Origin of the sequence: Pseudomonas tremae, assembly GCF_001401155.1 — a bacterium.
Taxonomy (GTDB): domain Bacteria; phylum Pseudomonadota; class Gammaproteobacteria; order Pseudomonadales; family Pseudomonadaceae; genus Aquipseudomonas; species Aquipseudomonas tremae.
Genome location: NZ_LJRO01000079.1, coordinates 20,249 through 77,919, shown reverse-complemented (window position 1 = coordinate 77,919; position 57,671 = coordinate 20,249). Strand labels below are relative to the sequence as shown.

Here is a 57,671-nt window from a genome sequence, read left to right as displayed (position 1 = left end):
ATTCAAAGCAATGTCATGGATTTCGAACTGGCGCAGGCGCTCCCGTATCTGTTGCGTCAAAGAGCTATTGCTCCAGGAAAACTCGGGCACGTCAGCCGCATCATCAGGTTGCACAAGCGGGTCAGAAAAAGCTGCGTCCTCCAACCAATAGCCAGCCTCGTCAACTGCTCGCGAAGGAATGATCGAGGAGGCCTGTCCAGACGAGATCATTACACTGAGTGCGGCCATGAATTCCGACAACGCCTTGCCCCAACGCTGGTCTCCGGCAGAGATGACCGACAGATTCAACAGCGCTTGCCCCTGGACAATGCCAATCAAGGTACCCAGACGCCCTGGCATCAGCGCCATGACTTGCTCGGCACCCAAAGTGAACAGGTATCTGGAAGCAGCACTGCGATGTTCGGCATTGGTAATGCTGCTCTGTTTCACCTGCAGCTTCAGGATATTCAGAGCGCCCTCAAACATCAGCAGCAGACAGTTACCGCCATACGGGTCGATCTGCAGGGTCGCCGGTGCTGGTGTTTCAAAAGGCAGATCAAAAGAGGACTCTGCGCTGAACGGCAGGTGCGGTTCCACAAAGCCGCCGTTGTCGTAGAGCTTGCGCAGGCCGGGATCAACACGATCCAGAATGTAGGTCTGAAGACTTGCGGACGTGTGAATGTCATGCAGAAGCGCAGACTGGTCCGGGTATTCCTTGAAGGCGAACGCATCATGCAACGGAGCATAAAGCACCCACGGTCCCGGCTGGCTGTCCAACGGGCCCATCAAGTAGGTGTTGAGTACCACAGTCGGCTCCCAGCCTTCCTTGGCCGGCAGCAACTTCAAGGCACTCAGCACCATTTTGCATCCATCCACCGGAAGTCTTGCGATGGCATCAGGCATGCCCAGTACGTTTTCGATCAATCGATAGGCCTGCCCGGACAGCTCGCCCTTCAGCTTGAGCGCAAACGCTCGAAGGATATCGAGCGAAGGGACCTGCTCGACAAACAGCTTGCGGCGCTCGAGGTAGTCCGCAGAGGTGACTGTCAGCAGCGACTCCAGCATCGCCCGGTAGCCTGCGGCGATGTCCAGCGACGTCACCAGTTCGCGCACATACACTGGCGTCAGCGACGCATTCAGCGGCTTATGATCCCGCGACGAGAGCAGAATGACCCCGTCCTGCCTCGCCAGAAAACGGTTGATAGCAAACTCTACGAGGTTCTCGCTTACTGCTTGCGTGGCCGCCGGTATCGCCTGAGGTATCTGCCCCGGCGCGACCGGGACCGGAACGTAGTGCGTCAGCGTGGCCAGGATGTTCTCTGGGTCAGGGCGAGGTTCGGTGAAATCGGTGTTGAACCTTAGCGTCAGTTGCTTGCAGGAGTATTCATAAAGGCTGGGGACATCAAACAGAAAGTCCTTCTGTGCAGCACAGGTCACATAGAAACGCTGCAGGGCATGGACCAGCGTGATCTGATCGGCCTTCGATGCGTCGCTGATCCACGTAGGCACGATCGCTCTGTAGATGATGAATTGTATGGCAACGCCCAGATAACCGAGGATCTGGCGATTTCGATCATCCCGTTCAGCCGCTCCCAACAGGTTGACGAAAAGCTCTGACGGCACGCGCCATGCAATAGCCTGCCGATACAATTCCGCCACTGTACGTCGTTGGCGCTCTATTTCATCGCGTTGCAAGGCCTGGATAAAATGCCCTTCGATGCCGCGCAATATGACTTTGAGATCGAGAGTGCCGGTTCTGGCACGGTAGGCGAGCAGTGTCTGCCTGTCCGGCTCGGCAAGCACGCCTGACATGTGCGAGACCAGCCCACTGCGGATCAGCAGCGCAGCGACATATTCGTCCAGCGCCTGCCGGGTTGCGAAGCTCACGAGCCCCCTGTTCATTACCCACAGAGCTGGTTGGCTGTGAGCACGCCGGTCATTGATCACGAATGCATTGGGTATCTTGATAGCGGGTGAATCAGGGTCATATCGAACCGAGACGGCAAACGCATCGACACACGCCTCGCCCAGTGTTTCCCTCAGAGCAGGCAGAGGCCTGTCCAATACTTGCAAGACGTTTTCGATAACCAGTGCCGGAAGCTTGGCGGTGCGCTTTTCAGCAAGCATTTCCAGGCGCAGCGAGTATTCCCGCACCAGCCCGGTTATTACGCCGGGGGCCAGCCTGGTATCCAGGTGACGAATAGAACGGGAATAGAATTCGCTTATCTGCTTCTCGAAGCGCCGCGCAAACTCCATCTGCACGCAGACCAGTATCTGTTCGATCAACCCCGATGACATACGTTGCACGGGCAGATCCAGAACCGGCGTTCCCAGACCGGCAAGGACCAAGCCGCCCGACAGCGACGTCTGTGCATGACCACAGACGAGGTCCAGAGCCAAAGAAAGCAAGCGCACAGGCCGTGCGCCTTCATCATCAGGCACGACCCAGAGCGCCCATGCATCCAAATGCGGCCCGCCAATCACTGCCAGGTAGCGGTTCAGTGCAAGACGCATGCAACCGTCAACGCCGGCATGCAGTGCATCGACACGCTCAAGCATCGCATCAAGCTTCCTCAGTTTGTCGATCCAGTTAGAGGAAGGCTCGATAATTAGGTCTGGTTGCGCATTGCTACCCTGAACCGAGGCTCCCCAGGTCAGTCGCTCCGAGCGCCAGCGTCCAGAGTCGTGCAGGCGAAACAATCGGCTGTCCAGAAGGCCACGGATGTCTAGCGCATCATCAATCCGGAACGTCATTTTTTCGTCCTGAATGGCTGGCAGTGCCAGCGCATAACGCAGATTGCGTTTCTGCAAGGCGATGACGGACTCGACGAAGTCACTGAAAAACTCCGATGTGAGCGTGTCCTGACGCAGCTCCAGATGTCCTTGCATCTGGATGGCGGCGTGATCATTCAATGACGAATAAAACAGCAGCCCGGCACGTGAACGATCGCTCAGGATTTGCTCGATCGCTTTGTCCGAATCGGTGACGCGCAGAAATCCCGGCTGCGAAGAGTAGAGGTATGTTCCCGCCGACTCATCCCCCGGAAACTCGATCAGGACCACACCGACCAGCTTGACCGGTTCCTGTCCGGGGACGAAAACGGACAATCTCCGGACCATGATGGATTGCGGATCGAATGCGTCGGGACACGAAGGCAGCAAGGTGAGCAATAGTTGATACTCTGCCTCCGGCATCTTTCCGGATACCCGGCTCGACAGCAGATGCTGACGAAAGCTTTCTGCCAGTACGTGAGTGGCAAAGTCCTTCGCCGTCCGGCCGTCGGCCCCTGGAAACGCCCAATAGTCAGACAGCAATTGCTCGTACGCAGTACCGACTCCCGAAGCAGTGTCGGACAGCGCCTGCTCGAAAAGGCCTGACCGGGCCTGAGATAAGGTCAACCCCTGCGCATCCAGAAACCGCCGTGCCAGACCTGCCGGAAGCGGCCCGCTGATGACCGTCTGCACAGCGGCATCGGCCAGGTACTGGGTGCCCGCGATTGCAGGCGGCCCCGGATTGGCAACAGGCTCGGTTTCCAGAATCTGCACAATCTGACTGAAGACCTCGATACCATCTCCCTGCCCTTCTGCCGACAACAGCGTCTGCAAGGCCTTGCCTGAAGCCGCCCGCAAGTCCGGCAACTCCTCCAGCCGTGTCCACAGTTCGTCCAGGTAATGGACCTGCTGGCCTAGAACCGCCACCGTACGCGCGTCGAACAGCGGACCGTCGACACGTTCGACTTCGACAATCGACGAGGTGCTGACCTCATAAAACCTTTGCTGCAAAGCGTCAAGTAACGTCGTGCGGCTCGCGAATCGCTCTATGCCGAAGGCCAGCGTACTCAGAAAAACAGCCGTATCACTGTTATCGAAATCACTGATGAGCAACGCTCCAGCCAGTTCGGCGTTGCCAGCCAGGCCATTGCTCAACACCAGCCTGTCGGCTCTGGGAAGGTTCGTATCGGTATCCGTATCTGAGTCAGCGTCGCTGGCAACCAGCAACAGCAACCACTGCGCCTCTTCGCGGTTAATCAGGGCTTTGCCAGCGGCATAGTGGATGTCCTGCACGAATTGTTCGCGCAGGGACTCGCTGGAAAAATAGGGGACTGCTGCTGGCATGTACTGCTTCCTTTGAATAAAGCCTCATCGCGCACTGCGCTGAGCACGTGGCGGAGGAAAAGGAAGCAGCTTATTGAAGCAGGCCGAAGCGTCTGCGTTACATAACGCAATTTTATTCGCAGGCTTGCGCCCGGATCAGGCCTTGTTGTGTTTTTCTACCCAGCTTGCGAAAGCATCAATGAATGTCTGCAAAAAGGGTCGGGTTTTCTCGGACAGCACGCCAGCCTCATCGAAAAAGCTTCCGGCGCCGCCCAGATAGGCTTCAGGCTGTTGCAGACAGAACACATCGAGAAACACCAGCGACTGACGCAAGTGATGGTTGGCGCCGAAACCGCCGACAGCCCCTGGAGAAGCGCTGATTACCGCGCCGGGCTTGCCACTGAACGCGCTCTTGCCGTAAGGCCGCGAGCCCACGTCGATAGCGTTCTTCAGGGCCCCAGGCACCGAACGGTTGTACTCGGGTGTAACAAACAATACGCCGTGGGCGGCGCCGAGTTGTTCGCGAAAGGCGCTGTACGCAGGTGGCGGCGTCGCGCCATCAATGTCTTCGTTGTACAGCGGCAGATCGCCGATCTCGACAATCTTCAGTTGCAGATTCGCAGGTGCCAGCTCTGCCAGAGCAAGGGCAATCTTGCGGTTGATGGAGTCTTTTCGCAGACTGCCGACCAATACGGCAATGGTATGAACCTGGCTCATGAAAATATCCGTCATCAAGTGGGAGGTGGGTTAGGTATAGAATGAAAGCGAGTTTTAGACGACCCTGGCGCTGCGCAATTCCCCGGCACCGTCAAACAGCCCGGATTATTTTTTCCAGGCGGGCAAACTCCCCTATAGATCAGTGGTCTACAAGCCTCGATGGTTTTTTTCAAACCAGCAGTTATATTCAGTTTCAGAGGTTACAAAGCAAATGGCTTCAGTTCTCGTCGGACAATTTCATGCCAGAGACGCCGAAGGTCGCGTGTACCCGGTGCATGAGTTCCAGGAATCGCAGCCTGATGAGGCGCAAGGCGGTCAGCCGGTCATCACTTATCGATTGGCAATCGGCGACCGGGTCAGACATCTTGGCGGGGATAATTTCGAACTCGTGCAGTCTGGTGTGCAGATGACTCGCACATCCAGCTGAAGCGGCAATCGACTCCCGCTTGAACGATTGATGCGAGCGGGAAGTTGCCGGGTGAACAGTTGCCGGGTTTAAAAAACCAGATACCAGAAGATCGCCGTCTCGCGAGTGTTCGGATCAATGCCTCTGTAGCGCATGTGATCGACACCACCCACCACATAGCCGCACCGCTCGTATAGCCTGCAGGCGCCGAGGTTGTTGTTCTGGGTTTCCAGAACGATGCCAGGCAATTCGCGCTTCATAGCCCAGAATCTCGCAGCCTCGAGCAATGACCGGGCAACACCGTGACGGCGTGCTGCATCATCGACGGCCAGCTCATCGATGTAGGCAAAACCGCTCCAGTGAGTACTCATCACGATGTGACCCACTGGCTGATCATCCAGCCACGCGACCATTACCGAGCTTGAGGCCGCGTCACGATGATCGGCGAATTCCTGAGAGTCGATACCGTAGTTCTTGCTGTAAGGCTCGACCAGCTCGACCTGCCAGGAGTCAACACGCTCACCGATGCGCGGCTGGGCATAACCCAGCACTGTGAAGGTGAAATCGCTATTTAGGATGTAGTCCTCGAAGCACTCGTCTGCGACACGAATGCTCAAGACAGGGTTTGCCACGGTCATGTCACCCTAAGCCGATTGCTGTCACGTCTGCGCACCGGCTTCGAGCATCTGAACCCACAGGGCAGGCGCACCGGAAGCCTTGGCAATGGTGCTCATACGCACCTCATGCTCGGCCAGTTCACTTTCCGATGCACGAATCACCCGGCAAGGCTTGCGATTGGCTGGCAGGCGGCGAATTTCGCTGCCGCGATTGCCGGAGCCCTCGCCTGAGCCATTGCCATCGGAAGCATTGCCAGCCAGCGACAGGCTGGTTTGCCCGCCGGTCATCGCTAGATAAACGTCTGCCAGAATCTCGGAGTCGAGCAGCGCGCCGTGCAGCTCACGGCCGGAGTTATCGACTCCGTAACGCTTGCACAGGGCATCCAGGCTGTTGCGCTGACCCGGATGGCGCTCGCGGGCCATCATCAGGGTGTCGAGAATCGAACAGTGCCGAGTGATGTCAGACCTGTCCTGATCGCCCATCAACGCAAATTCATTGTTGATGAAGCCTACGTCGAACGCCGCGTTATGAATGATAAGCTGCGCGCCCTTGATGAACTCGAAGAACTCATCGGCGACTTCGGCAAAGCGAGGCTTGCCGACCAGAAACTCGTTGGTGATACCGTGAACGCCAATCGCGCCTTCATCACTCTCGCGGTCGGGCTGCAGGTACACGTGAAAATGCCGCCCGGTCAGGCGACGACCGATCAGTTCGACACAACCGATCTCGATGATGCGGTGACCGTCGGTCACCGGCATGCCGGTGGTTTCGGTGTCGAGAACGATTGATCTGTTATCCAGGTTTTGCACTGCCATTTGACTCTTGCCTCATTTACCGGCGGCGATTCTAACACGCCGCAGCCGTTGCAAGCCTGCCGGATATGCCCGGGAACGAACGAGAATTCGTCGGCGGGTCTGCTTTCATGAACATAGACGATTGCTCGGCGCGCCGCACAATCGTCGGACCAATTGGCAAACGGTACAGCCCTGACAAATAACCACATCGACGATTCTGCACCGACTCCATTGATGTCCTGAGTTGCGATAAAGGCAACAAAGTTTGAATGTTCGATTATTGCCGGTGCATCTGCCGGGTGCCCATACTCGGCTCATCAGGAACAGGAGATCGACATGAGCCCTCTTTGGCAGCGCCTTCGCGATCAAGCCCGACAGTTGGCCGAGCGCAACCCGGTATTAGGCAATTACGCGACAAGCCACTTGCTGGCTTATGAGACTTTCGAGGATGCGCTTGCGGCAAACCTTGCCCGGCAGATGCAGGCTCAGGCGAGCGATGTGGCGCTGGAAAGCTGGTTCAAGACAATCCTCAAGGCCTGCCCTTCCATCGCTGAGGCAGCGGCTGCAGATATCAACCATCTCGAAATCGTCAATCCAGCCTGTCCGGATCACCTCACGGCCTTTCTGACCTTTCGCGGCATCCAGGCGGTTCAGGCATACCGCATCGCCCATGCCTTGTGGACCGAAGGCGATGTACAGAGCGCAGTGCTGGTGCAGAACTGGGCGGCCAACACCTGGAGCATCGATATCCACCCGGCGGCCCGGCTCGGCACCGCCCTGTTTGTCGATCATGGCATTGGCCTGGTCATCGGAGAAACAGCAGTCGTCGAAGATGAAGTGAGTCTCTGGCACGGCGTCACCCTGGGCAGCACCCTGGCCGAAGCAGGCGACCGGCACCCGAAAATCCGCAGAGGCGCACTTATTTGTGCTGGCGCAACCGTGCTTGGCAACATCGAAGTGGGCGCCAACGCCATCGTCGCCGCCAACTCCGTCGTGCTCAAACCCGTGGCCGCAGGAACGGTGGTTGCCGGTACGCCAGCAAAAGTAGTCGGCAACGCCCCGGCCGCGCTCGCCACCTTCACAACAAAAGCCAAGGGCTAACCAGGAGCTACGCACATGACAGCCACTGCTCAATTCCCGCAAGGCATCGACCACCCGCTGGTCACCGTACGCAATCACGCCGAGGTGCTGGAGCGGTATCGCAGAATGGGGTTTGCGCCCTCACCGGTCAGCTATCACCCGTGGGGAACCGTGACGTCGCTGATGATGTTCCCGAGTAATTTTATCGAGTTGATCGGCGTTGAAGACCCTTCAAAATTCGGTACGCGCTCGGTAAACGGTTTCTGCTTCGGACGTCAACTGGGTCAATTCCTTGAGCGGGGCGAGGAAGGCGTTTCGTTGGTGGCGCTGCACAGTAAAGATGCCGACGCTGACTATGCGCGCATGGTGCAGGCGGGGCTCGAAAGCCAAGGGCGGATCGATTTTCGTCGAAAAATGACACTCCCCGACGGTCGTGACGATGAAGCTGTTGTCTCGCTGGCGCTGTTCATTGATCCGAAACTCCCGGACGCGTCCAACTTCATCTGCCATCAGCATCGCCCGGAGTTGATCTGGGTGCCGGGCTGGCAGGACCACCCGAATGGTGCAGACGGGATTCTGGCGATCACCTACCTGGCAGACCCCGCACAGCTTGAGCCTCGCTGGCGGGCCATCTATGGCGATGCAGTGAGCTTTGATGGCACGGTTCTGCAAGCGAACACGCGGTGCGGCGTATTGCGGGCCATCGATGTGACGACAGCGGCCAGGCAGTTTCCGGACATCGAACTGCCCAGACGTGCTCTGGAAGGACCTCATGCGATTGCGATCAAGCTGCACACCACTCGTCTTTCTGCGTTGCGTGAGATTCTCGAACGTAACGAAGTCCCGCACAGCGAGGCACCGGGGCGGGTCCTCGTTGAACCGCACGCAGCAGGTAAAGTGATTCTCGATTTTGTGCAGAGCCTTTGAATACGACGCCGGAGCCAACCAGGCTAGGTGCGCTTGATGCCGCGCACCTCGTCGACACCCCTATTAGCCAGTTGATCGGCACGCTCGTTGCCGGGATGGCCAATATGACCGCGCACCCATTGCCACTTCACGGTATGACGGCTGACCTGCTCGTCCAGCAACTGCCACAGATCGGCATTTTTGACCGGCTCTTTGGCAGCTGTTTTCCAGCCTCGCTTCTTCCAGTTGACCATCCACTCGGTGATGCCCTTCATCACGTATTGCGAGTCGGTCACCAGCGTTACCTCGCAGGGACGCTTGAGCTCTTCGAGTCCGCGGATGGCGCCGGTGAGCTCCATCCGGTTGTTGGTGGTGTTGGCCTCGCCGCCCCACAGCTCTTTTTCCACTCCCTTGCATACCAGCAAGGCGCCCCACCCGCCCGGACCAGGATTGCCCTTGCAGGCACCGTCGGTGAAGAGTTCAACGCTATCGCTCATTGCTACCTTTCCAGAATGATGGGCTTCGTATGCGCAATGGCAGTGTTCAGGAATCCTGAGACTCGCGACTGACCTTGGCCATTGGCAGGGGGATCAGCTTGCCGATGGGGTCACGACGCACTGGACGTACGGGCCTCAGGCCCACCACCAGCTTGCGTGCGACCAGCAGGTAAAAGCCGCCACCGGGGCTCTGCCGTCCCTCGCCGAGGCTTTCAAGGCCTATCAGGCGCGACTGCCATCCCGCAGAAGCAAGGGGCGGACGATAGCACCCGAAGCGCCGTTTCTCCAGCGCGAAGCCCAGCAGGTTCAGCCAGTCGGCGACCCGTGAGGATGAGATGCAACGTGCCTTGCGCAAGGCATCGCGAGCAAATACATGCCGTACCCCCCAGGTGCTCCAGGGGTTGATGCCGATGATCAGCAGGTGGCCGCCCGGACGCACGCTGCTCGCCGCTTCGCGCAACAGACCATGGGGCGACAGGCAGAAATCCAGACCGTGTTGCAGCACCACGACATCGGCTGCATGTTCACTCAATGGCCAGGCCTGTTCTTCGCAGACAATCTCGACCCCCGGCAGCGGCGCGCCTAGCCGTACATTGCGTCGTACCTGCGGAGCGACCGGCGGGGTTTCAGCCGACGGGCCGTAATGCACCAGATAACCGCCGAAATAGCGCCCGAGTTCTTCGTCCAGTACCCGCCGTTCCTCTTCGAGCAGAAGCTGTCCGAGTGGCCCCGAAAGCCATTCACGAGCAGCGCGGATCAATGCAAGCCACTCAGGATCAGCCTGAGCGAACGCTTCATCGGTCATGAGTTCTCCTCCAGAGGTGCTCGCTAACAGCGGCAACAGACTCTAAGATGCACCATTGTCTGCCGCTATGCGAACTGCGCCATGATACAGATCCATGCCCTTCCCGCTTTCAGTGACAACTACATATGGTTGTTACAAGACCTTTCGAGCCAGCATTGCGCTGTCGTCGATCCGGGCGACTCGGCGCCGGTACTGGCATGGCTCAGGCAGAATCCCGACTACCGGCTGACCGATATCCTGATCACCCATCATCACCATGATCATGTGGGCGGCGTGGTCGAACTCAAGCAAGCCAGCCAGGCACGCGTGCTGGGGCCGGCAACCGAGAACATTCCCGCGCGCGATATCGCGCTGAATGATCATGACAAGCTCACTGTGCTCGGTCTCGACTTCGTGGTGCATGCGGTCCCCGGCCACACGCTGGGCCATATAGCTTTCTATCACGAAGACGCGTCACAACCGCTGCTGTTTAGCGGCGACACACTGTTCGCCGCTGGCTGTGGGCGCCTGTTCGAGGGTACGCCCGATCAGATGCACACGTCGCTCGAACGCCTTGCCACCCTTGCGGACAGCACGCTTATTTACTGCGCGCATGAATACACGCTGAGCAATCTGCGCTTTGCCCAGGCTGTCGAACCCGACAACCGGGACATCGCCGAGCGCCTGGCTCAAGTGACGCAGTGGCGTAGCGAAGGCCGCATCAGCCTGCCGTCCAGCCTGGCGCTTGAAAAACGCACAAATCCCTTCCTGCGTACTCGTGAAACATCTGTTAAAGAAAAAGCGGACGAACGGAGCGGCAGCCAAAACACCTCGCAAAGTGAGGTCTTTGCTCAGCTGAGAGCCTGGAAAGATAAGTTCTGACACGACCCTCAAACCGCAATAAAATTCTGAAAGGTTGACCGACGGCATGCTGGTTCCTAGAATCGCTCGACATTTTCGTCTGGATGTACCCCCCGAACAATGTCGTCATCTACCAGCAAGCCTCTACATTCGGACGCATTGACTCGGTTGGCTCAGGCCGTGGCCGTAACAGCGAGTGCCCTATTGGCCGGTTGCCAGAGCACCGCAAGCGTCGACACCATCAACAATCACCGATCGCCCAACCTGGCGGCCGGCATCAAGCAAAAACCCATTTTTCTGACCCACAAGCCTGTCACTCCCCTAGCACCGCCTCAGGATGTGTGGGAACGCATGCGCCAGGGCTTTCAGCTGCAGCAAGGCAACGACCAGAACCCACGAATCGATCAACAACGCCTCTGGTTTGCCAACAATCCATCCTTTCTGGAAAACGCAGGCGAGCGCGGCAGCCTGTACATGCACTACATCGTTGAACGCCTTGAAGAACGCAACATGCCGCTGGAGCTTGCCCTGCTCCCGGTCATCGAAAGCGCCTACAACCCGATGGCTGTCTCGCGCAGTCAGGCCGTCGGCCTCTGGCAATTCATCCCGTCTACCGGGCGCTATTTCAACCTGCGCCAGACCAGCTTTTATGACGGACGTCGCGATATTCAGGCTTCCACCGTCGCTGCTCTGGATTACCTGACGCGTCTGCACGATATGTTCAACGGTGACTGGCTGCTGGCCCTCGCCGCCTATAACGCCGGCGAAGGGACGGTCAGCCGTGCCATCGAACGAAACGACAAGCTCAACCTGCCAACCGATTACTGGAACCTGCCGCTGCCGCAGGAAACCCGCGACTACGTGCCCAAGCTCCTGGCGCTGTCCCAGGTCGTGCTGTCGCCTGAGGCCTATGGCGTCAACCTCAACCCGATCGCCAATCAGCCCTACTTCGAAGTGGTCGAACTCAACAAGCGTGTCGACCTCTCCAAAGTCGCCAGCGCAGCCGATATCGACGAAGACGAGCTTATCCAGCTCAATCCGGCCTACAAGAAACGCCTGACCATCGACGGCCCCCAGCATCTGCTGGTGCCCACGTCCAAGGCGCAATTGCTGACCGCCAGCCTGCTGACCATGAAGCAGGAAGAAATGGTCGCCTGGCAGCCTTATCGCGTACGCAAGGGCGATACGCTTGAAAGCCTGGCCAGCCGTTATCAAGTGACGGTCAGCTCGCTCAAGAGCAACAACACGCTGGCCGGCAATCGCCTGAAGATCGGCCAGTCGCTCAGTGTTCCGGTCAAACCGGGTGTGAGGTCCTCACAACCTGTATTCGAAGAGCTGGCCAGTAACGATAAGCCGACCCGTACCCGTACCTACAAGGTCAGGAGCGGTGACAACCTGACCACCATTGCCCAGGCCAACAAGGTAGATGTCGAAGACCTGCAACACTGGAACAAACTGACCGGCAAGAAGCTCAAGGTTGGACAGACGCTGGTCATGCAGGACAACACCAAGGCAGCCGGCAAAACCAGCAGCAAGTCGGTTGCAAGTGCCAAAGACGGCGAAAAGAAATCCATGCAGTACAAGATCCAGAAAGGCGACTCGATGTACTTGGTCGCCAAGCGTTTCAACGTCGAGATGCAACATCTCAAGCGCTGGAACCCGCGTAGCGGCCAGGCTCTCAAGCCCGGCCAGACGTTGACCGTCTACCTGCCGCATTGATGACGCCGGCCACTTGCCCGGGAATGACCTTGGGACAAGTGGCCGGTGCAGTCCTGGTGCCGGCCTCACCCGCAGTCTTTTTCCTGCCGGGACAAGCTGTTACTGTTAGCGACCCGAAAGCCCAAGTCGCCTGGATCGTGATACGTCCCTTCCTGCTAATAGTCAGTCTGGCCTTGAGTTTTTGTGCCAACGCAGCCATCACCGAAAGTCATGGCTATGCGCAATTTGGCGTTCTCAAGTACCCAGCCAGTTTCACGCATTTCGACTGGGTCAATCCCGAGGCGCCGAAAGGTGGCACCTTGAGAATGATGGCATTTGGTACGTTCGATACGCTCAACCCCTATACATTCAAGGGCACCAGCCCGGTCTCGACGGGTAATTTCCTGCAGTACGGTGTCAGCGAGCTCAATGAGCCGCTGATGGCCGGCACTGGCCAGTACGACCCCTCTGGCGATGAACCGGCTTCCAGTTACGGGCTGATTGCACAGTCCGTGGAGTACAGCGAAGACCGTAGCTGGGTGGTATTCAACCTCCGCCCGCAGGCGCGCTTTCACGATGGCAAGCCGATTACGGCCTACGACGTGGCATTTTCCTACAGGACACTCCTCAAGGACGGTCATCCGCAGTACCGCACAGCCTTGCAGGAAGTGCAGCGTGTCGACATCCTCAATCGACACCGCATCCGTTTTGTCTTCAAGCGTTCCGGCAATCCGCTATTGATTTTGCGCCTGGGCGAGTTGCCTGTGTTACCCCAGCATTACTGGAAAGACAGGGACTTCAAGGCCACGACCTTCGAACCGCCACTGGGCAGCGGACCGTATCGCATTACCCGCGTTCAGCCTGGGCGCCAGTTGGTGTTCGAGAGGGTCAAGGACTATTGGGGCAAGGACTTGCCGGTCAATCGTGGCAAATACAATTTCGACCGGGTCGAAGTCGAGTTCTACCGCGACAGCGATGTGGCTTTCGAAGCGTTCAAGGCTGGCGAGTTCGATATTTACATCGAGCATCAGGCCAAGAACTGGGCAACTGGCTACGACTTTCCGGCAGTTACCAGCGGTAAAGTGATCAAGGCGCAAATACCGCACCGCATTCCGACCCAGACTCAAGGCCTGTTCATGAACACCCGACGCGCCGCGTTCGCCGACATCCGGGTACGTGAGGCATTGGGGTTGCTGTTTAACTTCGAATGGACCAACCGCACGCTGTTCAGCAACGCGTATGACCGCTCGATCAGCTATTACCCCAACAGCGAGTTTTCCGCAATCGGCCTGCCGATCGGCGCCGAATGGCTGCTGCTCTCGCCCTATCGGGATCAACTGCCAGCCAGCCTGTTCACCCAGCCGTTTACTCCGTCGAAGACCGATGGCGGCGGCATACCGCGTGAAACCTTGCGCAAGGCCCTCAAACTGCTGGGCGATGCAGGCTGGACACTGACCGGCCAGGGTCTGCTCAACGCGGCCGGGCAACCGTTGCGTTTCGAGATTCTGCTGGTCAACCCAAACCTTGAACGCATCCTGCAACCCTACATCGAAGACTTGCGGCGGCTGGGTATAAATGCGGGGCTGCGCACGGTCGACCGTGCCCAGTACAAACAGCGTCTGGACCGCTTCGATTTCGACATGATCCTCATGACGCTGTCACAAACCCTGAGCCCAGGCCTGGAGCAGTGGCAATACTTTCACTCCAGTCAGGCTTCGGTAAACGGTAGCAAGAACTACGCCGGCGTGGCCAGCCCGGTGGTCGACGCGCTGCTGAACAAGTTGCTGGGCGCGCAGACCCGTGATGACCAAGTCGCAGCAGCACGTGCGCTGGACCGCGTCTTGCTGTCCCAGCACTACAGCATTCCCAACTGGTACCTGAACAATCATCGCCTTGCCTATCGCAATCGATTCGCCATGGTCACCACCCCGCCCTACACCTTGGGGCTGCGCGCGTGGTGGCTCAAGACTCTGGAGAAGCCCCGATGAACCCATCGCTTTCCCTGCGCTCACGGGCAGCCGGCCTGCTGCTGGTCAGCTTGGCCTGCACGGTCCAGGCTGCTCCCCAGCATGCCGTGACGCTGTACGATGAAGCACCCAAATACCCTGCAGACTTCAAACACTTCGACTATGTGAACCCGGATGCGCCCAAGGGCGGCACGTTTCGTCAGGCCGGGTTTGGCGGCTTCGACAGCCTCAACCCATTCATCAACAAGGGCGTCCCGGCAGATGACATCGGTCTGATCTACGATACCTTGGCCCGCGCGAGCCTGGATGAGCCCTTCACCGAATACGGACTGATTGCCGGCAAGATCGAAAAAGCGCCTGACAGCAGCTGGGTGCGCTTCTACCTGCGCCCCGAAGCGCGCTTTCACGACGGCCATCCGATTCGGGCCGAAGATGTCGAGTTCAGCTTCAAGACCCTGATGCAACACGGGTCGCCGATGTACAAGGGCTACTACGCAGACGTCGATCAGGTGGTTGTCGAAGACCCGCTGCGGGTGCTGTTCAAATTCAAGCATTCGAACAACCGCGAAATGCCGTTGATCCTTGGCCAGCTGCCAGTCCTGCCCAAACATTTCTGGGCAGACCGCGATTTCAGCAAGGGCAACCTGGATTTCCCGCTGGGCAGCGGACCGTACAAGGTGGCCGAGGTCAAGGCCGGGCGCTCAGTGCGCTACGAGCGGGTCAAGGACTACTGGGGCAAGGACCTGCCGATCAACAAGGGGTTCTACAACTTTGACGTCCTGACCACCGACTACTATCGCGACAACACTGTCGCACTGGAAGCCGGCAAAGCCGGGCAGTTCGACTACTGGAGCGAAATAAGCGCCAAGAACTGGGCAACTGCCTACGATACGCCAGCAGTCAGAGACGGTCGGCTGATCAAGGAAGAGCTGCCCAACGGCAACCCGACCGGCATGCAGGGTTTTGTCTTCAACCTGCGCAAGCCAGTGTTTCAAGATGCCAGAGTTCGCGAGGCACTGACCCTGCTGCTGGACTTCGAATGGACCAACAAGCAGCTGTTCAACGGCTCCTACAGCCGCACGAAGAGTTATTTCGATAACTCGGAAATGGCCTCGAGCGGCCTGCCTTCTGCCGAAGAGCTGAAAATCCTCGAGCCGTTGCGCGGCAAGATTCCGGACCGGGTCTTCAGTGAACCCTTTACGTTGCCGGTCACCGATGGCAGCGGCATGATTCGCCCGCAACAGCGTCGCGCGTTTCAGCTGCTGCAGGAAGCGGGCTGGAAAATCGTCGATGACAAGATGGTGGACACTCAGGGCAACCCGGTAAAACTGGAGTTTCTGATTGCGCAGACCGAATTCGAACGCATTTTGCTGCCTTACAAGCGAAACCTGAGTGACTTGGGTATCGAGCTGGTAATACGCCGGGCCGATGTTTCGCAATACATCAACCGCCTGCGTTCGCGGGACTACGACATGATCGTCAGCAGCTTCCCGCAATCCAGCTCGCCCGGTAACGAGCAACGCGTGTATTTCAATTCATCCAGCGCCGACAATCCGGGCAGCCGCAATGTGATGAGCCTGAAGGACCCGGCAGTGGATACGCTGGTGGACGGTCTGATCAACGCGGATTCACGTAAGGATCTTATCAACCATGCCAAGGCACTGGACCGGGTATTGCTGTGGGGTTTCTACGTCATTCCGAACTGGCATATCAAGACCTGGCGGGTTGCGTACTGGAATCATATTGATCACCCCAAGGCCAAGGCGCTGTCCGACATCGGCCTGACAACGTGGTGGGCCAAGCCGGATGTAAAACCGGTCACGGCCGCCCAACCGGCCTCTGATCAGGCCAGCCCTGCGGACGCGGAGCAATAATATGCTGGCTTATATTCTGCGAAGACTGCTGCTGATCATCCCGACCCTGCTGGGCATCCTGGTGATCAACTTCGTCATCATCCAGGCGGCTCCCGGCGGCCCAGTGGAACAGATGATCGCCAAGATCGAAGGCTTCGATGGTGCCACCAGCCGGATTGCCGGCGGAGGCGCCGAGGTGGCGGTGGCAGGCTCCAATTACCGTGGCGCGCAAGGCCTGGACCCGGCGCTGGTCAAGGAGATCGAGCGCATGTACGGTTTCGACAAGTCTGCGCCGGAACGCCTGTGGATCATGATCAAGAACTACGCCACGCTGGACTTCGGCGACAGCTTCTTTCGTGATGCCAAGGTGATCGACCTGATTGTCGAAAAGATGCCGGTGTCCATCTCCCTCGGGTTATGGAGCACGCTGATCATGTACCTGGTGTCAATCCCGCTGGGGATCGCCAAGGCTACCCGCCACGGCAGCCAGTTCGACGTATGGACCAGCTCGGCGATCATCGTCGGCTATGCCATCCCGGCCTTCCTGTTCGCCATCCTGTTGATCGTGGTATTTGCCGGCGGCAGCTATTTCAACTGGTTCCCGCTGCGCGGTCTGACCTCGAACAATTACGACGAACTGAGTACAGCGGGCAAGATCTTCGATTACTTCTGGCACTTGGTGCTGCCGGTAACCGCTTTGGTAATCGGCAACTTCGCCACGATGACCCTGCTGACCAAGAACAGCTTTCTGGACGAGATCAGCAAGCAATATGTCACCACAGCCAAAGCCAAGGGCCTGAGCAACCACAAGGTGCTCTACGGCCATGTGTTCCGCAACGCGATGTTGTTGGTGATCGCCGGTTTCCCGTCGGCGTTCATCGGTATCTTCTTTACCGGCTCACTGCTGGTTGAAGTCATCTTCTCGCTGGACGGCCTGGGGCTGATGAGTTTCGAAGCCGCTATCAATCGGGACTACCCGGTGGTGTTCGGCACGCTGTTCATCTTCACCCTGCTGGGGCTGGTGGTAAAGCTGATCGGCGACATCACCTATACCCTCGTAGACCCGCGTATCGACTTTGAAAGCAGGAAGCATTGATATGAAGCTCTCTCCTCTCAATCGCCGCCGCTTCGAACGTTTCAAAGCCAACAGACGCGGCTGGTGGTCCCTGTGGCTGTTCCTCATCCTGTTCGGCCTGAGCCTGGGTGCCGAGTTAATCGCCAACGATAAACCGCTGGCGGTGCGCTACGACGGCAGCTGGTACTTCCCGGTGCTGGAGCGCTATCCGGAAACCACTTTCGGAGGCGAATTCCCACTGGAAGCCAACTACAAGAGCCCCTATATCAAGGAATTGCTCGCCGCAAAGGATGGCTGGACGCTGTGGGCACCGATTCCGTTCAGTTACCAGAGCATCAACTACGACCTGAAGGTGCCCGCCCCCGCCCCGCCCTCGCGAGACAACCTGCTGGGCACCGACGATCAGGGCCGTGACGTATTGGCACGGGTGATTTACGGCTTCAGGATTTCCGTCCTGTTTGCCCTGACGCTGACCATCCTCAGCTCGATCATCGGCGTCATCGCCGGTGCCTTGCAGGGCTTTTACGGCGGCTGGGTCGACTTGCTTGGCCAGCGTTTTCTGGAGGTCTGGTCCGGCCTGCCAGTGCTGTACCTGCTGATCATTCTCGCCAGCTTTGTGCAGCCCAATTTCTGGTGGCTGCTGGGCATCATGCTGCTGTTTTCCTGGATGAGCCTGGTGGACGTGGTGCGTGCCGAGTTCCTGCGCGGCCGCAACCTGGAATACGTGCGCGCTGCACGCGCGCTGGGTATGGAAAACGGCGCCATCATGTTCCGTCATATCCTGCCCAACGCGATGGTTTCGACCATGACCTTCCTGCCGTTCATCCTGACCGGAGCCATCGGCACGCTGACCGCTCTGGATTTTCTCGGGTTCGGCCTGCCGGCAGGCTCGCCTTCGCTGGGTGAACTGGTGGCGCAGGGTAAATCCAACCTGCAGGCGCCGTGGCTTGGCATCAGCGCCTTTGCGGTACTGGCCATCATGCTCAGCCTGCTGGTGTTCATCGGCGAATCCGCCCGCGATGCATTCGACCCAAGGAAATAAGATGAACAATGACAATCTGATCGAAATCCGCGATCTGGCGGTCGAGTTCGTGACGGGCGAATCGCGACAGCGTGTGGTCGAGAACATCAGCTTCGACATTCGCCGTGGCGAGACACTGGCGCTGGTGGGCGAAAGCGGCTCCGGCAAGTCCGTCACAGCGCACTCCATCCTGCGCCTGCTGCCCTACCCGATCGCCAGCCACCCCAGTGGCACCATTCACTATGCAGGCCAGGACCTGCTGAAAGTCGAGGAGAAAAAACTGCGCTCGATTCGCGGCAACCGTATCGCGATGATCTTCCAGGAACCGATGACCTCGCTGAACCCGCTGCATTCAGTTGAAAAGCAAATCAACGAGGTACTGGGCCTGCACAAGGGCCTGACCGGCAAGGCGGCCACTGAGCGGACGCTGGAGCTTCTTGATCTGGTAGGCATCCCAGAGCCTCGCAAACGGCTCAAGGCGCTGCCACACGAGCTGTCAGGCGGCCAGCGCCAGCGTGTAATGATCGCCATGGCACTGGCCAACGAGCCAGAGTTGTTGATCGCCGACGAACCGACCACGGCACTGGACGTGACCGTGCAGTTGAAAATCCTCGAATTGCTCAAGCAATTACAGGCGCGTCTGGGCATGGCGTTGCTGCTGATCAGCCATGACCTCAACGTTGTAAGGCAAATAGCCAATCGAGTATGTGTCATGCAGCGCGGTTGCATCGTCGAACAGGCATCGTGCGAAGAATTGTTCCGGTCGCCGCAACACCCGTACACCAAAGTTTTGCTAAGCGCAGAGCCCAGCGGCGGCCCATCGACCAATCCTGCAGGAGCACCGCTGCTTGAAGTCGAGGACCTGAAAGTCTGGTTCCCGATCAAGAAAGGCCTGCTCAAGCGGACCGTCGATCACGTCAAGGCGGTGGATGGCATCCGTTTCAGCCTGCCCGAAGGCCAAACGCTGGGCATTGTAGGTGAAAGCGGCTCTGGCAAATCGACGCTGGGGCTGGCGATTCTTCGCCTGATCGGCAGCCAGGGCACCATACGTTTCAAGGGCAACGCGCTAGAATCCCTGTCGCAGCAGCAGATTCGTCCGCTGCGCAGGCAGATGCAGGTGGTTTTCCAGGACCCGTTTGGTAGTTTGAGCCCCCGCATGTCGGTGGGAGAAATTGTCGGCGAAGGCCTGCGGATACACGGCATGGGCACGGCAGCCGAGCAACAGACGGCGATTATCGAAGCACTCAGGGAGGTGGGGCTTGACCCGGATACCCGGCACCGCTACCCCCATGAGTTCTCCGGCGGTCAACGTCAGCGGATCGCCATCGCACGGGCGCTGGTGCTAAAACCGGCGCTGATTCTGCTGGACGAGCCGACTTCGGCCCTCGACCGGACAGTGCAGCGCCAGGTGGTCGAGCTGCTTCGCTCGCTGCAAACCAAGTACAACCTGACGTATTTGTTCATCAGCCATGACCTGGCTGTCGTCAAAGCGCTGAGCCACCAGTTGATGGTGGTCAAGCAAGGCCAAGTGGTCGAACAGGGTGCAGCGCAGGAAATCTTCGCCGCACCGCAACATCCTTATACACAGCAGCTGCTGGAGGCCGCCTTTCTGGCGCCGGTAGCTGTCGATTAACCTGAACCTGAAGAGGAACAACACATGGGTTTTCTCGCCGGTAAGCGCGTACTGATCGTCGGTGTCGCCAGTAAACTGTCCATCGCATCCGGTATCGCCGCCGCCATGCATCGTGAAGGTGCAGAGCTTGCTTTCACCTACCAGAACGACAAGCTCAAAGGGCGCGTCGAAGAGTTCGCAGCAGGCTGGGGCTCGGGCCCTGAGCTGTGCTTCCCTTGCGACGTGGCCAGTGACGAAGAGATCAACAAGGTCTTCGAAGCGCTGAGCAAGAAGTGGGACGGCCTGGACGTCATCGTTCACTCGGTCGGCTTTGCACCAGGCGACCAGCTGGATGGCGACTTCACCAACGCCACCACCCGCGAAGGTTTCCGCATCGCTCACGACATCAGCGCCTACAGCTTCGTGGCCCTGGCCAAAGCCGGTCGCGAAATGATGAAAGGCCGCAACGGCAGCCTGCTGACCCTGTCGTACCTGGGCGCCGAGCGTACCATGCCGAACTACAACGTCATGGGCATGGCCAAGGCCAGCCTGGAAGCCGGCGTTCGTTATCTGGCAGGCAGCCTCGGTCCGGAAGGCACACGCGTCAATGCCGTCTCGGCCGGTCCGATCCGCACACTGGCAGCTTCGGGCATCAAGAACTTCCGCAAGATGCTGGCTGCCAACGAAGCGCAGACCCCTCTGCGCCGCAACGTGACCATCGACGAAGTCGGCAACGCCGGCGCGTTCCTGTGCTCGGACCTGGCGTCGGGCATCAGCGGTGAAATCATGTACGTTGACGGTGGTTTCAATACCACTGCAATGGGCAGCATGGAAGAGTAAGACGGCAAGCGCCGCTCCTTGCGAGCGGCACTTTCCCGCGGACAGCTTCAATGCACAAAAAAAGGCCGCTCGATGAGCGGCCTTCTTTTTGATCGGATTTCGAGATTAGAACTTCTCGATCTTCGCTTTGCTTTCCAACTGTGCACGGTACGCCGCAAAATCCTGCTGCCCTGCGCGCGATGCAAGGAAGCGGCGATACTGCGCTTTCTCTGCATCGGTCGGCACGGCCGCCTGATTTACACCATTAAGACGCACAATGACAAAACTGCCATCGGATGCGGTAATGCTGGCGAATTCCGGCTTGTCCTTGCCAACTGGCTTGGGCATACGGAACAGCGTTTGCAGAACCGCAGGATCAACGCCCTCCTGACTGCGGGTAACCGCTTCCATCACTTTCCACTCACGCCCGTCCTGCTTTGCAGCCAATGGAATCTTGCCATCGCGCAGCCCGGCCAGCAGAGCTTCGCCCTTGGCCTTCACAGCCGCAGTAGCGTGTTCCTTCACCAGTTGAGCGCGAATCTTGTCGGCGACGCTTGCAAGCGGCAATTGCTGCGGTTGCAGGTGCTCTTTGGAGCGCACAACCACAACGGTCTCGGGGTCCAGTTCCAATGTGCTGCTGTTGGAGCCTTCTTCCAGCACTTCAGGGCTGAATGCAGCCTGGATGACCGCACGGTTGGCTGTCAGGCCTTCACCGCCTTCACGACCAAACGGTGCAGTGGTCTGAACCTTCAGGCCCAGGTCCTGCGCCGGCTGAGACAGATCTGACGATTCGAACGCAGAGTCTTCCAGTTGCTTGGTCACTTCGACAAATTTCTGTTCAACCAGCTGAGACTTCAGCTCGTCGGTCAGCTTGCCCTTCAGGCTTGCGAACGTGGGCACCGAAGGCGCTTCCACCCCCAGCAGCTTGATCAGGTGCCAGCCGAAGTCGGTACGTACTGGCTGTGAGACCTGGTCCTTGTTCAAGGCATACAGCGCCTCTTCAAAAGCCGGGTCGTATACGCCCTTGCCAGCGTACCCCAGATCACCGCCCTTGCTGGACGAACCCGGGTCCTGGGAAAACTCCTTGGCCAACGCCGCGAAATCTTCACCTTTGGCCAGGCGCTGTTGAATTTCTTCAATCTTAGCCTTGGCCTGTTCGTCGTTGAGCTTGTCATTCACCTCGATCAGGATGTGCGCGGCACGTCGCTGTTCGGAGAGATTGGCAATCTCTTTCTGATAAGCCGCCTGCAAGTCCTCGTCCTTGACCTGCACCTTGTCGAAGAAGGAAGACTTCTTCAACTCGATGTAATCAAGCACCACCTGCTCAGGGCTCATGAATTCCTTGGCGTGCTGGTCGTAGTGAGCCTTGACCTCGTCATCGGTCACCTTGACTGCAGACGTATCGGCCGGCAGGGTCAGCGAGGCGAAATCACGCGTTTGCTTTTCCAGACGAGCAAAGGCTTCAACCTGCGCATCGGTCACGAAGGCACTGCCCGCAACACCTGCGCGTACCTGACCGATGAGCATTTCCTGGCCAAGCATCTGACGGAACTGCATACGGCTGTAGCCCAGCTGGCGGATTACCTGATCGAAACGGTCAGCACTGAATTTGCCGTCCACCTGAAACTCGGGCGTCTGCAATATCTGCTGATCGAGTGCGGCGTCGGTAAACGTGAATTTGGCATCGGATGCGCCTTGCAGCAACAGCTTGCGATCAATCAGGCCCTTGAGGGCTGATTCACGCAACAGTTTTTCATCCAGCAATGCAGGATCGAAATCCTTGCCCAACTGCTGCGAGAGCTGCTGAGCCAACTGACGGCGCTGCATGTCAACGGCCTGACTCAACTCGTTCTGAGAGATGTCCTCGCCGTTCACTTCAGCTGCATTCTGCTTGTTGCTGGTAGCGGTAAACATTGCCTCGATGCCGGTGAAGGCCATCAACGCGACGATGATTCCGATAATTGTCTTGGCAATCCAGCCTTGTGAATTGTCCCTGATGTTCTGCAGCATTGCGTCCCCCAAAACGGTGGTACTGACTAACCAACCGCGGAGCGTGGGTAGAAAGCGGATAGAAGAAAGGCGCATCCGAGGATGCGCCTTCTCGTAACTGACGAAGCGGGAGGGCTCGAACCCTTCGGTGTCGCAACCGAATGCACCACCGCTCCGCTAACGGGCCAGGAAAAACCCGACCCAGCGAGCATAGACATCGAGAGGCTTAGTTGACAGCGTCTTTGAGGGCTTTGCCGGCTTTGAAACCTGGTTTTTTTGCAGCAGCGATTTGCAACGTCTTGCCGGTCTGCGGGTTACGACCGACGCGAGCAGGACGATCAGTAACGGAGAACGTACCAAAGCCAACCAAAACAACCGAGTCGCCAGCCTTCAGAGCGCCAGTGACGGATTCGATCACTGCGTCCAGCGCACGGCCAGCAGCAGCTTTCGGGATATCAGCAGATGCAGCGATAGCATCAATCAGTTCCGACTTGTTCACTCTAAGTCCCCTTATCTCTATTTTTGAGTACGTTTCTAAGTTTTAGGTGTTAAGCAAAACGAGCGCTGGAAGGCTTGCTGGTGATTGCTTTAAAGAGCCGCTTTATAACAAGGGCCCTAAAAAGCTGTCAAGGAAGCCTGTCCAGTCTTAATGCGTGCTAATTCTGTCCTTAGAGTCAGACTCGCGTTTTTCATCCTTTGTGACCAGATCAGTTGCTACATCCGGCAATGGCTCCGGCGCGTATTGCAGCGCAATTTGCAGGACTTCGTCAATCCATTTAACGGGCTTGATCTGCAGATCCTGTTTGATGTTGTCAGGAATTTCCTTCAAATCACGCACGTTTTCTTCCGGAATGATCACCGTCTTGATTCCGCCACGGTGCGCTGCCAAAAGTTTTTCCTTCAGACCGCCGATCGCCAGCACCTGACCGCGCAGGGTAATTTCACCCGTCATGGCCACATCTGCACGCACGGGAATCTGGGTCAGTGCCGACACCAGAGCGGTACACATGCCCACGCCAGCGCTCGGCCCGTCTTTCGGAGTAGCACCTTCAGGCATGTGAATATGGGTGTCGTGCTTCTCATGGAAGTCCGCTGGAATGCCCAGGCTACGGGCGCGGCTGCGCACCACGGTCTGCGCTGCAGTGATGGACTCGACCATGACATCGCCCAGTGAACCGGTCTTGATCAACTGGCCCTTGCCCGAAATGACCGCCGCCTCGATGGTCAGCAGCTCACCACCCACCTGCGTCCACGCCAGACCTGTTACCTGACCGATCTGATCCTGCTGCTCGGCCAGCCCGTAACGGAACTTGCGTACGCCCAGGAAGTGCTCAAGCATGTCGGCTGTAACCTGCACGGCGAAGCGTTTCTCCGTGGCATGCTCTTTGACCGCCTTGCGGCAGACCTTGGCGATCTGACGCTCAAGACCGCGCACGCCTGCTTCACGGGTGTAGTAACGGATGATGTCGCGAATCGCTTCCTCGTCGAACTGAATTTCGCCTTTTTTCAGGCCGTTGGCCTGAATCTGCTTGGGCGAAAGGTATTTGACGGCAATGTTGATCTTTTCGTCTTCGGTGTAGCCCGGCAGGCGAATGACTTCCATCCGGTCCAGCAACGCTGGCGGAATATTCATCGAGTTCGACGTACACAGAAACATCACGTCAGAAAGGTCGTAATCGACCTCGAGGTAATGGTCGTTGAAATTATGGTTCTGCTCAGGGTCCAGGACCTCAAGCAGAGCGGACGCCGGATCGCCACGCATGTCGCTGCCCATCTTGTCGATTTCATCGAGCAGGAACAGCGGGTTACGAACCCCTACCTTTGTCATCTTTTGTATCAATCTTCCTGGCATCGAACCAATGTATGTTCGGCGATGACCACGAATTTCAGCCTCGTCACGCACACCACCCAAGGCCATGCGCACGAATTTGCGATTGGTCGCGTTGGCAATGGACTCTGCCAGGGATGTTTTACCCACACCTGGAGGCCCTACCAGACACAGCACAGGGCCACGAATTTTCTTCACGCGCTTTTGTACGGCGAGGTATTCGAGGATGCGCTCCTTGACCTCATCAAGGCCATAGTGATCGGCGTCAAGAATGGCTTCGGCGCGAGCAAGGTCCAGACGCACTTTGCTCTGTGCTTTCCACGGCACCTGAACCAGCCAGTCGATGTAAGAGCGTACAACGGTCGCTTCGGCCGACATAGGTGACATCTGCTTGAGCTTGTTCAGCTCGGCCGTTGCCTTGGTCAGAGCGTCCTTGGGAAGCCCGGCAGCATCGATGCGCTTTTTCAGCTCTTCGATTTCGTTGTGACCTTCATCGCCATCGCCCAGCTCTTTCTGAATGGCCTTCATCTGCTCATTCAGGTAGTACTCGCGCTGGCTGCGCTCCATTTGTTTCTTCACACGACCGCGAATGCGCTTTTCGACCTGTAACAGGTCGATTTCGGCATCCAGCAAGGCCAGCACGTGTTCGACACGCGCGGACAGATCGATAATCTCGAGGATTTCCTGCTTCTGCTCGATTTTGAGCGCCATATGCGCAGCCATGGTGTCGACCAGGCGACCGGGCTCATCGATGCTGTTGAGCGATGACAGGACTTCTGCAGGGACTTTCTTGCCCAACTGCACGTACTGCTCGAACTGGGCCAGCAAGCTGCGCACAAACACTTCGGACTCGCGATCCGGCGCATCAACCTCGTCGATCAGTGCGACGTCGGCACGGTAATGACCGTCGACTTCGATGAAACGCTCGACTGAGCCACGCTGCTCACCCTCAACAAGCACCTTGACGGTGCCATCAGGCAGCTTGAGCAACTGCAGGACAGTCGCAATGGTGCCTACGCTGTACAACGCCTTTTCGTCAGGATCGTCGTCAGCCGGGTTTCTTTGCGCGAGCAGCAGGATCTGCTTGTCGCCTGTCATTGCCGCCTCAAGGGCTTCGATAGACTTCTCGCGCCCCACGAACAGCGGGATAACCATGTGCGGATAAACCACGACATCACGCAATGGCAAAAGAGGCAATTCAATAGTAGTCGTCATGATTTCGCCTCTACAGCGGCCAATCGGCCGGGACAGATGGAATTAGCTTGAAGCCAAGATGGGGGTAGCGTTCAAAAAAAACAAGCTCTAGTGAGACACCCCGCCAAGATCAGATTCTTCATACAAGACGAATGAACTGGCTAAAAATGCAAAAGGGGACCGCAAGGGCCCCCTTCTGTGTCATTTCACACGCAAACACACAGCAGTGGTTCACGCGTCGGGAGCGACCTTGGCAGGTGGCTCGCTGTTTTCGTAGATCAGCAGCGGCTTGGACGTGCCATCGATAACGCTCTCGTCGATCACCACCTTGCTCACATCGCTCTGCGACGGGATCTCGTACATGGTGTCGAGCAATACACCTTCAAGGATAGAACGCAGGCCACGGGCACCGGTCTTGCGCTCAAGCGCACGACGGGCTACCGATTTCAGCGCATCAGTACGGAACTCGAGGTCCACACCTTCCATCTCGAACAGCTTGGCGTACTGCTTGGTGAGGGCATTCTTCGGCTCGGTCAGGATCTGGATGAGAGCAGCTTCATCCAGTTCGTCCAGGGTAGCAAGCACTGGCAGACGACCCACGAACTCCGGAATGAGACCGAACTTGACCAGATCATCAGGCTCGACTTCACGCAGGGATTCGCCAACCTTCTTGCCTTCCTCCTTACTGCGAACTTCGGCGTTGAAACCGATGCCGCCACGGGTGGAACGGTTCTGAATGACCTTTTCCAGGCCCGAGAAGGCGCCACCGCATATAAAGAGGATATTACGCGTGTCCACTTGCAGGAATTCCTGCTGTGGGTGCTTGCGCCCGCCCTGAGGAGGCACGGATGCCACAGTACCCTCGATCAGCTTCAGCAAGGCTTGTTGCACGCCTTCGCCGGACACGTCACGAGTGATCGAAGGGTTGTCGGATTTGCGCGAAATCTTGTCGATTTCATCGATGTAGACAATACCCATCTGGGCCTTCTCGACATCGTAATCACATTTCTGCAACAGCTTCTGAATAATATTTTCGACGTCCTCACCCACATAACCAGCTTCGGTCAGGGTGGTGGCGTCAGCAATGGTGAACGGCACATTGAGCAGGCGGGCCAGAGTTTCGGCCAACAACGTCTTGCCGGAGCCCGTAGGGCCGATCAGCAGGATGTTGCTTTTGCCAAGCTCGACATCGTCGTTCTTCTTGTCGCGCTGGTTCAGGCGCTTGTAGTGGTTGTACACCGCTACTGCGAGAACCTTTTTGGCTCGTTCCTGACCAATTACGTACTGGTCAAGGATGCCGCTGATTTCTTTAGGCGAAGGCAATTTATGCGCGCTGCTTTCGGCCTGAGCTTCCTGCACCTCCTCGCGGATGATGTCATTGCACAGGTCGACGCACTCGTCGCAGATAAAGACCGAGGGGCCGGCAATCAATTTGCGCACTTCATGCTGGCTTTTGCCACAGAAGGAGCAATAGAGCAATTTGCCGTTGTCCTCGCCGTTGCGGGTGTCAGTCATTCGATCGATCCAATCCGGTAGGCTTGCAACACAAGATGAAGGCTATTGCGGGCTTTTTCAAGTCCGCAGGCGGTCGGTTGTGCCGACCCCCTACATTTTGAGCTGCTTAGGCAGGCATTTGACGCTTGTTGATCACGGAGTCGATCAGGCCGTATTCAGCCGCACGCTCTGCGCTCATGAAGTTGTCACGCTCGGTATCACGCTCAATGGTTTCAAGGCTCTGACCGGTGTGATGCGCCAGCAGCGAGTTGAGGCGATGACGAATGTGCAGGATTTCCTTGGCATGGATGTCGATATCCGACGCCTGACCCTGGAAACCGCCCAACGGCTGGTGAATCATCATCCGCGAGTTAGGCAGGCAATGGCGCTTGCCTTCGGCACCGCCGGCCAGCAGGAATGCACCCATGCTGCAAGCCTGACCGATACAGATGGTCGAAACGTCTGGCTTGATGAACTGCATGGTGTCGTAGATCGACATGCCTGCAGTCACCGAACCGCCCGGCGAGTTGATGTAGAGATGGATATCCTTGTCCGGGTTCTCCGCTTCAAGGAAAAGCAGTTGCGCCGCAATAAGGTTGGCCATGTAGTCCTCTACCGGGCCCACCATAAAGATGACTCGCTCCTTGAGAAGGCGCGAATAGATGTCATAGGCGCGTTCGCCACGGGCGGACTGCTCGATAACCATCGGGACCAGGCCGCCAGCGGCCTGGATGTCAGAGTTCTGCTGAATATAAGAATTGCGGGACATGTCCTGCATTCACTCCCAAATAGTCGAGTCTTGAATACGCACAAGCCAGCGCGAAGGCTGGCTTGTGGGTGTTTTCGCACGAAAAGAGAAATCAGTCGGCTTTTGGAGCTTCCACCGGCTTGACAGCTTCTTCGTAGGAGACCGATTTGTCGGTCACGCTAGCTTTCTGCAAAACAGTATCTACAACTTGCTCTTCAAGTACAACAGAACGTACTTCGTTCATTTGCTGCTCGTTCTTGTAGTACCACGCCACGACCTGCTCTGGCTCCTGGTAGGCGGACGCCATTTCCTGGATCATTTCGCGGACACGAGCGTCATCAGGCTTGAGATCAAACTGCTTCACCACCTCGGCAACGATCAGGCCTAGCTCGACGCGACGCTTGGCTTGCTCTTCGAACAGCTCTGCAGGCAGCTGATCGGGCTTGATGTTGCCGCCGAACTGCTGAACAGCCTGAACGCGCAGACGGTTGACTTCGTTTTCCAGCAGCGACTTGGGCACTTCGATCGGGTTGGCGGCCAGCAGACCATCCATTACCTGATTCTTGACCTTGGACTTGATCGCCTGACGCAGCTCGCGCTCCATGTTCTTGCGAACTTCGGTGCGGAAGCCATCGATACCGGTTTCCTTGATACCGAACTGCTTGAAGAATTCTTCGTTCAGCTCAGGCAGCTTAGGCTCGGAAACCGTGTTGACGGTCACGGTGAACTCGGCAGCCTTGCCAGCCAGCTCGAGGTTCTGGTAATCCTCGGGGAAGGTCACGTTCAGAACGCGTTCTTCACCAGCCTTGGCGCCAACCAGACCGTCTTCGAAGCCCGGGATCATGCGACCGGAGCCCAGCACCAGCTGGGTAGCGGTAGCGGAACCGCCAGCGAATACTTCGCCGTTGACCTTGCCCACGAAATCGATGTTCAGCTGGTCTTCGTTCTGGGCGGCGCGATCGGCCACCTCAAAACGGACGTTCTGCTTGCGCAGCACTTCCAGCATGTTGTCCAGATCACTGTCAGCCACGTCGGCAGACAGGCGCTCTACCGCGATGGTATCGAAACCGGCAACGGTGAATTCCGGGAATACTTCGAAAGTAGCCACGTATTCCAGGTCTTTGCCTTTTTCGAAAGACTTTGGCTCTACAGCAGGAGCGCCGGCCGGGTTCAGCTTCTGCTCAACCACAGCTTCATAGAAAGTAGCCTGAATCAGATCGCCCAGTGCTTCCTGACGTGCGCCGTCTTCGTAACGCTGACGGATAACGCTCATCGGTACCTTGCCAGGACGAAAGCCCGGGATCTTGGCTTTGCGCGCGGTCTGCTGCAGACGCTTGTTGACTTCAGTCTCGATGCGTTCGGCAGGCACGCCAATGGTCATGCGGCGCTCAAGAGCGGAAGTATTTTCAACAGAAACTTGCATGGATATTCCTCGTTGCACAGACGTTAGCCGGCCGTTTCCGACCCCAGAATCAAGGGCATGCATTCTAGTGGGTCAAACTCAAGAAGTCACCCTACTGAAAAAGGGTGGATTAAGAAGAAGGAACCAGCCGGCAGCCGGAGGACAAAGGGAAATACCCGGAACCACTCGCGACGCGTCTGGCACGGCTTCTATATAAAGAAGCATCCATACCGGACAATGACCGACTCCTTCTACACAGCACGTTTCGCTCGACCAACGGCAAATGACCGGCCCAGCGAAACGGTAAACGAATACGTTGAAACAAAAAAACCGCTCAAGGCGGCTTTTTTCAGCTAAAGCATTTTCAATCAAGCCATTGCATTCGGGCAGCTGCACAACTGGAAATCAACCAGCCGCCTGCTGGAAGAGGCTTTACCCTCAACACTGCAAATCAATGACTTTTTGCGGTACTGGCCCAATAGCACAGTGCAGCCTTCAGACTGATTCAACCCGGCGCGCATCGTACACAACGCAGCCGGGGTACGCCACCCATTGCAAGCAATTGAACAGATTGAAAATTTCCGGCCAACTAATCTTGTGCCCATGCGAAGAGGAACCTTTGCAGAACAGCGACAGCCGCACAGCATAAACGCTCGATACTGCCCTGACACCTTAAGCACCATTGAAACGCTCACCCACACTGCAGATGCACCTTGATTGGCAACGAGTGACAGATGCTGCATCACCGGCACGATCAATCGTTCTCGCAGCGGCAGTGCGCCCTGCTTACTCTGCCAAACCCTTGTGCAGCAAAGCTGATCGCCCCATAATCCCGGCGCTGACACTGCCGCGGCAACACTCAAAATCACCCAGGAAAGACCATGTACAAAATGATTGCTGCTTTAGGTTTTCTCGCCATGACTTCAGCAACCCTCGCAGGGTGCAATGAAAAAGAAGGCAGCAAAGAAACGGCAGCAAACACCAAAACCACTCATTACTCTTCCGACAAATGCGCGATTGACTCAATCGGTGGAAAGACTGGTGCAACCACGGTCTATGTTGCCAAAGGCATGGTCACGTTCATCGGATGGGCGATCGATACCGCCCACCAAAGCGCACCACAGGAAATAAAACTTCGTCTGACCGGCTACAAGGGAACCCCTGTCACCTTCAAGGACCCGTCCATCATTGACCGTCCGGATTTGATAAAAGTATTCGGCAATGAAAAGCTTCTGAAATCAGGCTTTTCATTCACGGCAGATTTGTCCTCGCTGGAGTCCGGTGGTTACAGCGTAGTCACCGAAATCCCGGGCGAAAACTCTTCCCTTCTTTGCCAGACGAAAGTACTGCTTGTCATTGAATAACCAGCACGAGACCTGCCCAGCCTGCTGGGCAGCGAAATAACTGAAAATAAGAAATTCGACACAACAAAAAGCCCGCACGGGGCGGGCTTCTCTGGGCTTTTGCGGTTTTCAATGAAACCTGGCAAAAGTACAAATGGTGCGGACGGAGAGACTCGAACTCTCACACCTTGCGGCGCTGGAACCTAAATCCAGTGTGTCTACCAATTCCACCACATCCGCATTTCAAACTTTTAAAGCAAAAGCGCCAGACTATGAATCTGGCGCCCTTTGAATATGGGGTGGACGATGGGGTTCGAACCCACGACCGCAGGAGTCACAATCCTGTGCTCTACCAACTGAGCTACGCCCACCATATTGCATGTGACATGTGCATCTTACTTGCTGTGCCAAAGCTGCCTTGAATGGCGCACCCGGCAGGACTCGAACCTGCGACCATCCGCTTAGAAGGCGGATGCTCTATCCAGCTGAGCTACGGGCACTTATATAATTTGTATTCTTGCGATAACAAACTAAAGGGCTTTCAATCACACCGAGCTGATTTGCAACTCTGCCTGACCTTATCAACCAGTGCTAGCTTAACCAGTGCTGGGCTCTGCCCGGCAAGTGCGACGAATCTTATAGACGGCCCCTGGGGTCGTCAACCTTTTTTTGAAAAAAATTCAGCTAGATAAAGGGGTTAGCGGAATTTGCAACGCATGCGCCTTTGCCCTCGCGCCATGTCATGCGAGAATGCGCGCTCATTTTATTTCCTCTCGATGGTTAATCACGCGTCATGACTGCAAAACTAATCGACGGCAAAGCGATCGCCGCCAGCCTGCGCCAGCAGATCGCCAAACGTGTCGCCGAACGTAGCCAGCAAGGCTTGCGTACGCCGGGCCTCGCGGTGATTCTGGTGGGCAGCGACCCCGCCTCTCAGGTTTACGTTTCGCACAAGCGCAAAGACTGTGAAGAAGTCGGCTTTATTTCCCAGGCCTACGACTTGCCCGCCGAGACTACTCAGGTAGCGTTGACGGATCTGATCGACCGTCTCAATGAAGACCCCGCTGTGGATGGCATTTTGCTGCAGCTGCCTCTGCCTGCACACCTTGATGCGTCCCTGCTGCTGGAACGCATTCGCCCGGACAAGGATGTGGACGGTTTCCACCCTTACAATGTCGGTCGCCTCGCCCAGCGCATTCCGCTGCTCCGCCCGTGTACACCGAAGGGCATCATTACCCTGCTGGAAAGCACCGGTGTCGACCTGTACGGTCTGGATGCCGTGGTGGTTGGCGCGTCGAACATCGTCGGTCGCCCGATGGCAATGGAACTGCTGCTGGCGGGCTGCACCGTCACCGTAACCCACCGTTTTACCAAAGATCTGGCAGGCCATGTGGCCCGTGCCGATCTGGTGGTGGTTGCCGCGGGCAAGCCCGGCCTGGTCAAGGGCGAATGGATCAAACCCGGCGCCATTGTGATCGACGTCGGCATCAACCGTCAGGAAGATGGCAAGCTGGTGGGCGACGTGGTGTACGAAACCGCCCTGCCCCGCGCCGGCTGGATTACCCCGGTCCCTGGCGGTGTCGGCCCGATGACCCGTGCCTGCCTGCTGGAAAACACGTTGTATGCGGCGGAAACCCTGCACGACTGATCAGCACGCGCCCAATAAAAACGGCACCTCAAGGGTGCCGTTTTCATGACATCGAAAACACCTTATTTCTTGCCATCCTCCCAGCTTTTCAGCAGGTCCGAATAGGCAATGGTTTCACCCTTCGGTTTCTCGTTGGCCAGCTTGCGTTGCGGCGCAAGGAACTTGCCACCGCTTTGCTCTGCCTTGGAGTACCACTCTTCTGCAGTCGTCTCAGGATTCATCTTCGGCGCACACTTGCTGGCTTCCTGAACCTTGGAACGCTCGATGCGCGTCATGATTGCATCCTGATCCTTGGCCAGACCATCCAGCGCCTGCTGAGCGGTCTTTTCGCCAGTGACCGCTTCGGCAACGTGGCTCCACCACAACTGAGCCAGCTTCGGATAATCAGGCACGTTGGTGCCGGTTGGCGACCATTGCACACGAGCCGGGCTGCGATAGAACTCCACCAGACCACCCAGTTTCGGTGCCAGCGCGGTCATCTCCTTGGAGTTGATGTCAGACTCGCGAATCGGCGTCAGGCCGACGATGGTTTTCTTCAACGAAACACTTTTGGAGGTCACAAACTGCGCGTACAGCCAGGCCGCCAGACGCTTTTTCTCATCGGACGACTTGAGGAAGGTCCAGGAGCCTACGTCCTGATAACCGAGCTTCATGCCTTCTTTCCAGTAAGGACCCTTCGGCGACGGCGCCATGCGCCATTTCGGCGTGCCATCGGCATTCATGACCGGCAGCCCGGGCTTGGTCATGTCAGCGGTAAAGGCGGTGTACCAGAAGATCTGTTGCGCAACGTTACCCTGCGAAGGCACCGGACCGGATTCGGAGAAGGTCATGCCCGCCGCTTCCGGCGGCGCATAGGCTTTCAGCCAGTCAATGTATTTCTGGGTGGCGAAGACTGCTGCTGGCCCGTTGGTGTCGCCGCCGCGGGTGATGCTGGAACCGACCGGATGGCAGTCTTCGACGCGGATGCCCCACTCGTCCACTGGCAGGCCGTTAGGCAGGCCCTTGTCGCCGCTGCCCGCCATGGAGAACCAGGCATCAGTGAAGCGCCAGCCCAGCGAGGGGTCCTTCTTGCCGTAATCCATGTGGCCGTAAACTTTCTTGCCATCGATTTCCTTGACGTCTTCGCTGAAGAATTTGGCGATGTCTTCATAGGCTGACCAATTGACCGGAACACCCAGCTCGTAGCCGTATTTGTCCTTGAATTTCTTTTTCAGGTCAGGACGTTCGAACCAGTCGGCCCGAAACCAGTAAAGGTTGGCGAACTGCTGATCGGGCAGTTGGTAGAGTTTGCCGTCAGGCGCAGTAGTGAATGACGTGCCGATGAAGTCTTTCAGGTCCAGCGTAGGAGAAGTGACTTTACTGCCTTCCGGGCTGGCCATCAGATCGGTCAGAGAAAGCGCCTTGCCGTACCGGAAGTGTGTACCTATAAGGTCAGAGTCGTTCACCCAGCCGTCATAGATGCTTTTGTCCGACTGCATGGCCGTCTGCAGCTTTTCGATCACATCACCTTCTTGCAGCAAGTCGTGAGTGACTTTGATGCCGGTGATTTCAGTGAATGCCTTGGCCAGGGTTTTCGATTCGTACTCGTGGGTGGTCAAGGTTTCCGACACCACCTTGATGTCCATGCCTCGGAACGGCTCAGCGGCCTTGATGAACCACTCCAGCTCTTTCAACTGCTCGGCATCGGAAAGCGTACTCGGCTTGAATTCACTGGCCGCCCACTTCTTCGCCGCATCCTCGTATTGATCCGCCCATGCCGACACACTCAACCCGCTGAGCATGATCATGGTTGCCAGCGTCACGCTATGTTGCAGCTTGTTTTTCTTATTGAACATAGTCATCTCCAGTGTTGCTTTTATGTAGTCCCGCTTTCGAATACTGCCGACCGGATCACTTCGGTAATCGCGCCCGGCCGCCCTCTAACCCCACCGCATCACCACCAACAACCACACCAGGGATATCCCTGAAGCGATCCAGATACTCCAGTCAGTGACACCGATCACCAGCAGATGCAGGTAAGCGCTGCCCAAAAGCCCGATGAACAAGCGATCGCCACGCGTGGTGACAATCGGCAGAAAACCTCGACGCTCAATGCTGGCCGAACGCAGTTCCCATACAGTCATGCCCACCAGCAACAACCCGATACCGATAAAGAAAGCTGCCGTTGGCAGTGTCCAGGACATCCACTCCATTTTCCCGACTCCTCAGACACGACCAAGAGCAAAGCCCTTGACCACGTGGTTGCGAACAAACCAGATCACCAGCATGCCCGGCAGGATGGTCAACACCCCTGCCGCTGCCAGCACCCCCCAATCGATACCCGATGCTGACACCGTGCGGGTCATCACCGCGGCAATCGGTTTGGCGTTGACCGATGTCAGAGTGCGCGCCAGCAGCAACTCGACCCAGGAAAACATGAAGCAGAAAAATGCAGTGACGCCGATGCCCGAGCCAATCAGCGGGATGAAAATCTTCACGAAGAACTTGGGGAAACTGTAACCGTCGATGTAGGCGGTTTCGTCAATTTCCTTGGGAACGCCGGACATGAAGCCCTCCAGAATCCATACCGCCAGCGGGACGTTGAACAGGCAGTGCGCCAGAGCAACGGCGATGTGCGTATCAAACAGCCCGATAGACGAATACAGCTGGAAAAACGGCAGCAGAAACACTGCCGGTGGCGCCATGCGATTGGTCAGCAGCCAGAAAAACAGGTGCTTGTCGCCAAGAAAACGATAGCGTGAAAACGCATAGGCTGCCGGCAAGGCGACGCTCAGCGATATCACCGTATTCAAGCACACGTAATACAGCGAATTGAGGTAACCGCTGTACCAGCTCTCGTCGGTGAAGATCACCTTGTAGTTGGCCAGGGTGAAGTCCTGCGGCCACAGGGTCAGGCCGCCGAGGATCTCGGTATTGGTCTTGAACGACATGTTGACTAGCCAGTAGATTGGCACCAGCAGGAACAGCAGGTAAATCCACAGCGGTATGATTTTTCGCAGACTCATGACCAGCCCCTCAATTCTTTTCGCTGTGAGTCATGGCGGTGTAAAACACCCATGACACCAACAGAATGATCAGGAAGTACACCAGCGAGAACGCCGCCGCAGGCCCCAGGTCGAACTGACCAAGCGCCATCGTGGTCAGGGTCTGGCTGAGGAACGTGGTGGAGTTGCCCGGACCGCCACCGGTCAGCACGAACGGCTCGGTGTAGATCATGAAGCTGTCCATGAAACGCAGCATCACTGCGATCAGCAGGACACTTTTCATCTTTGGCAACTGAATGTGTCGGAAGATTGCCCAGCCGGAAGCACGATCGATACGCGCCGCCTGGTAGTACACATCCGGGATGGCACGCAGGCCTGAATAGCACAGCAGCGCGACCAGCGAGGTCCAGTGCCAGACATCAATGATCAGCACTGTCACCCAGGCATCAGACGCATTGGCGGCGTAGTTGTAGTTGATGCCCAGCACGTTGTTCAACGTGTAGCCCAACAGACCGATGTCGCCACGCCCGAATATCTGCCAGATGGTGCCGACCACGTTCCACGGAATCAGCAGCGGGATGGTCATCACGATCAGGCACAACGACGACCAGCGGCCTTTGGTGGGCATGGTCAGGGCGATCGCAATGCCCAGCGGAATTTCGATCAGCAACACGCAGCCCGAGTAAATGAACTGGCGCAACAGCGAATCGTGCAGGCGCGGGTCCTGTAGGACCTGTCTGAACCAGTCGGTGCCGACGAAATAGCGGCTGGACTGGTCGAAGATGTCCTGCACCGAATAGTTGACCACGGTCATCATCGGAATGATGGCGCTGAATGCAACCAGCAGAAACACCGGCATCACCAGCCACCAGGCTTTGTTGTTCTGCACTTTACGCATGAGGCACCTCACTCGCAGGGCCTGCTTCAAGCAGGTAATCATCGGCATACAGCATCAGCCACTGCCCCGGAAAACTGATCCAGGCTTGACCTTGCGGCACCGGTTTGTCTTCCTGCAGACGAACTTTCAGTAACTGACCGGCAAGCTTCAGGGTGATGATCTTGTAGGTGCCAAGGTCCTCGACGTAGGTCACGTCAGCGCACATCGCATCGTCGTAAGGCCCGTCCCAGACATGCACGAACTCTGGACGAATGCCCACTTTCAGGCTTTTCCACGAGGTATTGGCGAGCTTTTGCTGCAGCGACTCAGGCAGCGGCAAATGAATATCGGCAAAACCGACCCCACCCGGTTGAGGCGTGACGTCAATCAGATTCATGCCGGGGCTGCCGATGAAATAACCGACAAAGGTGTGGGAAGGTTTTTCGAACAGCTCGCGGGGAGTGCCGAACTGGACGATCTGCCCGCCATACATCACTGCGATCTTGTCGGCGAAGGTCGACGCTTCCAGTTGATCGTGGGTGACGTAGACCATGGTGATGTTGAACTGCTCATGAATCTGTTTGAGCTTGCGACGCAGCTTCCACTTCAGGTGCGGGTCGATGACTGTCAGCGGCTCGTCGAAAAGGATCGCCGAAACGTCATCGCGGACCAGCCCGCGCCCCATGGAAACCTTCTGCTTCTCGTCCGCCGACAGGTTGCGTGCCTTTTTCTTCAGCAGCAATTGCAAGTCCAGCACGTCAGCGATTTCGTTGACCTTGGCGAGAATCCTCGCCTCGTCCATGCCCTGATTGCGCAAGGGAAAAGCCAGATTGTCGAACACAGTCATGGTGTCGTAGATCACCGGAAACTGGAAAACCTGAGCGATATTGCGCCGCTCCGGCGGCAGCTCGTTGACTACCTTGGAGTCGAACAGCACTTGCCCTTGGGACGGACTGAGCAAGCCCGAAATGATGTTGAGCAATGTCGATTTGCCACATCCGGACGGGCCCAGCAGCGCGTAAGCCCCGCCCTGCTCCCAGACATGGCTCATTTCCCGAATCGCATAGTCATCCGGACCGGGTTTGGCGCTGTAGCTGTGCGCTAGGTTCTGCAAACGGATCTCGGCCATCAGGCAACCCTCGCCATGCGCAGGCCCGGCGCCTGAATCAGGCCGCCCTGCAGATCGAATACAAATAGTTTGTGGGTCGGGATGTACACCCGGATCGACGCATCAACGTCGTAGGCATGCACGCCAGGCAGGTGCAGGACCAGCGAAAACAGTTCGTTGCGCACATGCAGGAAGGTTTCCGAGCCGCTGATTTCTGCCAGTTCGACCGTCACGGCCAGTTCCAGATCGTCGTCGTTGGAGGGCACCAGGCTCAAATGACTGGGGCGTACCCCGAAGCGGTAGTCGCCATCGCCGACTGCGCGCAAATCGACGTTGAGCGGGAAATGCACAAAATTGGCGAAGCTGACTTCATTGCCTTCTATGCGCCCCGGCATCAGGTTGATGGGTGGCTCGGAGAACAATTCGGCGGCCAGCACTGTTGCCGGGCGATGGTAAACCTCAGGGGTCTTGCCGCTTTGTACCACTCGACCTTCATGAAGAATGGTGGTCGTACCGCCCAGCGCAAGCGCTTCATTGGGCTCGGTGGTGGCGTAGATAGCGATGGTATGACGGGCCGCAAACAGCTCGCGCATCTCCTGACGCAGCTCTTCGCGCAACTTGTAGTCAAGGTTGACCAGGGGCTCGTCGAACAGGATCAGCTCGGCATCCTTGACCAGCGCCCTGGCCATTGCGGTGCGCTGCTGCTGGCCGCCGGACAGTTCCAGGGGGTGGCGTTGCAGGAATTTCTCGATGCGCAGCATCTTCGCGGTTTCCTGCACGCGGCTGTGTATCACCTCTTTGGAAAGGCCGGCCTGACGCAGGGGCGATGCGATGTTTTCGAACACCGTCATGCTGGGGTAATTGATGAATTGCTGATAGACCATCGAGACATTGCGCAGACGAACCGGGCGGTTTGTGACATCGACACCGTTCATCAGCACCCGCCCGCTGTCAGGCTTGTCAAGCCCGGCCATAAGGCGCATCAGGCTGGTCTTGCCGGACAAGGTTCGCCCCAGCAAAACGTTGAATGATCCTGGCTCGAAGCTCAGGGAGGCGTTGTCGATCCATACCTGACCATCGACCGCGCGACTGACATGCTCCAGCGTGAGTGACATGGCGTGCCCTTTTGTTGTTTTTTTGTAAGGGTGAATGCGTGACTGATTGCAGATAGCGACATTCGTGCCAGGTCAGCAACTCTCCCTCCGAGGCGCGAAACAGAGCGATCACCCGTATTTACGGGATGTTCACGGCGTGAAAGCAACTTCGTAGCTGAACAAAAATGAACAGTAAATAATGAACAACTGAACAAAATGAACATTGACTTTGAACAGTTCTGAACGACACTGGACGAACGTTGCGGGCAAGGATGGTCACGCTGACGGGACTAAAAACAAAAACAACACGTCATATTCGCAGGCATCCTCATGTCTCAATCCAGCGCTTCGATTGCCCACGACATCATCATTCAGGATTCATGGACCCGCTGTCTGGACTTCGGTCTCAGCCATCAGACGCGCCCATCGTTCGGCCAACTGCCGGGCGCTGATGTTTCACGCCTGCTGGAGCGCCATCACGCTTTGGTGCAAACCACCCATCAAGAGGTGCTGCCGGTCTATGAAAACATCCTCAGCAACTCCAACTGCCTGATCCTGCTGGCAGACGCCCAAGGTCAATTGCTCAAGTCATGGGGCACTCAGCGCTTCGTCGAACCCTCGCAGACCCAAGGGTTCATGGCTGGCGCCAGCTGGAGCGAACGCGGCACGGGCACCAACGCGATCGGCACCGTACTTGCCTGCGAGCAGGCTATCCATATAGAACCTGACGAACACTTTCTAAAAGCCAATCGCTTCATGACTGGATCTGCGTCACCGATCTTCGATGCCGAACGCAGAATCATTGCCGTGCTGGATGTATCCAGCGACAGCTTCCTGCCGCCCTCGCATACACTGGGCATGGTCAAGATGATGAGCCAGTCAGTGGAAAACCGTCTGATCCTCGATCAGTTTCGCGACACCCATTTCCAGTTGATTTTCAACACCGGCCTGAACAATCTCGACAGTCAGTGGGCGGGCCTGCTGATCTTCGATGAAAGCGGCCGGATTCTCTGTGCCAATCGTCGCGCTGACAATTTGCTGGGCGCCAGGCTGTCAGGGGTCAATATCGAAACGCTGTTCAAGTGCCCTATTCTGCAACTGCTCAGCGAAACAGAAGCTCGGCCGTTCGCGCTGCATGCATTTGGCAACAATCGTTTTCAATGTTTGCTCAAGCGCCCATCCCGCAAGCCGCTCAAACTGCATAGCGTTCAGCAAGCTCAGGCGCCTGTTGCGCCAAGAAGCCTGGACCTCGAGGCGATCAGCCTGGGTGATGCAAAAGTCGAGAAAGCCGTGTTTCAAGCCCTGCGCCTGCAGGAAAAAGACATCCCGCTGCTGATCCATGGCGAAACCGGGGTCGGCAAGGAAGTCTTCGTCAAAGCGCTGCATCAGGCAGGCTCAAGGGCCAGCCAGCCGTTGATCGCCGTCAACTGCGCGGCCATTCCGGCTGAGTTGGTCGAGGCCGAGCTGTTTGGCTACGAGCGAGGCGCGTTCACCGGCGCCAATCAGAAAGGCAGCATCGGGCTGATTCGCAAGGCCGACAAAGGCACGCTGTTTCTCGATGAAGTCGGCGACATGCCTCTGTCGGTGCAAGCGCGTCTGCTGCGCGTGTTGCAGGAACGCTGTGTTCAGCCGTTGGGCAGCAGCGAGTTGTATCCGGTTGACGTCAGACTGATTTCTGCCACCAATCGCAGCCTGCGCGAACAGGTACTGGCGGGGCACTTTCGTCAGGATCTGTATTACCGGATAAGCGGCCTGAGCATCGAGCTGCCGCCCTTGCGCGAACGCACCGATCAACAGGCGTTGATCCAGCGTATCTGGGAACGACACCGAGAGCCGCATCAGCGGGCGGGTTTTTCCAGAGATGTCCTCGAGCTGTTTGAGCGCCACCCCTGGCCGGGCAACCTGCGCCAGCTCAACAGCGTGATTCAGGTCGCACTTGCGCTGGCGGACGAGCAGCCGATCAGTGCCGAACATTTGCCAGAAGACTTTCTGCTTGATGCACGAGCGGATGAAGAATGCAGTGACCTGACCAGTACCCAGGAATCCGCCGTGCGCCTTCACTCGACGCAAGACCTCGGCCAACTGTTTCAGGCGGCAGGCGGGAACATTTCACAGTTGGCCAAACGTCTGGGAGTCAGTCGCAATACGCTGTACAAGCGGTTGCGTGAACAGCGGATCGTTTAGTTTTTGGCGCTCGTGCCAATGTTTTGCGTCATACAAAACACACAAAAATATGGAGGACAGCGAAAAGAGGGCTTTTGTGGGAGCGGGACTTGTCCACGAAAAAGCCGCTACATCCTCCAAAAATACATCGCTGAACTACCGTTTTCGCGGACAAGTTCGCTCCCACGCCGCGCAGAAGCCTGAAATTCCTATAGTTCAGGCAGTTCAGGACTTGTGTACAGCGCTGAGCGTGGGAGTTGTAAGACCGAGGATAAATTATTACCCGGCAGGCTGAGCTCCTTTCCGGGCTCGGCCTGCCTTGATCAGTCCGCCAGACGCCAGGTCGTGCCGCCCTTGCCATCTTCCAGCAGCACGCCCATGGCGGTGATCTGGTCGCGGATTCGATCAGATTCAGCCCAGTCCTTTGCCGCACGCGCCGCCAGACGCGCCTGAATCAGCGCCTCTACTTCTGCCGCATCGACACGCCCTTCTGCACCGGCACGCAAAAAGTCGTCGGCTTCCAGTTGCAAGACCCCCAGCACGCTGGCGAGTTGCTTCAAACGCGCTGCAAGACCCGCTGCTGCAGGCACATCGGATTCGCGCAGGCGGTTGATCTCGCGGACCATCTCGAACAGCACTGCACAGGCTTCAGGCGTACCAAAGTCATCGTTCATGGCAGTACTGAAACGCTCGACGAACGCCTCGCCACCCGCAGGGGCGGCTACCGGCAAGCCCCTGAGCGCGTGATAGAAGCGCTCCAGCGCTGCTTTAGATTCACGCAGACTGTCTTCGGAATAGTTGATCGCGCTGCGGTAATGGCTCGACACCAGCAGGTAGCGCACCACCTCCGGGTGATACTTCTCCAGCACGTCGCGAATGGTGAAGAAGTTGTTCAAGGACTTGGACATCTTCTCGCCATTGATACGAATCATGCCGCAGTGCAACCAGGCATTGGCGTAAGGCTTGCCGGTAGCCGCTTCACTCTGGGCGATTTCGTTTTCATGGTGCGGAAACTCGAGGTCGCTGCCGCCGCCATGAATGTCAAAGGTGTCCCCCAGGCAGCATGTCGACATCACCGAGCATTCGATATGCCAGCCCGGACGCCCGGCGCCCCATGGCGATTCCCAGCTAGGCTCGCCGGGCTTGACGCCTTTCCAGAGCACGAAGTCCAGAGGATCTTCCTTGGACTCGTCCACTTCGATACGCGCACCGATGCGCAGGTCTTCGATCTTTTTGCGCGACAGCTTGCCGTAACCCTGAAACTTGCCAACCCTGTAATACACGTCGCCGTTACCCGGCGCGTAGGCATAGCCCTTGTCGATCAGGGTCTGGATCATGGCGTGCATGCCGGGAATATGGTCGGTGGCACGCGGTTCCATGTCCGGCTTGAGGATGTTGAGGCGCGCCTCGTCCTCATGCATCGCATCGATCATGCGCGCCGTCAGGGCATCGAAAGACTCACCGTTATCACGCGCACGATTGATGATCTTGTCGTCAATGTCGGTGATGTTGCGTACATAGGTCAGCTCATAACCGCTGAAACGCAACCAGCGGGTGACCAGATCGAACGCAACCATGCTGCGTCCGTGGCCCAGGTGGCAGTAGTCATACACGGTCATCCCGCAGACATACATGCGTACCTTGTTGCCATCCAGCGGTTTGAAAACTTCTTTGCTCTTGGTGAGCGTGTTGTAGATAGAAAGCACTGGCTCCCCCTCAAACGTACAGCATCAGGTCCAGGAATCCCGCAACGTCACCGTGCGGTTGAAGACAGGTCGACCAGGCTTCGAGTCCTTGATGTCCGCGCAAAAATAACCCTCGCGTTCAAACTGGAAACGGTCTTCCGGTTGCGCTTGCCCAAGTGAAGGCTCGGCACGACAACCGGTCAGTACTTGCAGGGAATCCGGATTGATGTTGTCCAGAAAGCTCGCCCCGTCTTCGGCTTTTTCCGGGTTCGGGGAACGGAACAGGCGATCGTACAGACGCACTTCGCATTCAACGCTCTCTGCCGCTGGCACCCAGTGAACCACGCCCTTGACCTTGCGGCCTTCGGGGTTCTTGCCCAGGGTGTCAGGGTCGTAGGAGCAACGCAGCTCGACGATGTTGCCGTCAGCGTCCTTGATTGCCTCGTCGGCACGAATCACATAGCTGCCGCGCAAACGCACTTCACCATTGGGCTCGAGGCGCTTGTAGCCTTTAGGTGGCTCTTCCATGTAATCGTCGCGATCAATGTAGATCTCCCGGGAAAACGGCAGCTCGCGCATGCCCAGATCTTCTTTCGGGTGACGCGGTAGCGCCAGCTTCTCGACCTGACCTTCCGGGTAGTTGGTGATCACGACCTTTAGCGGTCGCAACACGCACATGGCGCGCGGGGCGCTGTGGTCCAGGTCATCACGGATGCTGAACTCGAGCATGCCGAAATCGACCACGCCGTCGGAGCGGTTGGTGCCGATCATTTCGCAGAAGTTGCGAATCGACTTCGGCGTGTAACCACGACGACGGAAGCCCGACAACGTCGACATGCGAGGATCATCCCAGCCATTGACGTGTTTCTCGTCGACCAGTTGCTTGAGCTTGCGCTTGCTGGTGATGGTGTAGTTCAGGTTCAGACGCGAGAATTCGTACTGACGCGGCTTGCACGGCACCGGCAGGTTATCGAGGAACCAGTCATACAGCGGACGATGGCTTTCGAACTCCAGGGTGCAGATCGAATGGGTGATCCCTTCAAGGGCATCCGACTGACCGTGGGTGAAGTCATAGATCGGATAGATGCACCACTTGTCACCGGTCTGGTGGTGATGCGCATGACGAATGCGGTAGATGATCGGGTCGCGCAGGTTCATGTTTGGCGAGGCCATGTCGATTTTGGCGCGCAATACACGAGCACCGTCTTCGAATTCCCCAGCTTTCATGCGCGCGAACAGGTCGATGTTTTCTTCGACGCTGCGCTCGCGGAACGGGCTGTTCTTGCCTGGCTCGGTCAGAGTGCCGCGGTATTCGCGAGCCTGCTCAGGGGTCAGATCATCGACATAGGCCTTGCCGGACTTGATCAGCTCGACCGCCCAGTCGTGCAGTTGATCGAAATACTGCGAGGCGTAGCGCACTTCGCCGGCCCACTCGAAACCTAGCCACTTGACGTCACTCATGATGGCGTCGATGTATTCCTGGTCTTCCTTGGCCGGGTTGGTGTCGTCAAAACGCAGGTGCGTATCGCCACCGAACTCCTGTGCCAGACCGAAATTCACGCAGATCGACTTGGCATGGCCAATGTGCAGGTAACCATTGGGCTCCGGCGGAAAGCGCGTCACGATTTTGCTGTGCTTGCCCGAATCCAGGTCGGCCTGCACGATCGGACGCAGGAAATTGGTCGGTACGGCGGGGCCTGCCTTTGAATTGGCAGCGGGTTCTGGAGTGGGCTTGCTCATAAGATCCTTGGGCATACGTGCGCGGCCAGGGTAGGCCGACTAAATCAAAGCGCTTATCATAGCCGAAGCTGTCAAGTCCCTGACAACAGACTGCGTATCTGACGGCATAAAAGCTGCAAAAGCGCTGAAAAATGTAACCTCGTCTGTAAACTGCGCGTCAGGGTCATAATGTGCCCATTCATACATGACTAGAGAGCGACTTTCCAAATGTCCAAAGTAAAGCTGACCACCAACCACGGCGACATCGTTCTGCAACTGAACGCAGAAAAGGCGCCACTGACCGTAGCCAACTTCCTCGAGTACGTTAACGCTGGCCACTACGAAAACACCGTTTTTCACCGCGTGATCGGCAATTTCATGATTCAGGGTGGCGGTTTCGAGCCTGGCATGAAAGAAAAGAAAGACAAGCGCCCAAGCATCCAGAACGAAGCCGACAACGGCCTGCCGAACAAGAAGTACACCGTCGCCATGGCCCGCACCATGGAGCCGCATTCGGCCTCTGCGCAGTTCTTCATCAACGTGGCTGACAACGCCTTCCTGAACCACAGCGCCAAGACCAATCAGGGCTGGGGTTACGCTGTTTTCGCCGAAGTGATCGAAGGCACAGAAGTTGTCGACAAGATCAAAGGCGTCTCCACCGGCAACAAAGACGGTCACCAGGACGTTCCGACCGATGACGTGATCATCGAGAAAGCCGAGATCGTTGAGTGATACTGCTGATCTCCGATCTGCATCTTGAACAGGAGCGCCCGGACATTACCCGGGCGTTTCTGGATCTCCTTGCTGACCGCGCCCACACTGCCGAGGCGCTGTACATACTTGGGGATTTTTTTGAAGTCTGGATCGGTGACGATGCAATGTCGCCGTTTCAGATTTCAATATGCAAGGCCCTGCGCGACTTGAGCGACAGCGGCACACGAATTTTTCTGATGCATGGCAACCGTGACTTCATGATCGGCAAGGGGTTCTGCAAGGCAGCGGGTTGCACCCTGCTGAGCGATCCCAGTGTTGTGCAGTTGAACGGCGAGCCGGTGCTGTTGATGCACGGCGACAGCCTGTGCACTCGCGACGAAGGTTACATCCGGATGCGCCGCTACCTGCGCCATCCGCTGACGCTGTTCATATTGCGCCATTTGCCGCTGGGTACTCGCCACAAGCTGGCGCGCAAGCTGCGTAACGAAAGCCGCGCCAAAACCAGCATGAAAGCCAACGATATCGTTGACGTGACCCCGGACGAGGTGCCGAGGATCATGCAACAGTTTGGCGTGCGCACTCTGATACATGGGCATACCCACCGCCCGGCAATTCATAAATTGCAGATCGGCGACCAGGCCGCCAAACGCATCGTGCTGGGTGACTGGGACCGTCAGGGCTGGGTGCTGCAGGTCGATGAACAGGGCATGAACCTCAGCTCATTCGATTTTGTGCCCGAGACGGTTGCGCTGCTGAACTGAGGTGGATTGGTGCTCGGCTCAGGTTCTCGCTCCCAAGCCCCGCGTTGCAGCGCCTTTCGTCACGCTCTGCGTCACACGGCGGTTCTGCGTCGCCAGTACCATCGTGGTCGAAAAGCACTTCTTTGGCAGCGGCTGCACGTAACGCATAAAAAACTAGTGCCCTCCCGCAGTCGCGGGTCCGGCCTTGGCGGCGAACGGTGGCTTGGCCAGCCAGACCAGCAGCATAAGACCGGCAAAGATCCAGCCCAACAGGTAGAAGTAATCCACCGTGGACATCATGTAAGCCTGCGCATTGAGAGTCCGTTCCAGTTGCGCATAGGCCTGCGGGCTGGCGCCGCCCAGGCTGTCGAGGGCGTGGCGGGTGGCCGGGTCGAAAGTGCTGATATTTTCACTCAGGTAGGCATGGTGCTGGTTGGCGCGACGGATCCAGATCCAGGTGGTCAGAGAGGCTGCGAAGCTTCCGCCCAGAGTCCGCAGAAACGTCGCCAGCCCCGAGCCATCGGCGATCTGATCAGGCGGTAAATCGGACAGCATGATGGTCAGGGTCGGCATGAAGAACAGTGCCACACCGATGCCCATGAACAGCTGCACCATCGCCACGTGTTCAAAATCCACGTCGGTATTAAAGCCTGCACGCATGAAGCAACTCAGCCCCATCGCCAGAAACGCCAGCCCTGCCAGCAAGCGCAGGTCGAATTTGTGCGCGTACTTGCCGACAAAGGGTGACATCAGCACCGGCAGGATGCCGATCGGTGCCACCGCCAATCCGGCCCAGGTAGCGGTGTAGCCCATTTGGGTCTGCAGCCACTGCGGCAATATCAGGTTGATGCCGAAGAAACCGGAATAGCCACCGATCATCACCAGCGTACCGATGCGAAAGTTGCGGTAGGCAAACAGCCTCAGGTTGACGATGGGGTGCTTGTCGGTCATTTCCCAGATCACGAAGAACGTCAGCGCGACCACGGAAATCAATGAACCACACAGGATGAAATTCGATTCGAACCAGTCCAGGTCATTGCCCTTGTCGAGGATGACCTGCAACGCACCGACGCCCACGATCAACGCCAGCAAGCCGATATAATCGAGTGGCTGGCGGGCTGTGCTGACCGGTCTTTTGGCCATTTGCGTACGCACCACTATCACAGCGAACAGGCCGATCGGGATATTGATGAAGAAGATCCACGGCCAGCTGTAACTGTCGGTAATCCAGCCGCCCAGAATCGGCCCGGCGATTGGCGCAACCACCGTCACCATCGCCAGCAACGCCAATGCCATCCCCCTCTTCGCAGGTGGGTATACCGCGATCAGCAGTGTCTGGCTCATCGGATACAGCGGCCCGGCCACGATGCCCTGTAACGCGCGAAAACCTACCAGTTCAGGCATCGACTGGGAAATACCGCACAGGAACGACGCGATCACGAACAGGATGGTGGCCCACAGAAACAGTTTGACCTCACCAAACCGACGGCTCAGCCAGCCGGTCAGCGGCAGTGCGATTGCGTTGCTGACAGCAAACGAGGTGATGACCCAGGTGCTCTGCTCCGAGCTGACCCCGAGGTTGCCTGCGATGGTCGGCAGCGCCACGTTGGCAATGGTGGTGTCGAGCACCTGCATGAAGGTCGCCAGCGACAAGCCGATGGTACACATCAACAGGCTCGGCGGCGTAAAAGAAGCGGGGGCGTTGTTGCTCATCGCGAATCCCTGGAAGCAAGTGCGTCTCCCCGGCCAGCCGGCCGGAGTTCACGGATTGGCGGTTCAGCGCTGCGCGGAGTTCTTGCCGCCGGAAGCACTGTTCTCATGAATCAGACGAGTGATCAGCGCGTCGGCGTCGGCCAGTTGCTCGGCATACACCTGGGTGCTGAAAGCCGCTTGTTTACGCGGCTGTTGCGCCAGCACCGGGCCGCTCTGATCGTGCAGATTGACCTCGACGGTAGTCGACAGACCGATGCGCAGCGGGTGCTGCACCAGCTCTTCAGGGTTAATATGCACCCGCACCGGTACGCGCTGGACGATCTTGATCCAGTTACCGGTTGCGTTTTGTGCGGGCAACAGCGCGAAGGCACTGCCGGTGCCTGCGCCCAGGCTGTCGATGGTGCCGCTGTACTTCACATCGCTGCCGTACAGGTCAGAGCTTATTTCCACCGGCTGACCGATACGCATCTTGCCCAGCTGGGTTTCCTTGAAGTTGGCGTCGATCCACAACTGATCCAGCGGGATGACTGCCATCGTCGCGGTGCCCGGCTGGATGCGTTGCCCCAACTGCACAGACCGCTTGGCCACATAACCGGTCACTGGCGCCACCAGCGTCGAACGCTCATTGGCCAGAAAGGCCTGGCGCAACTGGGCTGCAGCAGCCTTCACATCGGGATGCGAAGAAACAACCGTGTCATCGACCAGAGCCACACTGGTGCTCAACTGCTGCTGAAGGTTGTTCAACGCACTTTGCGCGCTGGTCAGGCTGTCTCTGGCGTGGGACAGTTCTTCCTGAGAAATCGCGCCGCCCGCTGCCAGACTGCGGCGACGGTTGTAGTTGTCCTGAGCGGTCTGCACGGCGGCACGTTGCGCGGCCATCTGGGCTTTCATGCCATCGACGTTGCTGTACAGACCACGCACCTGACGCACCACCTTGCCCAGGTTGGCCTCGGCGCTTTGCAGTGAGACCTGGGCATCACTAGGGTCGAACTTGAGCAAAACCTGCCCTTCGCGCACAAGATCGCCATCATCGGCACCAATACTGATAACGGTGCCGGTCACCAGCGGTGTGATTTCGACCACGTTACCGTTCACGTAGGCGTCGTCGGTCTCTTCGCTCCATTGTCCATAGACCTCGTACCAGGCCCAGATGCCCAGCCCGCAAAGCACGACAATGATTGCAAGCCCGATCAACAGGAACTTGCGCTTGCCAGGATGCGCATCTTTCTCTTGCGACGATTCTGATGTGTTTTCGGTGGCGGCAGTAGCCATGACGATTACCTTGTAGTCAGCGACGGCGTGACAGTGGCCAGCGCCCGGTCAGGGCTGTGGCTGCGAACAGGCTTGCGCGTGCTCGCCCTGTCGTGCCGTTCAGCTTTTGGCTTTGGGATTGAAGCTCAAACGAGTGAGAGTGATGTGGTCATCAGCGGCCACCAGCACTTTGGTGAGGATCCGCTGCAGGGTCGCAACCTCCTCCGCGTCGAGCGTGGCGAAGATCTCGTTCATGGCATCGGCACCGATCTGTGGCAACAGGTCGGAGAGCTTTTGCCCCTGCTCGGTCAGCGCAAGGCGAACCTGACGACGATCCGTCGCCGAACGCGTCCGCACGATCAGTTCTTTCTGCTCCAGACGATCCAGCATGCGCGTCATCGAGCCACTGTCCAGCGACAGGTGCCGACACAACTCCACCGGCGTGTCAGTGGCGAACTGAGCAATGATGATCAACACCTTGAACTGCGCAAACGTCACGTCATAAGGCAGCAGGTATTTGTCGAGCGCGCGGTCTTTGAGCGCATTGGTACGTCCGACCAACAAGCCGATCAGCGTGGAATCGAAATTTTCGGGAGTGAAATGTTTCAAGGAAACACCTTGATAGCTGCTTAGGCAGTGATTGCAAAATATTACTGCCTAGACAGCCGTTGTCAAAGCATTTATTAGCTTGCTTACTAAATACCCATAAAAAAACGACCGTTGGCAAGACGGTCGTTTTTTGGAGTGCGGGCAGGTTCAGGCGGCGACAGGTACGCCACTGTGAAAGCGGAACTCTTCATCCGGGCTTTCGATCAGTTCGCGCTCGGCAAGACGGATCTCTTCGATCTTGGCGTCCACATCCGCCTTGTCGCCATAGCTGTAGGCGAGCTTCAGGTAATCCTGAAAATGCCGGGCTTCGGACTTCAGCAGACCGCCATAGAATTTGGCCAGTTCTTCATCGAGGTGCGGCACCAGCGCAGCAAAGCGTTCGCAAGAGCGGGCTTCGACAATGGCACCCACGATCAGGGCATCGGTCAATCGGTATGGGTTGTGATTGCGCACCAGTTTGCGCAGCGCCCCGGCATAGCGTGCTGAACTGATATTGGCCATCGGGATCTGGCGCTTGCGAATGATGCTGATCACCTGCTCGAAATGGCGCAGCTCTTCACGGGCCAGACGCGACATCTTGCTCAACAGGTCGAACTTGTCGTTGTACTGGAACATGAACTGAAACGCTGCACCGGCGGCTTTCTTCTCGTTGTTCGCATGATCGATCAACAGGATATCCAGGTTGTTCAATGCGGCCTGAACCCAGCTGTCGGGAGTGCGGCAGAGCAGAAAGGCTTCGATTTCAGGGATCGGGTACATAAGCTCACAGAATGACGGAAAGGCACGGCCCGGCATTATACGAGCAGGACCGGGGACTCGCGACACAAATGCATGCGGCAGAGGGTCAGGCCCCGAATGCGTCACGCAGAAAGCCCGGAGCGATGTAGCGCTGATAGTGCGCCTCTGACAAAAGGAAGAATTCCCGGTCGATCGCGTCGCGCAGCTCGGGCAACGTCCAGTCGCGGAACTCCGGCAACAACACGAAACCGTACGCCTCGACCTGACTGATGACCCGTGCGCCACGTGCGATCAATTGGTAGGCCCAGCAATATTCGGACTGGTGCGGCACGAAACGGATCTTGCGCTGGGTGAGCTGCGTGCGCAGCTTGTCGACATCGAAGACTTCGAGCTTGGCGGTCATGACCTGAACCAGCAATTGCTCCAGACGCAGCCAGACGGCTCTTTTTTCGTCCTCGTTGTAGCCGTTCCAGTGGATGACCTCATGATGGAACCGTTTACAGCCACGGCACACCAGGTCCCCGTAAACAGTGGAGCAAAGGCCGACGCAGGGGGTTTTGATGATGTAATCGGGCATGGCAGGCAAGACTGCGGAAGGCAAAACAGGCAGGTATGTTAGCCCTTTGTCTAAGCAAGTTCACCCCCGAAGATGTAGGGTCTAACTTACCTTTAACGAAGTTTTGGCGTAGAATCAGCGAGCCTTTTAAGGCGCCAATGTCCGTTGGAAGCTGTTTTCAAAGCGTCACGAGCACAGTCAGGTTAACCCCGCATCGCGGCGTCGACAGGCCATTCCCTCATCAAGAATGGCCGTGTCGACCGTCACTCCCCCCGTTCTGCAGGCGTAAAACTTTGAAAACAGCTTCTGTTAGGAACCGCCGACACCCTGCCAACAAGGTTCAATAAGCCTTGCGTGGGCGCGGACGGTTTCTGGATGAGCGTCCCGGACACCCATTTGGGACCACTGATGAGGGTTAATACTGTGCTTGAAGCCTACCGTAAACACATCGAAGAGCGTGCCGCCCAGGGTATCGTGCCCCAGCCGCTTAACGCCGAGCAAACTGCAGGCCTGGTCGAGCTGCTGAAAAATCCCCCGGCTGGCGAAGAAGCTTTCCTTGTCGACCTGATCACCAATCGCGTTCCGCCAGGCGTTGACGAAGCCGCCTACGTCAAGGCCGGTTTCCTGTCTGCCTTGGCCAAGGGCGAAGCCACTTCCCCCCTGATTGACAAAAAACGCGCGACCGAACTGTTGGGCACCATGCAAGGTGGCTACAACATCGTCACCCTGGTCGAACTGCTCGACGACGCCACCCTCGCGCCAGTCGCTGCCGAACAACTCAAGCACACCCTGCTGATGTTCGACGCCTTCCACGACGTGGCCGAAAAAGCCAAGAGCGGCAATGCCCACGCCAAGGCTGTCCTTCAGTCCTGGGCTGACGGCGAGTGGTTCAAAAGGCGCCCGACGCTGGCCGACAAGATCAGCCTGCGCGTCTTCAAGGTCACCGGCGAAACCAACACCGACGACCTGTCCCCGGCACCTGATGCATGGTCCCGCCCGGACATCCCGCTGCACGCACTCGCTATGCTGAAAATGGCCCGTGAAGGTATCGTTCCTGACGTTCAGGGCTCTATCGGCCCGATGAAGCAGATCGAAGAAATGCGCGGCCAGGGCTTCCCTATCGCCTACGTCGGCGATGTGGTCGGTACAGGTTCTTCGCGTAAATCGGCCACCAACTCGGTGCTGTGGTTCTTCGGCGACGACGTTCCTTATGTACCGAACAAGCGTGCCGGTGGTTTCTGCTTCGGCAGCAAGATCGCTCCGATCTTCTACAACACCATGGAAGATGCCGGCGCTTTGCCGATTGAATTCGATGTCTCGAACATCAACATGGGCGACGTGATCGACGTTTACCCTTATGCCGGCAAGGTCTGCAAGCACGACAGCGACGAAGTCATCACCACCTTTGAAATGAAGACCCCGGTGCTGCTCGATGAAGTCCGCGCTGGCGGCCGTATCCCGCTGATCATCGGTCGCGGCCTGACCAGCAAGGCTCGCGCCGAACTGGGCCTGCCGGAATTCGACCTGTTCAAGACCCCTGACCAGCCAGCTGAAAGCACCAAGGGTTATACCCTGGCGCAGAAGATGGTTGGCAAGGCATGCGGCGTAACAGGCGTGCGTCCTGGCACCTACTGCGAGCCGAAGATGACCACCGTCGGCTCCCAGGACACTACTGGCCCGATGACTCGCGACGAGCTGAAAGACCTGGCGTGCCTGGGCTTCTCGACCGACCTGGTCATGCAGTCGTTCTGCCACACGGCAGCCTACCCGAAGCCGATCGACGTCAAGACGCACCACACGCTGCCTGACTTCATCATGACCCGCGGCGGTGTTTCGCTGCGTCCGGGCGACGGCATCATCCACAGCTGGCTGAACCGCATGCTGCTGCCAGACACCGTCGGCACCGGTGGTGACTCGCACACCCGCTTCCCGATCGGCATCTCGTTCCCGGCCGGCTCCGGCCTGGTGGCGTTCGCCGCTGCCACTGGCGTCATGCCACTGGACATGCCTGAATCGATCCTGGTTCGCTTCAAGGGCAAGATGCAACCTGGCATCACCCTGCGCGACCTGGTTCACGCCATTCCTTACTACGCGATCCAGGCTGGCCTGCTGACCGTAGAGAAGAAAGGCAAGAAGAACGCGTTCTCCGGCCGCATCCTGGAAATCGAAGGCCTCGATAACCTGAGCATCGAACAGGCGTTCGAGCTGTCTGACGCCTCTGCCGAGCGTTCGGCTGCCGGTTGCACCATCAAGCTGGCCAAAGAGCCGATCATCGAATACCTCAACTCGAACATCACCCTGCTGCGCTGGATGATCGAACAGGGTTACGGTGATCCGCGCACCCTGGAGCGTCGTGCTCAGGCGATGGAAGCCTGGGTTGCCAACCCTGAACTGCTCGAAGCCGACGCTGACGCCGAGTACGCTGAAATCATCGAAATCGATCTGGCCGACGTCAAGGAGCCTGTGCTCTGCGCGCCGAACGACCCGGACGATGCGCGCCTGCTGTCTTCGGTACAGGGCGAGAAGATCGACGAAGTGTTCATCGGTTCGTGCATGACCAACATCGGCCACTTCCGCGCAGCGGGCAAGTTGCTGGAGCAGGTCAAGGGCCAGTTGCCAACGCGTCTGTGGCTGTCGCCGCCTACCAAGATGGACGCTCACCAACTGACCGAAGAAGGCTACTACGGCATCTACGGCAAGGCTGGCGCGCGCATGGAAATGCCGGGCTGCTCGCTGTGCATGGGTAACCAGGCACGCGTTGAGCCGAACTCGACCGTGGTGTCGACATCAACCCGTAACTTCCCAAACCGTCTGGGTGACGGCGCGAACGTCTACCTGGCCTCGGCCGAGCTGGCGTCCGTAGCTTCGATTCTGGGTCGCCTGCCGACTGTGGAAGAGTACATGGGCTACGCCAATCAGATCGACACCATGGCGGCGGACGTGTATCGCTACCTGAGCTTCGATCAGATCGCAGAGTTCCGTGAAGCCGCTGCAAACGCCAACATCCCGGCGTTGCAAGTGTAAGCACGAGACGAAGCATTAAAAGAACCCCATCCTCGTGATGGGGTTCTTTTTGCCGTCGTGCAATTCTGTACATATATTTTTCACATTTACATGGCTATAGTGGCCGCCCTTGTTGGGGAGTAGCCTGCTCTTGACTCCGGTCACAGAGCGTTCGTATCAACATTCTCGGCAGCATGCCGTGGTGCGAACACCTTCTGGTTGGCGAGACCAACGATGCATCCATGCCTAAAGTCGGGCGTGTGGTTGCGTCGTTGACTCATAGCCCGACTGGATATAACCGTGAACCCGATTTCCCTCCTATTTCTCGCGCTTGCCATGTCCACGGACGCCTTTGCTGCGGCCCTTGGTAAAGGAGCAAGCCTGCATAAGCCGCGTTTTATCGAAGCGTTGCGCACAGGCCTGATATTCGGTGCTATCGAAACCATTACCCCAGTGATCGGCTGGGGCATTGGTCAGGTGGCCGCCCGCTTCGCTGAAAGCTGGGACCACTGGATCGCCTTCACGCTGCTTCTGGTGCTGGGCCTGCACATGATCTACAACGGCCTCAAGCACGATGATGAGGAGCAGGAAAAACCCGGCTCACACTCTTTCTGGATTCTTGCCGTCACGGCGTTCGCCACCAGCATCGATGCCCTGGCGGTCGGCGTCGGCTTGGCGTTTGTCGACGTCAATATCATGGTCGCTGCCCTGGCGATCGGTCTGGCAACCACCGTAATGGTCACTATCGGTGTGATGCTGGGCCGCGTGCTCGGCACCATGGTCGGCAAACGAGCTGAAATCGTCGGCGGCATCGTGCTGATCGTGGTCGGCGCGACAATTCTTTACGAGCACTTGTCTGCGGCCGCCTGATTGACGGCCCGAGACCTATAAACGCAGAATCGATTAGGGGGCGGGTTCACACCCGCCGTCCTCTCACACCACCGTCTCCCTCGGCCAGCCAGACCCTTTCAAGATTTGTTACCACTACGACGATGCCACCCTCCACAGCCAGAAATATATAGATAACATCCTGATCAGATTCTCAGGGCACTACGCGAAAATTAAGACTTCTCCTACAGACCGCCTTTCACGTTTCCAATAGCCTCCCATGCGTCAACTAAACGCTGGTTATTATTTACGGATCAAAGACATAAGGCCGGCCTGCAATGATTTCTTCAGCTCGATTGGGCGACAAGCACGCCTGCCCACTGCCGGGTCACGGTACAACCCCTATCGCTTCTGCATCCGGTGACGTCAACATCAACAGCATGGGCGCGGCACGTGTGGGTGATACCTGCGGGTGCGGGGCGGTTATCACTTCAGGTTTCCCCTCTATTCAAGTGAATGGCCGTCCTATGGCCCACCTGGGAAGCCCAACCAGCCACGGCGGGACAATCATCAAGGGCTCCAGTAATGTCGGTGGCGGCTTCGTCATGGGTGACGCTGGTGGCGAGACCATTATTAACTTCATGGCGCTGGGGGCCTTCTGGCCAGACGGTTCCGTGGATGACGAGAAGATGGCGACTTTTTTGGCTGACCCGAAGCTTGAGGAGAAAGCCTTGGCGGCAAACGCTTTGGTTGACCCTAGGGCAGCCGGTAAGGAGTCAGAGGTGAAGCCGGAGTTAACAGCGAAACATGTTGCTTGCAAAGATCCCGACAAAATGGAGGAGCTGGCGAGCTATATAGCTGGCGAGATGAACGCCAACATCAATAGTCTTGAAGTTCGACAGATGCAAGAACTGAACAGCTTTGATCCTGATGAGGAAACACGTAAATACGCTGCACTGCCATTTTACCTGCGACTCGGTCAAGGGCCGGATTTTTACACTATGGCACTGGTGAAAAAGACCAAAGCGTTTGCCATTTGGGCTGAGCGTGTCGGCCAAGACAGGCCATGGGACCATAAACCGATACTGACGAAGCTTTTCGGTGGGATATGGCACAAGCAAGGAGGGTATGAATATTTCTATGATATCTGGTCAAACGTTCACTACGGTTACGTTGGCGTGGCAGGTAGGTTTTCTGAAAGTGTCTTACTGGACGGTGCGGGCGTTGAGCAGATTGGGTCAGACACTTGGCGGCTCATAAAAAACCCTAAGAGATTTGATGGCCCGCGAAAGACTGAGGGAGTTAAGGGTATGCGTGCATGGGATGACACCCCCGATAGGGTTTCGATAATTATAGGGATGAATCTTTACAAGGAATATCCAAACGGCGGCCTTACCGGAAAGATCGTTATGGACAAAGTGTTGGCCGTACCTATAGGCGACTGGGCGACAGGGGTCCAACCACATGTCTGCAAGTGAGAAAAAGGCCTACTTGGCAAGGTGGATTACAGGCTTCGCTTGCTTACTGATCGCAGGATGGTATTTGGCACTGCCAAAGGTCGTCATTTATTACTCAGCCGATGGTTCAAATGGATTTCATTACGTGCTCAATACGCAGCATTCGATCTTGCGACGAGACTTGATGCCAGGTGATACAACCGGTGACGCCGGTCATATTTTGCCCGACGAAGATTTCTTTATGATGTTCAATTGGTGGGCTGATAAGACCCCGCCACGGTGCATCGACATCACACCCAAACGGTGGAGCACGTTGGACATTTATCTTGATGGGAGCGGTAAGATTGATATTGCCAAGACAGACCCTGACGTCATTGCCCGGTTGAAGTCCTGCCCCGGCCAGCCAGACCCTTTCAGGCACTAAGATTTGTTACCACTACGACGATGTTACCCTCCACAGGCAGAAATATAGATAACATCCCGATCAGATTCTCAATCCCAACGGAAGCATCACGGCCAAGATGATCATGGACGAAGTGCTTGCAGTACCGCTCCAGGCATGGGTTAAAGGGGTCCAACTACATGTCTGTCAATAAACCCAAGATCCGATATGGCCGCTGGATGCTTCTTCTACTCGTCATCCTTCCTGTGGCTTTTTGGTATTTTTCCTCCCCGGTCGTAGCGGTCAATTTTTCTCCGAATAGCAAGGAGGAGTTTCGATACGTTTGGAACACTCAAGACAGAATCCACAGGGGTGATATCAGGCACGGCGGCTCAGCCGTAGAGTTCAGCTACATATTCCCTGACAAGGACTTTTTCATGATGTTCGATTGGTGGACCGACAAGGGTTTTCAGAGGTGCATCGACATCACGCCTGAATGGGGAAGTACGATAGACATCTATCTTGATGATATCGGCAGGATCGACACAGCCAAGACAGACCCTGACGTCATTGCCCGGTTGAAGTCCTGCCCCGGTCAGCCAGACCCTTTCAGGCACTAAGATTTGTTACCACTACGACGATGTCACCCTCCACAGGCAGAAATATAGATAACATCCCGATCAGATTCTCAGGGCACTACGCGAAAATTAAGACTTCTCCTACAGACCGCCCTTTCACGTTTCCAATAGCCTCCCATGCGTCAACTAAACGCTGGTTATTGTTTACGGATCAAAGACATAAGGACGGCCTGCAATGATTTCTTCAGCTCGATTGGGCGACAAGCATGCCTGCCCACTGCCGGGTCACGGTACAACCCCTATCGCTTCTGCATCCGGTGACGTCAACATCAACAGCATGGGCGCAGCACGTGTGGGTGATACCTGCGGGTGCGGGGCGGTTATCACTTCAGGTTTCCCCTCTATTCAAGTGAATGGCCGTCCTATGGCCCACCTGGGAAGCCCAACCAGCCACGGCGGGACAATCATCACGGGCTCCAGTAATGTCGGTGGCGGCTTCGTCATGGGCGACGCTGGTGGCGCGACCATTATTAACTTCATGGCGCTGGGGGCCTTCCGGCCAGACGGTTCCGTGGATGACGAGAAGATGGCGACTTTGTTGGCTGACCCGAAGCTTGAGGAGAAAGCCTTGGCGGCAAACGCTTTGGTGAATCCAAATGCGGCCCGTGAGAAGCCTGAAGAGGAAGCTGTACCAAATGATGGACCTGAAGGCTGCACGCATCCGAACATGATGGAGAAGCTGGCGACCTACATCGCAGACGAGATAAATAACAATATCCACCACTCCTCCGTCTTGTAGATTAAAGAGCTGCTCAGCTATGACGTTGCGGAAGAGACCCGTAAAAAATGGACCTGCCTTGGTACGCCCAAATAGGGAACACCAGCCCTCAAGCTATCGGCGCCTCAAACGTGGCGGCAGCCATGATCCTTTGGACTGAGCGAGTAGGCTAGGGTCGTGATTGGGACCACAAACCAAAGATCCACGCGAAGTTTGGCAGGTATCGCCATAGGCAAGGCAAGTACGACTACTACTACTACTACTAC

General features: G+C 57.2%; 46 protein-coding genes, 3 tRNA genes, 1 pseudogene and 1 riboswitch (1 of these 51 cut by a window edge). Of the genes and pseudogenes, 22 read left to right on the top strand and 28 right to left on the bottom strand.

Annotated elements, in window-relative coordinates; translation table 11 throughout:
- Together ALO43_RS06005 and ALO43_RS06000 are read right to left on the bottom strand one after the other, a co-directional pair.
- Positions 1 to 4,095, bottom strand: partial view of a dermonecrotic toxin domain-containing protein gene (locus tag ALO43_RS06005; RefSeq protein ID WP_054997241.1) — the 5' portion only. It extends 1,128 nt beyond the left edge of the window; 4,095 of the gene's 5,223 nt are visible here — the first part of the coding sequence; its start codon is at positions 4,093 to 4,095; its stop codon lies off the left edge, out of view.
- A gap of 135 nt (positions 4,096 to 4,230) precedes the next feature.
- The gene (locus tag ALO43_RS06000) at positions 4,231 to 4,791 is read right to left on the bottom strand and encodes an NADPH-dependent FMN reductase (protein ID WP_005897258.1); all 561 of its coding nucleotides are present in this window, start codon (positions 4,789 to 4,791) and stop codon (positions 4,231 to 4,233) included.
- Between the two features lie 211 nt (positions 4,792 to 5,002).
- Here ALO43_RS06000 and ALO43_RS05995 point away from each other — a divergent pair, with 211 nt between their 5' ends.
- Positions 5,003 to 5,218 (top strand): hypothetical protein, encoded by a 216-nt coding sequence (locus tag ALO43_RS05995; RefSeq protein ID WP_005897260.1) that lies wholly within the window; start codon positions 5,003 to 5,005, stop codon positions 5,216 to 5,218.
- Positions 5,219 to 5,286: 68 nt separating this feature from the next.
- Here ALO43_RS05995 and ALO43_RS05990 read toward each other — a convergent pair whose 3' ends face one another.
- Together ALO43_RS05990 and dnaQ are read right to left on the bottom strand one after the other, a co-directional pair.
- The gene (locus ALO43_RS05990; protein ID WP_005897261.1) at positions 5,287 to 5,835 is read right to left on the bottom strand and encodes a GNAT family N-acetyltransferase; all 549 of its coding nucleotides are present in this window, start codon (positions 5,833 to 5,835) and stop codon (positions 5,287 to 5,289) included.
- Positions 5,836 to 5,856: 21 nt separating this feature from the next.
- Positions 5,857 to 6,630, bottom strand: a complete 774-nt coding sequence (dnaQ, locus tag ALO43_RS05985; RefSeq protein WP_024668876.1) for a DNA polymerase III subunit epsilon — start codon at positions 6,628 to 6,630, stop codon at positions 5,857 to 5,859.
- Positions 6,631 to 6,945: 315 nt separating this feature from the next.
- Between dnaQ and epsC the strand changes: the two genes are divergently transcribed.
- Together epsC and ALO43_RS05975 are read left to right on the top strand one after the other, a co-directional pair.
- Positions 6,946 to 7,710, top strand: coding sequence for a serine O-acetyltransferase EpsC (gene epsC, locus ALO43_RS05980; RefSeq protein ID WP_005897265.1), 765 nt, complete (start codon positions 6,946 to 6,948; stop codon positions 7,708 to 7,710).
- 15 nt (positions 7,711 to 7,725) lie between these two features.
- The gene (locus ALO43_RS05975) at positions 7,726 to 8,616 is read left to right on the top strand and encodes a VOC family protein (protein ID WP_054997240.1); all 891 of its coding nucleotides are present in this window, start codon (positions 7,726 to 7,728) and stop codon (positions 8,614 to 8,616) included.
- A 23-nt stretch (positions 8,617 to 8,639) separates the two neighbouring features.
- Here ALO43_RS05975 and rnhA read toward each other — a convergent pair whose 3' ends face one another.
- Both rnhA and ALO43_RS05965 read right to left on the bottom strand, forming a co-directional pair.
- On the bottom strand, positions 8,640 to 9,092 hold the full coding sequence (gene rnhA / locus ALO43_RS05970; protein ID WP_024668878.1) for a ribonuclease HI: 453 nt from the start codon (positions 9,090 to 9,092) through the stop codon (positions 8,640 to 8,642).
- A 46-nt stretch (positions 9,093 to 9,138) separates the two neighbouring features.
- On the bottom strand, positions 9,139 to 9,897 hold the full coding sequence (locus ALO43_RS05965) for a methyltransferase domain-containing protein (RefSeq protein ID WP_005897273.1): 759 nt from the start codon (positions 9,895 to 9,897) through the stop codon (positions 9,139 to 9,141).
- An 81-nt stretch (positions 9,898 to 9,978) separates the two neighbouring features.
- Here ALO43_RS05965 and gloB point away from each other — a divergent pair, with 81 nt between their 5' ends.
- From gloB to fabI, 8 genes are all read left to right on the top strand, one after another.
- On the top strand, positions 9,979 to 10,758 hold the full coding sequence (gene gloB / locus ALO43_RS05960) for a hydroxyacylglutathione hydrolase (protein ID WP_024668879.1): 780 nt from the start codon (positions 9,979 to 9,981) through the stop codon (positions 10,756 to 10,758).
- Positions 10,759 to 10,857: 99 nt separating this feature from the next.
- A complete protein-coding gene (locus tag ALO43_RS05955) occupies positions 10,858 to 12,456 on the top strand; it encodes a LysM peptidoglycan-binding domain-containing protein (protein WP_005897279.1) in 1,599 nt (532 codons plus the stop codon).
- Between the two features lie 137 nt (positions 12,457 to 12,593).
- Positions 12,594 to 14,423, top strand: coding sequence for an extracellular solute-binding protein (locus ALO43_RS05950; RefSeq protein ID WP_024668880.1), 1,830 nt, complete (start codon positions 12,594 to 12,596; stop codon positions 14,421 to 14,423).
- Positions 14,420 to 16,276: an extracellular solute-binding protein gene (locus ALO43_RS05945; RefSeq protein ID WP_005897284.1), complete on the top strand. Its 1,857-nt coding sequence runs from the start codon at positions 14,420 to 14,422 to the stop codon at positions 16,274 to 16,276. Before ALO43_RS05950 ends, ALO43_RS05945 begins: the two co-directional genes overlap by 4 nt.
- 1 nt (position 16,277) lies before the next feature.
- Positions 16,278 to 17,351, top strand: coding sequence for a microcin C ABC transporter permease YejB (locus ALO43_RS05940; protein ID WP_024668881.1), 1,074 nt, complete (start codon positions 16,278 to 16,280; stop codon positions 17,349 to 17,351).
- Between the two features lies 1 nt (position 17,352).
- Positions 17,353 to 18,372, top strand: coding sequence for an ABC transporter permease (locus tag ALO43_RS05935; RefSeq protein WP_024668882.1), 1,020 nt, complete (start codon positions 17,353 to 17,355; stop codon positions 18,370 to 18,372).
- A gap of 1 nt (position 18,373) precedes the next feature.
- Positions 18,374 to 19,984 (top strand): ABC transporter ATP-binding protein, encoded by a 1,611-nt coding sequence (locus ALO43_RS05930; RefSeq protein WP_024668883.1) that lies wholly within the window; start codon positions 18,374 to 18,376, stop codon positions 19,982 to 19,984.
- A gap of 24 nt (positions 19,985 to 20,008) precedes the next feature.
- The gene (gene fabI, locus ALO43_RS05925) at positions 20,009 to 20,803 is read left to right on the top strand and encodes an enoyl-ACP reductase FabI (RefSeq protein WP_005897293.1); all 795 of its coding nucleotides are present in this window, start codon (positions 20,009 to 20,011) and stop codon (positions 20,801 to 20,803) included.
- A gap of 105 nt (positions 20,804 to 20,908) precedes the next feature.
- On the opposite strand, the gene ALO43_RS05920 is transcribed toward fabI, so the two are convergent.
- The 6 genes from ALO43_RS05920 to tig form a co-directional block, all read right to left on the bottom strand.
- A complete protein-coding gene (locus ALO43_RS05920) occupies positions 20,909 to 22,792 on the bottom strand; it encodes a SurA N-terminal domain-containing protein (protein ID WP_024668884.1) in 1,884 nt (627 codons plus the stop codon).
- Between the two features lie 205 nt (positions 22,793 to 22,997).
- A complete protein-coding gene (locus tag ALO43_RS05915; protein WP_005897297.1) occupies positions 22,998 to 23,270 on the bottom strand; it encodes an HU family DNA-binding protein in 273 nt (90 codons plus the stop codon).
- 147 nt (positions 23,271 to 23,417) lie between these two features.
- Positions 23,418 to 25,814 carry an endopeptidase La gene (lon, locus tag ALO43_RS05910; protein ID WP_005897299.1) on the bottom strand — a complete coding sequence of 799 codons (2,397 nt, stop codon included), beginning with the start codon at positions 25,812 to 25,814 and terminating at the stop codon, positions 23,418 to 23,420.
- A gap of 210 nt (positions 25,815 to 26,024) precedes the next feature.
- Positions 26,025 to 27,308: an ATP-dependent Clp protease ATP-binding subunit ClpX gene (gene clpX, locus ALO43_RS05905; RefSeq protein ID WP_002552735.1), complete on the bottom strand. Its 1,284-nt coding sequence runs from the start codon at positions 27,306 to 27,308 to the stop codon at positions 26,025 to 26,027.
- Between the two features lie 106 nt (positions 27,309 to 27,414).
- The gene (gene clpP / locus ALO43_RS05900; protein ID WP_002552734.1) at positions 27,415 to 28,056 is read right to left on the bottom strand and encodes an ATP-dependent Clp endopeptidase proteolytic subunit ClpP; all 642 of its coding nucleotides are present in this window, start codon (positions 28,054 to 28,056) and stop codon (positions 27,415 to 27,417) included.
- A 91-nt stretch (positions 28,057 to 28,147) separates the two neighbouring features.
- Complete coding sequence (tig, locus tag ALO43_RS05895; RefSeq protein ID WP_054997239.1) at positions 28,148 to 29,458, bottom strand: trigger factor; 1,311 nt, start codon at positions 29,456 to 29,458, stop codon at positions 28,148 to 28,150.
- Between the two features lie 860 nt (positions 29,459 to 30,318).
- Between tig and ALO43_RS05890 the strand changes: the two genes are divergently transcribed.
- Positions 30,319 to 30,801 (top strand): hypothetical protein, encoded by a 483-nt coding sequence (locus tag ALO43_RS05890; protein ID WP_054997238.1) that lies wholly within the window; start codon positions 30,319 to 30,321, stop codon positions 30,799 to 30,801.
- A 134-nt stretch (positions 30,802 to 30,935) separates the two neighbouring features.
- Here ALO43_RS05890 and ALO43_RS05885 read toward each other — a convergent pair.
- The 3 genes from ALO43_RS05885 to ALO43_RS05875 all read right to left on the bottom strand — a co-directional run bounded on the left by ALO43_RS05885 (position 30,936) and on the right by ALO43_RS05875 (position 31,280).
- Positions 30,936 to 31,020: transfer RNA gene (locus ALO43_RS05885), tRNA-Leu, on the bottom strand.
- 55 nt (positions 31,021 to 31,075) lie between these two features.
- A tRNA-His gene (locus tag ALO43_RS05880) sits at positions 31,076 to 31,151 on the bottom strand.
- 52 nt (positions 31,152 to 31,203) lie between these two features.
- Positions 31,204 to 31,280: transfer RNA gene (locus tag ALO43_RS05875), tRNA-Arg, on the bottom strand.
- Between the two features lie 293 nt (positions 31,281 to 31,573).
- Here ALO43_RS05875 and folD point away from each other — a divergent pair.
- Complete coding sequence (gene folD, locus ALO43_RS05870) at positions 31,574 to 32,428, top strand: bifunctional methylenetetrahydrofolate dehydrogenase/methenyltetrahydrofolate cyclohydrolase FolD (protein WP_024668886.1); 855 nt, start codon at positions 31,574 to 31,576, stop codon at positions 32,426 to 32,428.
- Between the two features lie 62 nt (positions 32,429 to 32,490).
- Here the strand turns inward: folD and ALO43_RS05865 are convergent, their stop codons facing one another.
- The 6 genes from ALO43_RS05865 to ALO43_RS05840 form a co-directional block, all read right to left on the bottom strand.
- Positions 32,491 to 34,263, bottom strand: coding sequence for an ABC transporter substrate-binding protein (locus ALO43_RS05865; RefSeq protein WP_024668887.1), 1,773 nt, complete (start codon positions 34,261 to 34,263; stop codon positions 32,491 to 32,493).
- Positions 34,264 to 34,347: 84 nt separating this feature from the next.
- Positions 34,348 to 34,620 carry a DUF2160 domain-containing protein gene (locus ALO43_RS05860; protein WP_024668888.1) on the bottom strand — a complete coding sequence of 91 codons (273 nt, stop codon included), beginning with the start codon at positions 34,618 to 34,620 and terminating at the stop codon, positions 34,348 to 34,350.
- Between the two features lie 12 nt (positions 34,621 to 34,632).
- A complete protein-coding gene (locus ALO43_RS05855; RefSeq protein WP_003376266.1) occupies positions 34,633 to 35,433 on the bottom strand; it encodes a carbohydrate ABC transporter permease in 801 nt (266 codons plus the stop codon).
- A 10-nt stretch (positions 35,434 to 35,443) separates the two neighbouring features.
- Positions 35,444 to 36,310, bottom strand: coding sequence for a carbohydrate ABC transporter permease (locus tag ALO43_RS05850; protein ID WP_005897316.1), 867 nt, complete (start codon positions 36,308 to 36,310; stop codon positions 35,444 to 35,446).
- Complete coding sequence (locus ALO43_RS05845; RefSeq protein WP_054997237.1) at positions 36,303 to 37,418, bottom strand: ABC transporter ATP-binding protein; 1,116 nt, start codon at positions 37,416 to 37,418, stop codon at positions 36,303 to 36,305. The genes ALO43_RS05850 and ALO43_RS05845 overlap by 8 nt, the downstream gene beginning before the upstream one ends.
- Positions 37,418 to 38,512: an ABC transporter ATP-binding protein gene (locus tag ALO43_RS05840; RefSeq protein WP_024668890.1), complete on the bottom strand. Its 1,095-nt coding sequence runs from the start codon at positions 38,510 to 38,512 to the stop codon at positions 37,418 to 37,420. The genes ALO43_RS05845 and ALO43_RS05840 overlap by 1 nt, the downstream gene beginning before the upstream one ends.
- A gap of 309 nt (positions 38,513 to 38,821) precedes the next feature.
- On the opposite strand from ALO43_RS05840, the gene ALO43_RS05835 reads away from it, so the two are divergent.
- Positions 38,822 to 40,675, top strand: a complete 1,854-nt coding sequence (locus ALO43_RS05835; RefSeq protein ID WP_054997236.1) for a sigma-54-dependent Fis family transcriptional regulator — start codon at positions 38,822 to 38,824, stop codon at positions 40,673 to 40,675.
- A 302-nt stretch (positions 40,676 to 40,977) separates the two neighbouring features.
- On the opposite strand, the gene cysS is transcribed toward ALO43_RS05835, so the two are convergent.
- A complete protein-coding gene (cysS, locus tag ALO43_RS05830; protein WP_024668892.1) occupies positions 40,978 to 42,360 on the bottom strand; it encodes a cysteine--tRNA ligase in 1,383 nt (460 codons plus the stop codon).
- 24 nt (positions 42,361 to 42,384) lie between these two features.
- The gene (locus ALO43_RS05825; RefSeq protein WP_054997235.1) at positions 42,385 to 44,079 is read right to left on the bottom strand and encodes a glutamine--tRNA ligase/YqeY domain fusion protein; all 1,695 of its coding nucleotides are present in this window, start codon (positions 44,077 to 44,079) and stop codon (positions 42,385 to 42,387) included.
- A 207-nt stretch (positions 44,080 to 44,286) separates the two neighbouring features.
- Here ALO43_RS05825 and ALO43_RS05820 point away from each other — a divergent pair, with 207 nt between their 5' ends.
- Positions 44,287 to 44,790 (top strand): peptidylprolyl isomerase, encoded by a 504-nt coding sequence (locus tag ALO43_RS05820; protein ID WP_054997234.1) that lies wholly within the window; start codon positions 44,287 to 44,289, stop codon positions 44,788 to 44,790.
- Positions 44,787 to 45,533, top strand: a complete 747-nt coding sequence (lpxH, locus tag ALO43_RS05815; RefSeq protein ID WP_054997233.1) for a UDP-2,3-diacylglucosamine diphosphatase — start codon at positions 44,787 to 44,789, stop codon at positions 45,531 to 45,533. Before ALO43_RS05820 ends, lpxH begins: the two co-directional genes overlap by 4 nt.
- Positions 45,534 to 45,686: 153 nt before the next feature.
- On the opposite strand, the gene ALO43_RS05810 is transcribed toward lpxH, so the two are convergent.
- The 5 genes from ALO43_RS05810 to ALO43_RS05790 form a co-directional block, all read right to left on the bottom strand.
- Complete coding sequence (locus tag ALO43_RS05810; protein ID WP_053932498.1) at positions 45,687 to 47,225, bottom strand: DHA2 family efflux MFS transporter permease subunit; 1,539 nt, start codon at positions 47,223 to 47,225, stop codon at positions 45,687 to 45,689.
- 63 nt (positions 47,226 to 47,288) lie between these two features.
- Positions 47,289 to 48,497, bottom strand: coding sequence for an HlyD family secretion protein (locus ALO43_RS05805; RefSeq protein WP_005897346.1), 1,209 nt, complete (start codon positions 48,495 to 48,497; stop codon positions 47,289 to 47,291).
- Positions 48,498 to 48,596: 99 nt separating this feature from the next.
- Positions 48,597 to 49,085: a MarR family winged helix-turn-helix transcriptional regulator gene (locus ALO43_RS05800; RefSeq protein ID WP_005897348.1), complete on the bottom strand. Its 489-nt coding sequence runs from the start codon at positions 49,083 to 49,085 to the stop codon at positions 48,597 to 48,599.
- A gap of 147 nt (positions 49,086 to 49,232) precedes the next feature.
- Positions 49,233 to 49,844, bottom strand: a complete 612-nt coding sequence (locus tag ALO43_RS05795) for a MiaE family protein (RefSeq protein WP_024668895.1) — start codon at positions 49,842 to 49,844, stop codon at positions 49,233 to 49,235.
- A gap of 85 nt (positions 49,845 to 49,929) precedes the next feature.
- Positions 49,930 to 50,400, bottom strand: a complete 471-nt coding sequence (locus tag ALO43_RS05790) for a DUF1289 domain-containing protein (RefSeq protein WP_005897353.1) — start codon at positions 50,398 to 50,400, stop codon at positions 49,930 to 49,932.
- Positions 50,401 to 50,802: 402 nt separating this feature from the next.
- On the opposite strand from ALO43_RS05790, the gene acnB reads away from it, so the two are divergent.
- From acnB to ALO43_RS05760, 6 genes and pseudogenes are all read left to right on the top strand, one after another.
- Positions 50,803 to 53,403: a bifunctional aconitate hydratase 2/2-methylisocitrate dehydratase gene (gene acnB, locus ALO43_RS05785; protein ID WP_024668896.1), complete on the top strand. Its 2,601-nt coding sequence runs from the start codon at positions 50,803 to 50,805 to the stop codon at positions 53,401 to 53,403.
- Between the two features lie 107 nt (positions 53,404 to 53,510).
- Positions 53,511 to 53,676: riboswitch (yybP-ykoY riboswitch) on the top strand.
- A gap of 6 nt (positions 53,677 to 53,682) precedes the next feature.
- Positions 53,683 to 54,252: a manganese efflux pump MntP gene (mntP, locus tag ALO43_RS05780; RefSeq protein ID WP_024668897.1), complete on the top strand. Its 570-nt coding sequence runs from the start codon at positions 53,683 to 53,685 to the stop codon at positions 54,250 to 54,252.
- 296 nt (positions 54,253 to 54,548) lie between these two features.
- Entirely contained in the window at positions 54,549 to 55,688 is a 1,140-nt protein-coding gene (locus ALO43_RS05775; protein ID WP_024669051.1) for a polymorphic toxin type 44 domain-containing protein, read from the top strand.
- Positions 55,675 to 56,091 (top strand): hypothetical protein, encoded by a 417-nt coding sequence (locus ALO43_RS05770; protein ID WP_024669050.1) that lies wholly within the window; start codon positions 55,675 to 55,677, stop codon positions 56,089 to 56,091. The genes ALO43_RS05775 and ALO43_RS05770 overlap by 14 nt, the downstream gene beginning before the upstream one ends.
- A 158-nt stretch (positions 56,092 to 56,249) precedes the next feature.
- Positions 56,250 to 56,669 (top strand): hypothetical protein, encoded by a 420-nt coding sequence (locus tag ALO43_RS05765; protein WP_054997232.1) that lies wholly within the window; start codon positions 56,250 to 56,252, stop codon positions 56,667 to 56,669.
- Between the two features lie 193 nt (positions 56,670 to 56,862).
- Positions 56,863 to 57,671 (top strand): annotated as a pseudogene (locus ALO43_RS05760) (PAAR domain-containing protein); the annotation flags it as partial.

Excerpts from the sequence above, each read along its gene's own strand:
- ALO43_RS06000 (WP_005897258.1), bottom strand. The coding sequence starts at position 4,791 with ATGAGCCAGGTTCATACCATTGCCGTATTGGTCGGCAGTCTGCGAAAA.
- ALO43_RS05995 (WP_005897260.1), top strand. The coding sequence starts at position 5,003 with ATGGCTTCAGTTCTCGTCGGACAATTTCATGCCAGAGACGCCGAAGGT.
- ALO43_RS05990 (WP_005897261.1), bottom strand. The coding sequence starts at position 5,835 with ATGACCGTGGCAAACCCTGTCTTGAGCATTCGTGTCGCAGACGAGTGC.
- dnaQ (WP_024668876.1), bottom strand. The coding sequence starts at position 6,630 with ATGGCAGTGCAAAACCTGGATAACAGATCAATCGTTCTCGACACCGAA.
- epsC (WP_005897265.1), top strand. The coding sequence starts at position 6,946 with ATGAGCCCTCTTTGGCAGCGCCTTCGCGATCAAGCCCGACAGTTGGCC.
- ALO43_RS05975 (WP_054997240.1), top strand. The coding sequence starts at position 7,726 with ATGACAGCCACTGCTCAATTCCCGCAAGGCATCGACCACCCGCTGGTC.
- rnhA (WP_024668878.1), bottom strand. The coding sequence starts at position 9,092 with ATGAGCGATAGCGTTGAACTCTTCACCGACGGTGCCTGCAAGGGCAAT.
- ALO43_RS05965 (WP_005897273.1), bottom strand. The coding sequence starts at position 9,897 with ATGACCGATGAAGCGTTCGCTCAGGCTGATCCTGAGTGGCTTGCATTG.
- gloB (WP_024668879.1), top strand. The coding sequence starts at position 9,979 with ATGATACAGATCCATGCCCTTCCCGCTTTCAGTGACAACTACATATGG.
- ALO43_RS05955 (WP_005897279.1), top strand. The coding sequence starts at position 10,858 with ATGTCGTCATCTACCAGCAAGCCTCTACATTCGGACGCATTGACTCGG.
- ALO43_RS05945 (WP_005897284.1), top strand. The coding sequence starts at position 14,420 with ATGAACCCATCGCTTTCCCTGCGCTCACGGGCAGCCGGCCTGCTGCTG.
- ALO43_RS05940 (WP_024668881.1), top strand. The coding sequence starts at position 16,278 with ATGCTGGCTTATATTCTGCGAAGACTGCTGCTGATCATCCCGACCCTG.
- ALO43_RS05935 (WP_024668882.1), top strand. The coding sequence starts at position 17,353 with ATGAAGCTCTCTCCTCTCAATCGCCGCCGCTTCGAACGTTTCAAAGCC.
- ALO43_RS05930 (WP_024668883.1), top strand. The coding sequence starts at position 18,374 with ATGAACAATGACAATCTGATCGAAATCCGCGATCTGGCGGTCGAGTTC.
- fabI (WP_005897293.1), top strand. The coding sequence starts at position 20,009 with ATGGGTTTTCTCGCCGGTAAGCGCGTACTGATCGTCGGTGTCGCCAGT.
- ALO43_RS05920 (WP_024668884.1), bottom strand. The coding sequence starts at position 22,792 with ATGCTGCAGAACATCAGGGACAATTCACAAGGCTGGATTGCCAAGACA.
- lon (WP_005897299.1), bottom strand. The coding sequence starts at position 25,814 with ATGACGACTACTATTGAATTGCCTCTTTTGCCATTGCGTGATGTCGTG.
- clpX (WP_002552735.1), bottom strand. The coding sequence starts at position 27,308 with ATGACTGACACCCGCAACGGCGAGGACAACGGCAAATTGCTCTATTGC.
- clpP (WP_002552734.1), bottom strand. The coding sequence starts at position 28,056 with ATGTCCCGCAATTCTTATATTCAGCAGAACTCTGACATCCAGGCCGCT.
- tig (WP_054997239.1), bottom strand. The coding sequence starts at position 29,458 with ATGCAAGTTTCTGTTGAAAATACTTCCGCTCTTGAGCGCCGCATGACC.
- ALO43_RS05890 (WP_054997238.1), top strand. The coding sequence starts at position 30,319 with ATGTACAAAATGATTGCTGCTTTAGGTTTTCTCGCCATGACTTCAGCA.
- folD (WP_024668886.1), top strand. The coding sequence starts at position 31,574 with ATGACTGCAAAACTAATCGACGGCAAAGCGATCGCCGCCAGCCTGCGC.
- ALO43_RS05865 (WP_024668887.1), bottom strand. The coding sequence starts at position 34,263 with ATGTTCAATAAGAAAAACAAGCTGCAACATAGCGTGACGCTGGCAACC.
- ALO43_RS05860 (WP_024668888.1), bottom strand. The coding sequence starts at position 34,620 with ATGGAGTGGATGTCCTGGACACTGCCAACGGCAGCTTTCTTTATCGGT.
- ALO43_RS05855 (WP_003376266.1), bottom strand. The coding sequence starts at position 35,433 with ATGAGTCTGCGAAAAATCATACCGCTGTGGATTTACCTGCTGTTCCTG.
- ALO43_RS05850 (WP_005897316.1), bottom strand. The coding sequence starts at position 36,310 with ATGCGTAAAGTGCAGAACAACAAAGCCTGGTGGCTGGTGATGCCGGTG.
- ALO43_RS05845 (WP_054997237.1), bottom strand. The coding sequence starts at position 37,418 with ATGGCCGAGATCCGTTTGCAGAACCTAGCGCACAGCTACAGCGCCAAA.
- ALO43_RS05840 (WP_024668890.1), bottom strand. The coding sequence starts at position 38,512 with ATGTCACTCACGCTGGAGCATGTCAGTCGCGCGGTCGATGGTCAGGTA.
- ALO43_RS05835 (WP_054997236.1), top strand. The coding sequence starts at position 38,822 with ATGTCTCAATCCAGCGCTTCGATTGCCCACGACATCATCATTCAGGAT.
- ALO43_RS05825 (WP_054997235.1), bottom strand. The coding sequence starts at position 44,079 with ATGAGCAAGCCCACTCCAGAACCCGCTGCCAATTCAAAGGCAGGCCCC.
- ALO43_RS05820 (WP_054997234.1), top strand. The coding sequence starts at position 44,287 with ATGTCCAAAGTAAAGCTGACCACCAACCACGGCGACATCGTTCTGCAA.
- ALO43_RS05810 (WP_053932498.1), bottom strand. The coding sequence starts at position 47,225 with ATGAGCAACAACGCCCCCGCTTCTTTTACGCCGCCGAGCCTGTTGATG.
- ALO43_RS05805 (WP_005897346.1), bottom strand. The coding sequence starts at position 48,497 with ATGGCTACTGCCGCCACCGAAAACACATCAGAATCGTCGCAAGAGAAA.
- ALO43_RS05795 (WP_024668895.1), bottom strand. The coding sequence starts at position 49,844 with ATGTACCCGATCCCTGAAATCGAAGCCTTTCTGCTCTGCCGCACTCCC.
- ALO43_RS05790 (WP_005897353.1), bottom strand. The coding sequence starts at position 50,400 with ATGCCCGATTACATCATCAAAACCCCCTGCGTCGGCCTTTGCTCCACT.
- ALO43_RS05775 (WP_024669051.1), top strand. The coding sequence starts at position 54,549 with ATGATTTCTTCAGCTCGATTGGGCGACAAGCACGCCTGCCCACTGCCG.
- ALO43_RS05770 (WP_024669050.1), top strand. The coding sequence starts at position 55,675 with ATGTCTGCAAGTGAGAAAAAGGCCTACTTGGCAAGGTGGATTACAGGC.
- ALO43_RS05765 (WP_054997232.1), top strand. The coding sequence starts at position 56,250 with ATGTCTGTCAATAAACCCAAGATCCGATATGGCCGCTGGATGCTTCTT.